Source organism: Bacillus sp. 2175, from assembly GCF_057812155.1.
Genome location: NZ_CM173819.1, coordinates 3,965,117 through 4,019,724, shown reverse-complemented (window position 1 = coordinate 4,019,724; position 54,608 = coordinate 3,965,117). Strand labels below are relative to the sequence as shown.

Annotated in this window: 71 protein-coding genes, 1 pseudogene and 2 riboswitches (2 of these 74 running past the window's edge); of the genes and pseudogenes, 47 read left to right on the top strand and 25 right to left on the bottom strand. The window is 35.1% G+C overall.

The features are described from left to right. The 6 genes from phoU to glcK form a co-directional block, all read left to right on the top strand. Positions 1–135, top strand: partial view of a phosphate signaling complex protein PhoU gene (gene phoU, locus ACXKY9_RS20820; RefSeq protein ID WP_000251243.1) — the 3' portion only. Its footprint begins 522 nt before the window's first position; only the last 135 of its 657 coding nucleotides appear in the window; its start codon lies beyond the left edge, outside the window; its stop codon occupies positions 133–135. A 340-nt stretch (positions 136–475) separates the two neighbouring features. Further along, positions 476–2,830 carry a sugar phosphate nucleotidyltransferase gene (locus ACXKY9_RS20815; RefSeq protein ID WP_000679343.1) on the top strand — a complete coding sequence of 785 codons (2,355 nt, stop codon included), beginning with the start codon at positions 476–478 and terminating at the stop codon, positions 2,828–2,830. 69 nt (positions 2,831–2,899) lie between these two features. Next, positions 2,900–3,049 (top strand): 50S ribosomal protein L33, encoded by a 150-nt coding sequence (gene rpmG, locus ACXKY9_RS20810; protein ID WP_001265616.1) that lies wholly within the window; start codon positions 2,900–2,902, stop codon positions 3,047–3,049. Between the two features lie 104 nt (positions 3,050–3,153). After that, the gene (locus ACXKY9_RS20805; protein WP_000642753.1) at positions 3,154–3,732 is read left to right on the top strand and encodes a 5-formyltetrahydrofolate cyclo-ligase; all 579 of its coding nucleotides are present in this window, start codon (positions 3,154–3,156) and stop codon (positions 3,730–3,732) included. 103 nt (positions 3,733–3,835) lie between these two features. Further along, positions 3,836–4,036, top strand: a complete 201-nt coding sequence (locus tag ACXKY9_RS20800; protein WP_000253699.1) for a YqgQ family protein — start codon at positions 3,836–3,838, stop codon at positions 4,034–4,036. Positions 4,037–4,055: 19 nt separating this feature from the next. Continuing rightward, on the top strand, positions 4,056–5,039 hold the full coding sequence (gene glcK / locus ACXKY9_RS20795) for a glucokinase (RefSeq protein ID WP_000391701.1): 984 nt from the start codon (positions 4,056–4,058) through the stop codon (positions 5,037–5,039). An 80-nt stretch (positions 5,040–5,119) separates the two neighbouring features. Here glcK and ACXKY9_RS20790 read toward each other — a convergent pair whose 3' ends face one another. Continuing rightward, positions 5,120–5,293, bottom strand: coding sequence for a DUF2759 domain-containing protein (locus ACXKY9_RS20790; RefSeq protein ID WP_000524852.1), 174 nt, complete (start codon positions 5,291–5,293; stop codon positions 5,120–5,122). A 170-nt stretch (positions 5,294–5,463) separates the two neighbouring features. Between ACXKY9_RS20790 and ACXKY9_RS20785 the strand changes: the two genes are divergently transcribed. Then, positions 5,464–6,093, top strand: a complete 630-nt coding sequence (locus tag ACXKY9_RS20785; RefSeq protein WP_000871233.1) for an MBL fold metallo-hydrolase — start codon at positions 5,464–5,466, stop codon at positions 6,091–6,093. 9 nt (positions 6,094–6,102) lie between these two features. Next, positions 6,103–7,215, top strand: a complete 1,113-nt coding sequence (locus ACXKY9_RS20780; protein ID WP_000525140.1) for a class I SAM-dependent methyltransferase — start codon at positions 6,103–6,105, stop codon at positions 7,213–7,215. A gap of 143 nt (positions 7,216–7,358) precedes the next feature. Here ACXKY9_RS20780 and ACXKY9_RS20775 read toward each other — a convergent pair whose 3' ends face one another. The 4 genes from ACXKY9_RS20775 to metI all read right to left on the bottom strand — a co-directional run bounded on the left by ACXKY9_RS20775 (position 7,359) and on the right by metI (position 11,036). Continuing rightward, positions 7,359–7,649: an ArsR/SmtB family transcription factor gene (locus ACXKY9_RS20775; protein ID WP_000894377.1), complete on the bottom strand. Its 291-nt coding sequence runs from the start codon at positions 7,647–7,649 to the stop codon at positions 7,359–7,361. A gap of 433 nt (positions 7,650–8,082) precedes the next feature. Continuing rightward, positions 8,083–8,595, bottom strand: a complete 513-nt coding sequence (locus tag ACXKY9_RS20770; protein ID WP_000350341.1) for a cysteine hydrolase family protein — start codon at positions 8,593–8,595, stop codon at positions 8,083–8,085. Positions 8,596–8,763: 168 nt separating this feature from the next. After that, positions 8,764–9,927, bottom strand: a complete 1,164-nt coding sequence (metC, locus tag ACXKY9_RS20765) for a cystathionine beta-lyase (protein WP_000122307.1) — start codon at positions 9,925–9,927, stop codon at positions 8,764–8,766. Continuing rightward, the gene (metI, locus tag ACXKY9_RS20760; protein WP_000103889.1) at positions 9,924–11,036 is read right to left on the bottom strand and encodes a cystathionine gamma-synthase/O-acetylhomoserine thiolyase; all 1,113 of its coding nucleotides are present in this window, start codon (positions 11,034–11,036) and stop codon (positions 9,924–9,926) included. Before metI ends, metC begins: the two co-directional genes overlap by 4 nt. A 94-nt stretch (positions 11,037–11,130) precedes the next feature. Further along, positions 11,131–11,241: riboswitch (SAM riboswitch) on the bottom strand. 203 nt (positions 11,242–11,444) lie between these two features. Next, a riboswitch (SAM riboswitch) is annotated at positions 11,445–11,554 on the top strand. 70 nt (positions 11,555–11,624) lie between these two features. Here metI and ACXKY9_RS20755 point away from each other — a divergent pair. From ACXKY9_RS20755 to ACXKY9_RS20730, 6 genes are all read left to right on the top strand, one after another. Beyond that, entirely contained in the window at positions 11,625–13,457 is a 1,833-nt protein-coding gene (locus ACXKY9_RS20755) for a bifunctional homocysteine S-methyltransferase/methylenetetrahydrofolate reductase (protein WP_000770361.1), read from the top strand. Beyond that, positions 13,457–16,855 (top strand): methionine synthase, encoded by a 3,399-nt coding sequence (metH, locus tag ACXKY9_RS20750; protein ID WP_000649685.1) that lies wholly within the window; start codon positions 13,457–13,459, stop codon positions 16,853–16,855. The genes ACXKY9_RS20755 and metH overlap by 1 nt, the downstream gene beginning before the upstream one ends. 18 nt (positions 16,856–16,873) lie before the next feature. After that, positions 16,874–17,932 carry an undecaprenyldiphospho-muramoylpentapeptide beta-N-acetylglucosaminyltransferase gene (murG, locus tag ACXKY9_RS20745; RefSeq protein ID WP_000724777.1) on the top strand — a complete coding sequence of 353 codons (1,059 nt, stop codon included), beginning with the start codon at positions 16,874–16,876 and terminating at the stop codon, positions 17,930–17,932. A gap of 194 nt (positions 17,933–18,126) precedes the next feature. Then, on the top strand, positions 18,127–18,387 hold the full coding sequence (locus tag ACXKY9_RS20740; RefSeq protein ID WP_001250699.1) for a DUF3966 domain-containing protein: 261 nt from the start codon (positions 18,127–18,129) through the stop codon (positions 18,385–18,387). 95 nt (positions 18,388–18,482) lie between these two features. Then, positions 18,483–18,857: a nucleoside 2-deoxyribosyltransferase gene (locus ACXKY9_RS20735; protein ID WP_001012333.1), complete on the top strand. Its 375-nt coding sequence runs from the start codon at positions 18,483–18,485 to the stop codon at positions 18,855–18,857. 79 nt (positions 18,858–18,936) lie between these two features. Next, positions 18,937–19,425 carry a hypothetical protein gene (locus ACXKY9_RS20730; protein WP_000764261.1) on the top strand — a complete coding sequence of 163 codons (489 nt, stop codon included), beginning with the start codon at positions 18,937–18,939 and terminating at the stop codon, positions 19,423–19,425. Positions 19,426–19,459: 34 nt separating this feature from the next. On the opposite strand, the gene ACXKY9_RS20725 is transcribed toward ACXKY9_RS20730, so the two are convergent. Beyond that, a complete protein-coding gene (locus ACXKY9_RS20725; RefSeq protein WP_001093237.1) occupies positions 19,460–19,771 on the bottom strand; it encodes a hypothetical protein in 312 nt (103 codons plus the stop codon). Positions 19,772–20,023: 252 nt separating this feature from the next. On the opposite strand from ACXKY9_RS20725, the gene ACXKY9_RS20720 reads away from it, so the two are divergent. Both ACXKY9_RS20720 and ACXKY9_RS20715 read left to right on the top strand, forming a co-directional pair. Continuing rightward, positions 20,024–20,239, top strand: coding sequence for a DUF3912 family protein (locus ACXKY9_RS20720; RefSeq protein ID WP_001008326.1), 216 nt, complete (start codon positions 20,024–20,026; stop codon positions 20,237–20,239). Between the two features lie 87 nt (positions 20,240–20,326). Then, complete coding sequence (locus ACXKY9_RS20715; RefSeq protein ID WP_000875388.1) at positions 20,327–20,719, top strand: hypothetical protein; 393 nt, start codon at positions 20,327–20,329, stop codon at positions 20,717–20,719. Positions 20,720–20,798: 79 nt separating this feature from the next. Here the strand turns inward: ACXKY9_RS20715 and ACXKY9_RS20710 are convergent, their stop codons facing one another. From ACXKY9_RS20710 to ACXKY9_RS20700, 3 genes are all read right to left on the bottom strand, one after another. After that, the gene (locus tag ACXKY9_RS20710; protein WP_001094330.1) at positions 20,799–22,193 is read right to left on the bottom strand and encodes an L-cystine transporter; all 1,395 of its coding nucleotides are present in this window, start codon (positions 22,191–22,193) and stop codon (positions 20,799–20,801) included. 106 nt (positions 22,194–22,299) lie between these two features. Further along, positions 22,300–22,542, bottom strand: a complete 243-nt coding sequence (locus tag ACXKY9_RS20705; protein ID WP_000440721.1) for a DUF2626 domain-containing protein — start codon at positions 22,540–22,542, stop codon at positions 22,300–22,302. Positions 22,543–22,667: 125 nt separating this feature from the next. Further along, complete coding sequence (locus ACXKY9_RS20700) at positions 22,668–23,363, bottom strand: helix-turn-helix transcriptional regulator (RefSeq protein ID WP_000434125.1); 696 nt, start codon at positions 23,361–23,363, stop codon at positions 22,668–22,670. A gap of 205 nt (positions 23,364–23,568) precedes the next feature. Between ACXKY9_RS20700 and comGA the strand changes: the two genes are divergently transcribed. The 10 genes from comGA (at position 23,569) to ACXKY9_RS20650 (ending at position 29,181) form a co-directional block, all read left to right on the top strand. Next, positions 23,569–24,612 carry a competence type IV pilus ATPase ComGA gene (gene comGA, locus ACXKY9_RS20695; protein WP_001013180.1) on the top strand — a complete coding sequence of 348 codons (1,044 nt, stop codon included), beginning with the start codon at positions 23,569–23,571 and terminating at the stop codon, positions 24,610–24,612. Next, on the top strand, positions 24,605–25,636 hold the full coding sequence (gene comGB, locus ACXKY9_RS20690) for a competence type IV pilus assembly protein ComGB (RefSeq protein ID WP_000475193.1): 1,032 nt from the start codon (positions 24,605–24,607) through the stop codon (positions 25,634–25,636). The genes comGA and comGB overlap by 8 nt, the downstream gene beginning before the upstream one ends. Positions 25,637–25,647: 11 nt before the next feature. Further along, positions 25,648–25,947, top strand: a complete 300-nt coding sequence (comGC, locus tag ACXKY9_RS20685; protein ID WP_001178686.1) for a competence type IV pilus major pilin ComGC — start codon at positions 25,648–25,650, stop codon at positions 25,945–25,947. Beyond that, complete coding sequence (comGD, locus tag ACXKY9_RS20680; protein WP_000813142.1) at positions 25,944–26,399, top strand: competence type IV pilus minor pilin ComGD; 456 nt, start codon at positions 25,944–25,946, stop codon at positions 26,397–26,399. The genes comGC and comGD overlap by 4 nt, the downstream gene beginning before the upstream one ends. Then, on the top strand, positions 26,392–26,694 hold the full coding sequence (locus ACXKY9_RS20675) for a hypothetical protein (protein ID WP_000829473.1): 303 nt from the start codon (positions 26,392–26,394) through the stop codon (positions 26,692–26,694). Before comGD ends, ACXKY9_RS20675 begins: the two co-directional genes overlap by 8 nt. Beyond that, positions 26,664–27,134, top strand: a complete 471-nt coding sequence (gene comGF / locus ACXKY9_RS20670; protein WP_000923099.1) for a competence type IV pilus minor pilin ComGF — start codon at positions 26,664–26,666, stop codon at positions 27,132–27,134. The genes ACXKY9_RS20675 and comGF overlap by 31 nt, the downstream gene beginning before the upstream one ends. After that, a complete protein-coding gene (gene comGG / locus ACXKY9_RS20665) occupies positions 27,131–27,502 on the top strand; it encodes a competence type IV pilus minor pilin ComGG (protein WP_001231273.1) in 372 nt (123 codons plus the stop codon). Before comGF ends, comGG begins: the two co-directional genes overlap by 4 nt. A 176-nt stretch (positions 27,503–27,678) precedes the next feature. Next, a complete protein-coding gene (locus ACXKY9_RS20660; RefSeq protein ID WP_000183862.1) occupies positions 27,679–28,329 on the top strand; it encodes a 2OG-Fe(II) oxygenase in 651 nt (216 codons plus the stop codon). Positions 28,330–28,444: 115 nt separating this feature from the next. Beyond that, positions 28,445–28,942, top strand: a complete 498-nt coding sequence (locus ACXKY9_RS20655) for a shikimate kinase (protein ID WP_000836650.1) — start codon at positions 28,445–28,447, stop codon at positions 28,940–28,942. Positions 28,943–28,980: 38 nt separating this feature from the next. Beyond that, positions 28,981–29,181 carry a YqzE family protein gene (locus tag ACXKY9_RS20650; protein ID WP_000106083.1) on the top strand — a complete coding sequence of 67 codons (201 nt, stop codon included), beginning with the start codon at positions 28,981–28,983 and terminating at the stop codon, positions 29,179–29,181. 65 nt (positions 29,182–29,246) lie between these two features. Here the strand turns inward: ACXKY9_RS20650 and ACXKY9_RS20645 are convergent, their stop codons facing one another. Both ACXKY9_RS20645 and ACXKY9_RS20640 read right to left on the bottom strand, forming a co-directional pair. Then, positions 29,247–29,879 (bottom strand): VC0807 family protein, encoded by a 633-nt coding sequence (locus ACXKY9_RS20645; protein WP_001073111.1) that lies wholly within the window; start codon positions 29,877–29,879, stop codon positions 29,247–29,249. A 141-nt stretch (positions 29,880–30,020) separates the two neighbouring features. Next, positions 30,021–30,137, bottom strand: coding sequence for a hypothetical protein (locus tag ACXKY9_RS20640; RefSeq protein ID WP_001987222.1), 117 nt, complete (start codon positions 30,135–30,137; stop codon positions 30,021–30,023). Between the two features lie 73 nt (positions 30,138–30,210). Here ACXKY9_RS20640 and ACXKY9_RS20635 point away from each other — a divergent pair, with 73 nt between their 5' ends. Continuing rightward, positions 30,211–30,438 carry a hypothetical protein gene (locus tag ACXKY9_RS20635; protein ID WP_000032702.1) on the top strand — a complete coding sequence of 76 codons (228 nt, stop codon included), beginning with the start codon at positions 30,211–30,213 and terminating at the stop codon, positions 30,436–30,438. 97 nt (positions 30,439–30,535) lie between these two features. Continuing rightward, positions 30,536–30,667: a hypothetical protein gene (locus tag ACXKY9_RS20630; protein WP_000064668.1), complete on the top strand. Its 132-nt coding sequence runs from the start codon at positions 30,536–30,538 to the stop codon at positions 30,665–30,667. A gap of 35 nt (positions 30,668–30,702) precedes the next feature. Here ACXKY9_RS20630 and ACXKY9_RS20625 read toward each other — a convergent pair whose 3' ends face one another. Together ACXKY9_RS20625 and ACXKY9_RS20620 are read right to left on the bottom strand one after the other, a co-directional pair. Next, complete coding sequence (locus ACXKY9_RS20625; RefSeq protein WP_001183966.1) at positions 30,703–31,500, bottom strand: YqhG family protein; 798 nt, start codon at positions 31,498–31,500, stop codon at positions 30,703–30,705. Continuing rightward, positions 31,487–33,169: a DEAD/DEAH box helicase gene (locus ACXKY9_RS20620; protein WP_001100036.1), complete on the bottom strand. Its 1,683-nt coding sequence runs from the start codon at positions 33,167–33,169 to the stop codon at positions 31,487–31,489. Before ACXKY9_RS20620 ends, ACXKY9_RS20625 begins: the two co-directional genes overlap by 14 nt. A gap of 390 nt (positions 33,170–33,559) precedes the next feature. Here ACXKY9_RS20620 and gcvT point away from each other — a divergent pair, with 390 nt between their 5' ends. The 11 genes from gcvT (at position 33,560) to ACXKY9_RS20565 (ending at position 42,130) form a co-directional block, all read left to right on the top strand. Then, a complete protein-coding gene (gcvT, locus tag ACXKY9_RS20615; RefSeq protein WP_000631769.1) occupies positions 33,560–34,660 on the top strand; it encodes a glycine cleavage system aminomethyltransferase GcvT in 1,101 nt (366 codons plus the stop codon). 20 nt (positions 34,661–34,680) lie between these two features. Next, complete coding sequence (gene gcvPA / locus ACXKY9_RS20610) at positions 34,681–36,024, top strand: aminomethyl-transferring glycine dehydrogenase subunit 1 (RefSeq protein ID WP_000903240.1); 1,344 nt, start codon at positions 34,681–34,683, stop codon at positions 36,022–36,024. After that, positions 36,021–37,496: an aminomethyl-transferring glycine dehydrogenase subunit 2 gene (gcvPB, locus tag ACXKY9_RS20605; RefSeq protein ID WP_000795702.1), complete on the top strand. Its 1,476-nt coding sequence runs from the start codon at positions 36,021–36,023 to the stop codon at positions 37,494–37,496. Before gcvPA ends, gcvPB begins: the two co-directional genes overlap by 4 nt. A 442-nt stretch (positions 37,497–37,938) precedes the next feature. Next, positions 37,939–38,142 carry a DUF3929 family protein gene (locus ACXKY9_RS20600; RefSeq protein ID WP_000262496.1) on the top strand — a complete coding sequence of 68 codons (204 nt, stop codon included), beginning with the start codon at positions 37,939–37,941 and terminating at the stop codon, positions 38,140–38,142. Positions 38,143–38,212: 70 nt separating this feature from the next. Then, positions 38,213–38,404: a hypothetical protein gene (locus ACXKY9_RS20595; RefSeq protein WP_000535933.1), complete on the top strand. Its 192-nt coding sequence runs from the start codon at positions 38,213–38,215 to the stop codon at positions 38,402–38,404. 118 nt (positions 38,405–38,522) lie between these two features. Continuing rightward, positions 38,523–38,897: a GntR family transcriptional regulator gene (locus ACXKY9_RS20590; protein WP_001021353.1), complete on the top strand. Its 375-nt coding sequence runs from the start codon at positions 38,523–38,525 to the stop codon at positions 38,895–38,897. 5 nt (positions 38,898–38,902) lie between these two features. Further along, a complete protein-coding gene (locus ACXKY9_RS20585; RefSeq protein ID WP_000891304.1) occupies positions 38,903–39,775 on the top strand; it encodes an ABC transporter ATP-binding protein in 873 nt (290 codons plus the stop codon). Then, positions 39,756–40,421, top strand: a complete 666-nt coding sequence (locus ACXKY9_RS20580) for an ABC-2 transporter permease (protein ID WP_001249425.1) — start codon at positions 39,756–39,758, stop codon at positions 40,419–40,421. The genes ACXKY9_RS20585 and ACXKY9_RS20580 overlap by 20 nt, the downstream gene beginning before the upstream one ends. A gap of 14 nt (positions 40,422–40,435) precedes the next feature. Further along, complete coding sequence (locus ACXKY9_RS20575) at positions 40,436–41,068, top strand: ABC-2 transporter permease (protein WP_001186565.1); 633 nt, start codon at positions 40,436–40,438, stop codon at positions 41,066–41,068. 32 nt (positions 41,069–41,100) lie between these two features. Next, entirely contained in the window at positions 41,101–41,697 is a 597-nt protein-coding gene (locus tag ACXKY9_RS20570; protein WP_000595346.1) for an ABC-2 transporter permease, read from the top strand. Between the two features lie 247 nt (positions 41,698–41,944). After that, the gene (locus ACXKY9_RS20565) at positions 41,945–42,130 is read left to right on the top strand and encodes a hypothetical protein (protein WP_000518066.1); all 186 of its coding nucleotides are present in this window, start codon (positions 41,945–41,947) and stop codon (positions 42,128–42,130) included. A gap of 16 nt (positions 42,131–42,146) precedes the next feature. Here the strand turns inward: ACXKY9_RS20565 and ACXKY9_RS20560 are convergent, their stop codons facing one another. The 5 genes from ACXKY9_RS20560 to ACXKY9_RS20540 all read right to left on the bottom strand — a co-directional run bounded on the left by ACXKY9_RS20560 (position 42,147) and on the right by ACXKY9_RS20540 (position 44,794). Then, on the bottom strand, positions 42,147–42,404 hold the full coding sequence (locus tag ACXKY9_RS20560) for a DUF3975 family protein (protein WP_000265427.1): 258 nt from the start codon (positions 42,402–42,404) through the stop codon (positions 42,147–42,149). 15 nt (positions 42,405–42,419) lie between these two features. Further along, on the bottom strand, positions 42,420–42,734 hold the full coding sequence (locus tag ACXKY9_RS20555) for a DMT family transporter (RefSeq protein ID WP_000312623.1): 315 nt from the start codon (positions 42,732–42,734) through the stop codon (positions 42,420–42,422). Between the two features lies 1 nt (position 42,735). Next, a complete protein-coding gene (locus ACXKY9_RS20550; RefSeq protein WP_000312339.1) occupies positions 42,736–43,068 on the bottom strand; it encodes a DMT family transporter in 333 nt (110 codons plus the stop codon). Between the two features lie 70 nt (positions 43,069–43,138). After that, positions 43,139–43,720 (bottom strand): TetR/AcrR family transcriptional regulator, encoded by a 582-nt coding sequence (locus ACXKY9_RS20545; RefSeq protein ID WP_002005730.1) that lies wholly within the window; start codon positions 43,718–43,720, stop codon positions 43,139–43,141. Positions 43,721–43,816: 96 nt separating this feature from the next. Continuing rightward, positions 43,817–44,794 carry a LacI family DNA-binding transcriptional regulator gene (locus tag ACXKY9_RS20540; protein ID WP_001273979.1) on the bottom strand — a complete coding sequence of 326 codons (978 nt, stop codon included), beginning with the start codon at positions 44,792–44,794 and terminating at the stop codon, positions 43,817–43,819. A 314-nt stretch (positions 44,795–45,108) separates the two neighbouring features. Between ACXKY9_RS20540 and ACXKY9_RS20535 the strand changes: the two genes are divergently transcribed. Further along, entirely contained in the window at positions 45,109–45,645 is a 537-nt protein-coding gene (locus ACXKY9_RS20535) for a hypothetical protein (protein WP_031303141.1), read from the top strand. Positions 45,646–45,685: 40 nt separating this feature from the next. Here the strand turns inward: ACXKY9_RS20535 and ACXKY9_RS20530 are convergent, their stop codons facing one another. After that, a complete protein-coding gene (locus ACXKY9_RS20530; protein WP_000108653.1) occupies positions 45,686–46,069 on the bottom strand; it encodes a rhodanese-like domain-containing protein in 384 nt (127 codons plus the stop codon). A 170-nt stretch (positions 46,070–46,239) separates the two neighbouring features. On the opposite strand from ACXKY9_RS20530, the gene ACXKY9_RS20525 reads away from it, so the two are divergent. Beyond that, a complete protein-coding gene (locus ACXKY9_RS20525) occupies positions 46,240–47,076 on the top strand; it encodes a lipoate--protein ligase family protein (protein ID WP_000514081.1) in 837 nt (278 codons plus the stop codon). A 28-nt stretch (positions 47,077–47,104) separates the two neighbouring features. Here ACXKY9_RS20525 and ACXKY9_RS20520 read toward each other — a convergent pair whose 3' ends face one another. The 4 genes from ACXKY9_RS20520 to ACXKY9_RS20505 form a co-directional block, all read right to left on the bottom strand. Further along, on the bottom strand, positions 47,105–47,947 hold the full coding sequence (locus ACXKY9_RS20520) for a hypothetical protein (protein WP_000111900.1): 843 nt from the start codon (positions 47,945–47,947) through the stop codon (positions 47,105–47,107). Positions 47,948–48,148: 201 nt separating this feature from the next. Then, a complete protein-coding gene (locus ACXKY9_RS20515; protein WP_000136527.1) occupies positions 48,149–48,817 on the bottom strand; it encodes a DUF1048 domain-containing protein in 669 nt (222 codons plus the stop codon). Positions 48,818–48,824: 7 nt separating this feature from the next. Further along, positions 48,825–49,511, bottom strand: coding sequence for a DUF1129 family protein (locus ACXKY9_RS20510; protein ID WP_002101316.1), 687 nt, complete (start codon positions 49,509–49,511; stop codon positions 48,825–48,827). A gap of 5 nt (positions 49,512–49,516) precedes the next feature. Beyond that, positions 49,517–49,834 carry a PadR family transcriptional regulator gene (locus ACXKY9_RS20505; RefSeq protein WP_000556083.1) on the bottom strand — a complete coding sequence of 106 codons (318 nt, stop codon included), beginning with the start codon at positions 49,832–49,834 and terminating at the stop codon, positions 49,517–49,519. Between the two features lie 189 nt (positions 49,835–50,023). Between ACXKY9_RS20505 and ACXKY9_RS20500 the strand changes: the two are divergent. The 3 genes and pseudogenes from ACXKY9_RS20500 to ACXKY9_RS20490 form a co-directional block, all read left to right on the top strand. Beyond that, positions 50,024–50,268, top strand: a pseudogene (locus ACXKY9_RS20500) (spore photoproduct lyase family protein); the annotation flags it as partial. Positions 50,269–50,412: 144 nt separating this feature from the next. Continuing rightward, positions 50,413–50,841 carry a transcriptional regulator MntR gene (gene mntR / locus ACXKY9_RS20495; protein ID WP_001143086.1) on the top strand — a complete coding sequence of 143 codons (429 nt, stop codon included), beginning with the start codon at positions 50,413–50,415 and terminating at the stop codon, positions 50,839–50,841. Positions 50,842–50,895: 54 nt separating this feature from the next. Beyond that, entirely contained in the window at positions 50,896–51,558 is a 663-nt protein-coding gene (locus tag ACXKY9_RS20490) for an HAD family hydrolase (protein ID WP_021727699.1), read from the top strand. Here ACXKY9_RS20490 and ACXKY9_RS20485 read toward each other — a convergent pair. Beyond that, positions 51,555–51,956: an SA1362 family protein gene (locus tag ACXKY9_RS20485; protein WP_001014463.1), complete on the bottom strand. Its 402-nt coding sequence runs from the start codon at positions 51,954–51,956 to the stop codon at positions 51,555–51,557. The genes ACXKY9_RS20490 and ACXKY9_RS20485 overlap by 4 nt on opposite strands. 79 nt (positions 51,957–52,035) lie before the next feature. Beyond that, a complete protein-coding gene (locus tag ACXKY9_RS20480; protein WP_000807121.1) occupies positions 52,036–52,956 on the bottom strand; it encodes a DUF1385 domain-containing protein in 921 nt (306 codons plus the stop codon). Between the two features lie 244 nt (positions 52,957–53,200). Here ACXKY9_RS20480 and ACXKY9_RS20475 point away from each other — a divergent pair, with 244 nt between their 5' ends. The 3 genes from ACXKY9_RS20475 to pepQ form a co-directional block, all read left to right on the top strand. Next, positions 53,201–53,662, top strand: coding sequence for a YqhR family membrane protein (locus ACXKY9_RS20475; RefSeq protein WP_000076893.1), 462 nt, complete (start codon positions 53,201–53,203; stop codon positions 53,660–53,662). Between the two features lie 79 nt (positions 53,663–53,741). Beyond that, positions 53,742–54,182 (top strand): type II 3-dehydroquinate dehydratase, encoded by a 441-nt coding sequence (gene aroQ, locus ACXKY9_RS20470; RefSeq protein ID WP_000735147.1) that lies wholly within the window; start codon positions 53,742–53,744, stop codon positions 54,180–54,182. 4 nt (positions 54,183–54,186) lie between these two features. Continuing rightward, positions 54,187–54,608, top strand: the 5' end (the start) of a protein-coding gene (pepQ, locus tag ACXKY9_RS20465) for a Xaa-Pro dipeptidase (protein ID WP_000411041.1). Its footprint extends 640 nt past the window's final position; only the first 422 of its 1,062 coding nucleotides appear in the window; the start codon lies at positions 54,187–54,189; the stop codon falls past the right edge of the window.

Genomic DNA, 54,608 nt, shown 5'->3' with positions numbered 1-54,608 from the left:
CCAGAAGCAATTACGCAAATTACACAATTATCATTTGTCGCGAGATATATTGAGCGTGTAGCAGATCATATTACAAATATTGCTGAAAATGTCTTTTATTTAGTAAAAGGAAAGCATTATTTATTGAATGAGTAGGAATAAAAGCAGGTGATGAGAAATCACCTGCTTTTTTTAGTCAAAACATGACAAAAAAAGCTCGTTGTTTCCTTTAGTTTATGATGATAAGATGTATCATAATGTAATGGAAAAATTAGTATATATGTTTGTCGTTAATAAGTATTATTTACCAATTTATAGTAAGCGCTTTCTTGTTGTTTGAAACATACGTTTTTATAGGTGAGAAATTTAATTATATGGTCTTCTAAATGAGGATTTGTTTAACTAATCAAGTTTATGCTGCTAGTTCATGTGGGATAGGGAATATACATATGGTATATGGAGTTACTGAACATTATATAAGTGGAGGCTGAAGTATATGAAGGGGGTTATTTTAGCTGGAGGAAAAGGAAGACGCCTTAGACCATTAACATGCAATACTCCAAAGCCGATGTTACCATTATTAGAAAAACCAGTTTTAGAATATAATATTGAGTTATTACGTCAGCATGGTATTCGTGAAATTGCAATTACTGTTCAATATATGAGTACGACCATTAAGCAATATTTTGGTGACGGTAGTAAATGGGGAGTTAACTTGTATTATTTTGAAGACTCTCCTCCGCTTGGCACAGCAGGGAGTATTAAACAAGCAGAACAATTTTTAGATGAAACATTTGTTGTGATAAGCGGGGATGCATTAACTGACTTTCAATTATCAGAAGGAATTAGGTTTCATGAACAAAAGAAAAGAATGGTAACAATGTTTGTGAAAGAAGTAGAAAATCCACTCTCATTTGGATTGGTTGTAATGAATAAAAACCAGGAGGTTACACGATATATAGAAAAGCCGGGCTGGAATGAGGTAGTATCTAATGTTGTGAATACAGGCATATATATTATGGAGCCAGAAATCTTTTCTTACATACCGCCTAGGCAATTTTTTGATTTCAGTCATGATGTGTTTCCATTATTGGCAAACAAAAATTTGTTATTCGCATATTTGTCAGAAGGTTATTGGTTAGATATCGGCACATTTAATCAATATCGACAAGCACAATTTGATTTGTTAACGAAAAAGTTACAAGTACCTATTCCTTATACAGAAGTATTACCTATGGTATGGATGGGGGAAGGGGTGACGATTGGTAAAGGGACGAAAATTCATGGCCCCTCTTTTATTGGAGAAGGAGCAAAGATTGGTACAGGAGCTGTAATTGAGCCATATTCTATTATTGGGAAAAATAGTATCGTTTCAAGTTATTCTCATCTTCAAAAAAGTATTGTTTTTGCGAATGCCCACATTGGGAAGTATTGTGAACTATTAGAAACGACAATAGGAGAGCGTACAATAGTTGAAGATGATGTTACACTGTTTCAAAAAAGTGTTGTAGCGGATCACTGTCATATCGGGAGAAGTACGGTAATTAAGCAAAAAGGAAAACTATGGCCTTATAAGGCGATTGATAGTCATTCGATAGTAGGAGCGGCTGGTATTCAAGAGAGTGAAATGAGTGCAGGGTGGTTACAAAAAAGCCGCATTGTAGGAAGAGGGAATGTTGAAATTACTCCCCAGTTTATCGTGAAGATTGCGATGGCGTATGGTTCTCTTTTTGAAAAAGGAGAAAGTATATTAATTGGAAGTCAAGAAAATATAGAAACAACCTCTTATAAAAATTTATTTTTACATGCTATTCATGGTATAGGGATTCATACGATGGAATGTAAAGAAATGAACGAGTCACTTTTTCAATATAGTGTTCATCATTTGCAATGTGCAGGTGGTGTTTTCATTCAAGTGGAGAATGAGAATGAGATTGTTATAAAGTTATACGGTCAAGCTGGCATGCCGTTAACGTATAAGCAGCAAAAAGAGATAGAACAAATATATATGTCCGAATTGTTTTATTACGTGCAGGAGAAAGAAATGGGGCGTAATAAGCTCGTTCATGTTTCTATGAATGAGTATATAGAAGTTATATTGGAGCATATTGATATCGAGAAAATACAGATGCAGAAGTTTCATCTTCTTATTAATAAGAGAAATGATACGTTGCAACATTTACTTATGCTCTTTCTGCAAAGACTTGGTTGTACAGTTACATGGATTTATGCAAGCGAACAAAAAGATCATGTGAAAGCTTTGATGAAATCAAGTAAAGCGAATATGGCTCTTATGTTTTCGGAGAAAGGAAATCATTTCGAGTTATACGATAAACATAGTAATATTTACCAAGGTACAGATTTTGAAGAGGTAGATATTCCAGATTTCTTGCTCGAATCGACAGGAAATATTTACCCAATGTCTTTGAAGTTAGGAGAATGTTATCTTCTATTTTATACGCAGGATGAAAGAAAATCGTTTCAAGTGAGGTGGAAGCGAGATATTTTATATCGGATTGGAAAATTATTCGAGCTAATAGCATTGCAAGGAAAAACGTTTCTCAGCATAGTAGAGCAATCACCTCCGCTCTATTTACTTTATGATGAAGTGGTATGTTCATGGAATGAAAAAGGGGAAATTATGAGGAAATTATTGGATGATATAGAAAGGAAGGGAGAAGGGATATTTGAAGGAGTGCAGTTCAAATATACTGAAAAAGAGTGGTCTTATATCGTTTCTGACATAAAACAACCAAAATTTTTGGTGTATTCACATGCTAGAAACCCAGTAATAGCAAGGGAAAATATGAAAAATCTTATAGAAAAAATTAGACAATATCAAAAGGTGTAGAATTTTTATTTTAAAAGTGGTATTATAGTATAGTCTGATTTAAGTTATTAGTACTGGAGGGAAATAAGAATGCGTGTGAATATTACTCTAGCATGTACAGAATGCGGAGATCGTAACTATATCTCAAAGAAAAATAAACGTAACAACGCTGAGCGTATCGAGCTTAAAAAGTATTGCAAGCGTGACAAGAAGTCTACGTTACACCGTGAAACAAAGTAAGCAGTAGGAATATTTTCCTACTGTTTCTTTTTTTATTCGATTCCTATGTTAAAAGTGATACACTATCAGCATAGAGTAAAGTGTCACTGTAAGGGGGAGAATGTGTGAAAGCAGAGAAAGTACGTTTGCGTAAACAAATAATAGAACACATGAATTCTTTATCAGAAGAACAGTATACAACTTTATCAGAACAGATTGTATTTTCGTTGTATGCGCAAAAAGAGTGGGTTGAAGCTAAAACAATTGGAATTACTCTTTCAATGGAAAATGAAGTGAATACATATCCTATTATCGAAAAAGCTTGGGAAGAAGGAAAGAAAGTTGTAGTTCCTAAGTGTAATAAAGGAACAAGAACGATGTCCTTCCGGCAAATTAATAATTTTGATCAATTAGAAACGGTGTATATGAATTTACGTGAACCGATTCCCGGGCTTACGGAAGAAGTGAATATGGATGAAATTGATCTTCAAATTGTCCCAGGCGTAGCTTATACAGAACGAGGAGAGCGAATTGGGTACGGCGGTGGCTATTATGATCGTTATCTCGTGCATTATAAAGGGAAAACGCTGTCATTAGCGTATGATTTTCAAATGGTAAAACACATTCCGGTAGAGCCATTTGATAAAAACATAGAAAAAATTATTACAGAAAAAGGAACACTGCTTACAAATAAGCTTGTATAGACAAATAAAAATTGACGAGACTTTTTCTTCTTGATTATAATAAAATATGTGAACGTTTTCTTATTATAATTTTTTATAGTAAGTGAGCATAGAGGGTGATGAAATGGTATCTATTTATGATATTCAGCAATTGCTAAAGAAATTTGGTACGATTATTTATACGGGAGATCGAATTGCAGATTTACAATTAATGCAAGATGAATTGCGTGAATTAAATCAATCACAGCTAATCGATCCACAAGACTATCAAACAGCTTTATTTTTATTGAAGCAAGAAATTCAAAAAGAGCTAAATAAGAATTAGATAAAGGTAGGTAAGCAACATGGAAGAGAAATGGTTAGTTGGTGTTGACCTTGGTGGTACAACGATTAAATTAGCATTTATTAATGTGTACGGTGAAATTTTACATAAGTGGGAAATCCCTACGAATACAGGTGAGCAAGGAAAACATATTACACTTGATGTTGCGAAAGCAATTGATAAAAAGCTAGAAGAATTAGGCGAATTGAAGAGCAAGTTAATTGGTATTGGTATGGGAGCTCCTGGTCCTGTACATGTGGCGTCTGGAATGATTTATGAAGCGGTTAATTTAGGATGGAAAAACTATCCGCTAAAAGATTTATTAGAAGTAGAAACAGGATTACCTGTTGTTATTGATAATGATGCAAACTTAGCAGCGCTTGGTGAAATGTGGAAAGGTGCTGGTGAAGGTGCAAAAGATTTAATCTGTATGACACTTGGTACGGGCGTTGGTGGTGGTGTAATCGCCAATGGTGAGATTGTACACGGCGTGAGTGGTGCTGCTGGTGAGATTGGACATATTACAGTCGTTACAGAAAATGCTTTCCCATGTAATTGCGGGAAGTCTGGTTGCTTAGAAACAGTAGCATCTGCGACAGGTATTGTACGTGTTGCTATGCAAAAAATACAAGAGACTAATAAAGAGAGCATGTTGCGTTCTATGTTAGCTGAAGAAGGACGTATTACATCAAAAGATGTCTTTGAAGCACTTGGACAAGGTGATGAATTAGCAGGTGAAGTAGTAGAAAAAGTAGCCTCTTATTTAGGATTAGCTGTAGCGAACCTTTCTAGTACATTGAACCCAGAGAAAATTGTTATTGGTGGAGGCGTGTCTAAAGCTGGAGATGCGCTATTAGAACCAATTCAACGCTATTTCGAGCAATACGCTTTCTCACGTGCTGTAAAGAGCACGAAGTTAGCTATTGCAACACTTGGTAATGATGCAGGTGTTATCGGAGGAGCTTGGCTTGTAAAAAAGCACAAATACGAAGCGAAGATGATATAAGTTGTGAAATATGAAAAGAGGAAGGGGGAACCCTTCCTCTTTTTGTGTGAAATCTCGATGAAGAATAAAGTGTAAACGAATTAAGCTGCTGGTGGATACCCGTTATATAGAACAGTCATGATCGTAAACCATCCGAAAACGAGTACAGTTGCAATTGCAAAGCCGCTCGCGAAAAAGTTTTTTTCACGAAGTGTTCTAAGCGTAGCAAATACAGCTAACAGAGTGACAAGTGTAAAAATAATAACAAGGCCCATACAATATCCTCCTCTGTCTACCCATTTCTTATTATGAGTTTTTGGAATATTTACTCTTTTATATTGTACATGTTTTAAAAATGATTGTCGAGATAGCATCCTTTCTTTTCCTCAGAGAAAGAAATGTTGTATCATTAAAAGTAAGTTTAATAACTGGAGGAGATTTTCATATGAAATGGATACAAATGCCGTTAGGCCCATTACAAACGAATGCTTATATTTTAATGAACGATCAAAAAGAGTGCATTATCTTTGACCCTGGTCATGAAGGTGAAAAGCTCGTTACATATTTACAAGAAGAACAATTAAAACCATTAGCTGTTTTATTAACACATGCTCACTTTGATCATATCGGTGCTGTTGATGCGGTAAGAGACACTTTTCATATTCCTGTGTATGTACATAAAGAAGAAGCAGATTGGTTAGGAGATGCAACTGTAAACGGCTCTCAAATTTTTATGATGAACCGCAGTATTACAGCAAAACCAGCGGATCATATTATTGATGCAGAAGGTACATTAACAATTGGATCATTTAATTTTGAAATTTTTGAGACACCAGGACATTCTCCAGGAAGTATTTCTTATTATAGTAAAGAGGCGAATGCTGTATTCTCAGGAGATGTATTGTTCCAAATGAGCATTGGAAGAACAGATTTACCTGGTGGAAGTTTCGCTGAATTAATTGGAAGTATTGAAGAGAAATTATTTGTATTACCAGATGAAACAGCGGTTTTATGTGGACATGGTCCAGAAACAAGCATTGGCTTTGAAAAAGAAAATAATCCGTTTTTACAATAAGGAGTCATTATGGGAATGGAGCTCATTTTAAGAGAATGGATGGGGAAAGAAAAGGATTATTCAATTTCATATAGTACGTATATGAACCTTGTATTGTATACAGAAGGTCATGGATATTATATGAAAGAACGTGAAAAGATTGGAAGACAAGGGGATTTTTTTACAAGTAGCAACGTATCCTCTGTGTTTGCAAAAACTTTTGCTAAACTTTTTATTCGTCTTGTTGAAAATGGTGAAGTTGCTCCGAATATTTGTGAAATTGGCGGAGGAACAGGGAAGTTTGCCTATGATGTTTTACAAGAATGGAAGCAATTATCTCCAAAAACCTTTATTGATCTAAACTATTCAATGATTGAAGTGAGCCCTTTTCATAGAAAATTACAGCAGGAGCACCTTGGCTCATTTTCTAATGTATCGTACTATACCTCCTATAGTGAAATGGGAGATTCTTTCGAGGGAATTCTTTTTTCGAATGAGTTGTTTGATGCATTTCCTGTTGAAATAATTGAGAAAAGAAATGGTATGTTGTATGAAGTACGTATTACATATACAGAGGAAGGAAACCTTTCAGAAGTATGTAGGCCGTTAGATAAAAGAATTGGTCGCTATTTATTGAAATATAATATTCATATTGCTGAAGGGCAACGTTTTGAAGTACCAATTGTGATGGAGGAGTATATAAAAGAAATTGCGAAATGGTTTCAAAAAGGTATATGTATTACAGTTGATTACGGATACACAAAAGAAGAATGGATGTATCCAGCACACCGTGAAGGAAGTTTGCGAGGGTATTATCAGCATAAGCTAATACGTAACCCACTAGCGCATCCAGGTGAAATGGATCTTACTACTCATATTCATTGGGACGAGCTAAAGGAGATGTTTAGTATGCAAGGAATGAGTGCAGTATGGCATAAGAAACAATCTGAGTTCTTGTTAGCTGCAGGGATATTAGAACAGCTTACGAGCCATCAAGATATGAATCCTTTTTCTGAAACGCAAAAACAAAATCGAGCCGTTCGTTCTATGATTTTGAATGGAGGAGTAGGGAGTGCATTTGATGTTGTTATACATACAAAAGATATGCAACATTTACATTTGGATCGATATGTAACAATATAAAAAAACAAGACACAGTATATACTGTGTCTTGTTTTTTAATACGACTTATGTAGTATTATATATTTCCTCTCATGATATATATTTATATTAAAGATATGAGATGAAAAATATAGAATACGTTCTTTTTCTTCGATTATTAGTCCCTAACCTAATAATACGCGAACGAGTTGAATGATTGTTTCATTCTCTACTTTGTAATAAATTTCCAATCCTTTTCTTTCACTAGAAACGATTTTAGCGCTTTTTAATTTTGCTAAATGCTGTGAAATTGTAGATTGTGGCATGTTTAAGCCAGTATACATTGTAGAAACGTTGCTTGGACCGCGCTCGATTAATCCTTTTACGATACATAAACGAACAGGATGAGCTAGCACTTTTAATAATTCTGCATTACTTTCATATAGTTCTAATTCTTTTTGAAAGGTTTCTAACATGTTCTTTTCCACCTCCGTGTGAGCTATTATACCATACTATACATACCAAAAATTTAAAGAAAAGAAAATAGTTGTTGCAGAAAAAAAGTCCTAAAGTAAAGAAATTGTAAGAAAAGAGACCCTGATGTAAATAAAATAGGTAAATTAGCATGTTTTTGTAAAATGACATTTTTGGGTGAAAATTTCGATGTGTTTTAAAAATTGAAAGATATAGATATATTTGTAACACAATTTTATCATGATTTTCTTATTCTTTCAAATGAATATACAAAATTTTTAAAATAATATGACAAAGGAATTATAATGATATATATAGAATATAAAACAGGTTAAAAGAAAAGAAGCTGAATGTAATTCGCTTCTTTATGGTGATAATGAAATATTTGCTTACGGCTGATAAATCTTAGGATGATCAAGTCATTAGTCATTTATTCTAAAATTCATCTTTTAGCAACGTTAAAAACCTGTGATTCCATATGTTCTCATAAAAATCAATTGTCTCTTTTGCGGACATAAAAGGATTATTCAACGTAGAGGTTGTTTTCTGTACCATAAAGTTTTCGTATCCTAGTCCGTGGGCAAACTTAATCGTAGCATCCATACAGTACTCTGTTTGGGCGCCACAAAATTCAATGCAATTTACAGATAATTGATCTAAAATTTCTTTTAAGTTTGTTTTATAAAATGAATTTGCATGTGTTTTTCTTACAAAAAAATCTTGTTCTTGAACATCTAGATCGGTATGAATAGCCCAAAGTTCTTTCTCGGGTACTAAATCATCATCACAATGTTGAACAAAAAGGATTGGTTTATTTAATTTTCTGTATGAATAAATTCTTTTATTTACTTTTGTTAGTAAGTTCTGTAAATCAAATAAATGCTCCTCGCTATAACATACGCCATTTTGTAAATCGATAACGATTAAAATATCTGAACAAATATCCATTATTTTCACCCCTTTTTATTTCTTAATATATCAATTAATCCATTATTTAGAAATAGATGATATACTTTTATTTTTTTATGGACTATAAGAAAAGAAGAAATTCAAATGAATATAACTAAAACGCAGAAAAAGAAGATATGAAAACCTAATCTCATATCTTCTTTTTCTCTATGCATTTACAGGTTCTTCTACATAAGAAAGGGCATTTTCAAAATCGGATATTAAATCGTTAACATTTTCAAGACCGACTGATAACCGAAGTAATGAATTAGAGATTCCTCTTTCATCACGAGCTTCTTGCGACAGTGCTGCATGTGACATTTTTGCTGGATAAGAAAGAATTGACTCTACAGCTCCTAAACTAACTGCAAAAACAGGTAATTTTACTTTTGATAAAAATTGGCGGAGTGCATCTTCTGACTGCAAAGTAAACGATAAGACCGCTCCAGCTGATGTTGCTTGAGATTGTTGAATATCAAATCCGAGATGTGTTTGTAATCCCGGATAATAGACATTTTGTACTTTAGCGTGCTCTTGTAAATAATGTGCGATTTTATTGGCATTTTTAGCTGAATGCTCGAGGCGTACGTGCAATGTTTTTAGACCGCGAAGTACGAGAGAACAATCTTGAGGTCCTAAAATAGCACCGAATGCATTTTGTAAAAATCCAAGCTTTTGAGCGAGTTCTGCATCTTTTACTACTGCTAATCCGGCAGTAACATCACTATGACCAGCAATAAATTTTGTAGCACTATGAAGAACGACATCAGCTCCAAGTTCAAGTGGTTTTTGGAATAGTGGTGTCAAAAATGTATTATCAACAAAAGTAAGAGCGCCAATAGATTTTGCGAGTTTAGAAACCTCGCGAATATCTGTCACTTTTAAAAGTGGGTTAGAAGGTGTTTCTACATAAAAGAGCTTTGTATTTGGTTTCATGTTTTGTTTTATTTCTTCTAAATTGGTCATATCAACAAATGTATGTGAAACACCGTAACGGGAGAGTACCTCAGTTATCACTCGGTAAGTGCCTCCGTACACATCTTCTGAAATGAGTACGTGATCACCTTGTGAAAGAAGGAGGAATGCAGTGGAAATCGCTGCAATGCCTGATGCAAAGGCGAATCCTTTTGTTCCGCCTTCTAATAAAGTAATGATATCTTCAAGAGCTTCACGAGTTGGATTTCCTGACCTGCTATAGTCATATTTTCCGAACGTATCTACATCAAACTGGTGAAAAGTTGATGTGTTATAAATAGGAACGTTCACAGCGCCTGTTTGCGAGTCATGTTTATATTGGTTGTGTAGTAAGAGTGTATCTATAGAATAGCTCATATTCTTACACCTTCTTTTACGAGTTTAATGGCTTGCTTTAAGTCTTGAATTAAATCGTTACTATTTTCAATGCCAACTGAGAATCGAAGAAGACGATTGCATACGCCGTTTGCTGTTCTAATTTCTTCAGGAATATCAGCATGTGTTTGCGTTGCTGGATAAGTCATTAAACTTTCTACACCACCAAGACTTTCGGCAAATGTAATTAAGGATAAAGATTGTAAGAATGGATTAATCCAAGCTTCATCTTTAAGGCGGAATGAAATCATGCCGCCTCTTCCTGGATAAAATACATCTGTCACCCCGTCTTCATCATTTAAATACGCAACAACTGCTTTCGCATTTTCTTCATGTTGTCTCATGCGAAGCGCTAACGTTTTCATACCGCGAATTAATAACCATGAGTCAAATGGGCTTAAAACTGCACCTGATGCATTATGATAATGAGCGATTTCCTCGCAAAGTTCCTTTCCTTTTGCAACGACAAGCCCGCTTAGTACATCGTTATGTCCCCCTAAATATTTCGTTGCGCTATGAAGTACAATGTCAGCACCTTCTGTTAATGGTTGCTGTATATAAGGTGTGTAGAATGTGTTGTCTACAATAAGAAGTAGTCCGTGCCTTTTCGCTACAGTTGCGACAGCAGCAATATCAGTAACTTGCATTAATGGATTAGTTGGAGTTTCTATGAAAATAGCCTTCGTTTCAGTTGTGATAGCTTGCTCAATTTGTTTAATAGACTGTGTATTTACGTATCTACATCGAACATTCCACTTTTTTTCATGCTCAGAAAATAATCGATACGTTCCCCCGTATAAATCTTCAGATACAATAAGTTCGTCTCCAGAGCGGAATAGAGAAAGGACGAGGAGAACAGCCGCCATCCCTGAACTACAGGCATAACCTTGTTCGCCATATTCTAAGTCTGCGATCGCCTGTTCTAAAAGACCGCGAGTTGGATTGCCAGTTCGTGAATAGTCAAAGCCAGTAGATTTACCAATTCCTTCGTGGCGATAAGCGGTTGAGAAATAAACTGGTGGATTAACCGTTCCAGTTGTAGTTTCACTACGATTTCCGATTTGTGCTAGTTTTGTTTCGATTGTTGACATGTGAAAATTCCTCCTTTTTAAATTGAAACATTAAGTGAATATAAAATAAAAAAAGCCTTCTAAGAAGAAGGCTTTCGGTTTGAATAGAGTCTTCTTCTCATCTGTCAAATCTTTCACAATTTGCTGGAATTAGCACCTTATTAACAAAATGTTAATGGTTGCTGAGGCGTCACAGGGCCAGTCCCTCTACCTCTCTAGATAAGAATGTTCGTATGAAATTTTTATTATGTTTTTAACTTTACAATAAAAGATAATTGAATTGCAACTTTATTTTAAATAATTTTTATTTTTCCGCAAGTGTCATTGACTTTTAATTTTGTGCATGCTAAATTTATTAAAAAATTAACAAACATTGTTAAAAGGGGAACGCATTTCCTTTTAGCTACATAAATAAAATAATAAAGACAACTCTTATTGAGAGCGGTGGAGGGAAAGGCCCTGTGAAACCCGGCAACCTTCAAACGAAATGTTTGAAACGGTGCTAATACCTGCAAAACGAATGTTTTGCATAATAAGAGGAGGAACAATTATGTCCCCCTCTTCAAAGTGAAGAGGGGGTTTTTATATTGATAGAAATGAGGGAGATTCGTGAAATTACTAGATTTATTATCAAAAGGAATTGTAATAGGTGATGGTGCGGTTGGAACGTTATTGCATTCACATGGTTTGCAAAGTAGCTTTGAAGAATTGAACGTATCTGATCCAGATCTAATTATATCCATTCATAAACAATATGTAGCTGCTGGAGCAGATGTAATTCAAACGAATACGTATGGAGCAAATGAGGCGAAATTACGTATGTATGGTTTAGAAAATCAAGTTACAAAAATTAATAGAGCGGCAGTGAAATTGGCGAAAGCATCTGTGACAGATAAAAATGCAATTTTAGGAACAATTGGTGGTATGAAACATATCGGAGCTGTTACAACGACTGATATGGAAAGGGAGTTTATGTTACTTGAACAGGCGGGGGCTTTACTAGAAGAACAGGTTGATGGATTACTATTAGAAACTTTTTATGATGAATTTGAATTACTTCATGCTGTTAAAGTGTTGCGTAAGCAAACGAATATTCCGATTGTTGCGCAATTAGCGTTACATGAAGCAGGTACGACTCAAAATGGAAATGATGTCAATGAAATATTAAAGCAGTTTATAGATTACGGTGCAAATGTTGTTGGATTGAATTGTCAACTGGGGCCGCTTCATATGACGGAAGCTTTCAAAATGATATCGATTCCGCAAAATGGCTATTTATCAGCATACCCAAATGCAGGTCTCCCGAATTATGTAGAGGGACGTTACGTATATGAGGGAAGTCCAGCTTATTTTGAAGCAATGACACCGAATTTTATTGAGCAAGGTATTCGGTTATTGGGTGGCTGTTGTGGTACGACTCCAGAACATATTCAAAGTATGAAGCGCGCTGTTGCGAATATTACCCCTGTAATAGAAAAAGAAACGATTCAAAGGCCAAAAGTCGTTCATACGCATGAGAAACGTTCGAAGGCTCACGTCACTCTAGCAGAGAAAGCAAAAAAACAAACGACAGTTGTAGTGGAATTAGATCCACCGAAAACGTTAGATACACAGCGTTTTTTTGAAGGAGCAAGAGCGTTAAAAAGAGCGGGAGCAGATGCTATTACTCTAGCAGATAATTCATTAGCATCGCCTCGTGTCTCTAATATGGCGATGGGTGCGTTATTAACGAAGCATGATATCCCAGTATTGACGCATTTAACGTGTAGAGATCATAACGTCATTGGACTACAATCTCATTTGTTAGGTTTATCGGCGTTAGGGATGGAAGAAGTGTTAGCTTTAACTGGTGATCCAGCGCGCGTTGGTGATTTTCCCGGTGCCACTTCTGTATATGATTTATCCTCTATTGAGCTTATTAAAATGATTAAAGAAATGAACGATGGACGTTCAATTTTAGGGAAATCAATTGGACCGGCGACAAGGTTTTCTGTAGGCGGCGCATTTAATCCTCACGTGAGGCACTTAAAAGCAGCAGTTAAGCGAATGGAACGAAAAATAGATGCTGGAGCGGAGTATTTTTTAACTCAGCCAATTTACGATATCAAGTTAATTGAAGAAGTGTATGAAGCGACAAAGCATTTGGAACAACCTATTTTTATTGGAATTATGCCGTTAGTAAGTAAGCGGAATGCAGATTTTCTTCATTTTGAGGTGCCGGGTATTACTCTTCCTGAAGAAATAAGAGAGAGAATGGATGGACATGAAACGAAAGAGGCAGCAATTGAGGAAGGGATTCGCATTTCACAAGAATTGGTCGACGCAGCGATGAAATATTTTAATGGTATTTATCTTATTACACCATTTTTAAAGTATGAAATTACAGAACATCTTGTTAAATATGTAAGAGAAAAGCAAGAAGTGAAAGAAGGTATTAATTGATGAAGTGTATAGAAGAAAAATTGAAAAATAGCATTTTAATATTAGATGGTGCAATGGGGACAATGATTCAGCAAGAGGATTTAACTGCTGAAGATTTCGGAGGAGAAGAGTACGAGGGCTGTAATGAATATTTAGTGGAAACAAGACCAGACGTTATTTTAAAGATTCATAAAGCTTATATTGAAGCTGGAGCGGATATTATTGAAACAAATACATTTGGGGCAACGAATATTGTACTAAGTGATTATGAGCTGTCTCATTTAGATGAAGAACTAAATGAAAAGGCAGCACTTTTGGCGAAGCAAGCTGTTAAAGAAAGCGGGAATGAAGTATATGTTGCGGGAGCGATGGGACCAACAACGAAAGCAATTAGTGTTACTGGTGGTGTGACTTTTGAAGAATTGATTGAGGCTTATACAAGGCAGGCACGAGGATTATTAAAAGGAGAAGTTGATGTATTACTCGTTGAGACGAGTCAAGATATGCGTAACGTGAAAGCAGCTTATATTGGAATTCAAGCTGCTTTTGAAGAACTGAAAAAAACGGTTCCTATTATGATTTCAGGTACGATTGAGCCAATGGGAACGACTCTGGCTGGGCAAACAATTGAAGCTTTTTATTTATCAGTAGAACATATGAAACCATTATCTGTTGGGTTAAACTGTGCGACTGGTCCGGAGTTTATGAGGGACCATATTCGTTCACTATCTGATTTATCGGAGTGTTACATTTCTTGTTATCCAAATGCAGGTCTTCCTGATGAAGATGGACATTACCATGAATCTCCATCTTCTCTTGCTGAAAAGGTGAAGCGATTTGCTGAAGAAGGGTGGGTTAATATTATTGGTGGTTGTTGTGGCACGACACCAGAACATATAAAAGCAATGAAATCCGCGCTAGCATCTCTTAAGCCTCGTGACCATCATGAGAGAGAAGGACATGGAATTAGTGGATTAGAAGCACTGCAATATGATGAGTCTATGAGACCGTTATTTGTAGGTGAAAGAACGAATGTTATTGGGTCACGTAAATTTAAACGATTAGTAGCAGAAGGGAAATTTGAAGAGGCTGCTGAAGTGGCAAGAGCGCAAGTGAAGAAAAATGCTCATATTATTGATATTTGTATGGCAGATCCTGATCGCGATGAAATAGAAGATATGGAAAACTTCTTAGCAGAAGTTACGAAAGTTTTAAAAGTACCGATTATGATTGATTCAACAGATGAAAATGTGATGGAGCGAGCTCTTACTTATATTCAAGGAAAAGCTGTTATTAATTCAATTAATTTAGAAGATGGAGAAGAACGATTTAAAAAAGTGACACCGCTTCTTCAGAAGTATGGTGCTGCTATAGTTGTAGGAACAATTGATGAAGACGGTATGGCGGTTAGTGCGGAGCGAAAGATAGAAATTGCGAAAAGAAGCTATGAATTACTTACAAAGAAGTATGGGATACGCCCGTCAGATATTATTTTTGATGCACTTGTGTTTCCGGTAGGGACAGGTGATGAAGAATATATTGGTTCAGCAGCAGCGACTATAGAAGGAATTCGCCTTATTAAAGAAGCGTTACCAGAGTGTTTAACGATTGTAGGGGTAAGTAACATATCATTTGGTTTACCACCGGCTGGACGTGAGGTATTAAATTCAGTCTTTTTATATCATGCTACGAAAGCAGGGTTAGATTACGCGATTGTGAATACGGAAAAATTAGAACGCTATGCGTCGATTCCAGAGGAAGAAAAACGCCTTGCAGATGCACTACTGTTTGAAACGACGAAAGAGACGTTAGAAGAATTTACAAACTTTTACCGAGTTGCTAAAAAGAAAGATATCGTTGTGCAAGAAACGTTAACGCTTGATGAAAGACTAGCAAATTATATTGTAGAAGGTACGAAACAAGGATTACACGAGGATTTAAGTCTTGCGCTTGAAGAAGGAAGAAAACCTCTTGATATTATTAACGGTCCGCTTATGACAGGGATGGATGAGGTAGGACGACTATTTAATAATAATGAACTTATTGTTGCTGAAGTATTGCAAAGTGCTGAAAGTATGAAAGCTGCTGTAAGCTATTTAGAGCCACATATGGAATCTAGTGATAGTGCGAAAAAAGGGAAAGTATTATTAGCAACTGTAAAAGGTGACGTGCATGATATTGGGAAAAATCTCGTTGAAATTATTTTAGCAAATAACGGATATGAGATTATTAATTTAGGAATTAATGTACGTTCGGATCGAATTGTTCAAGAAGTACAAGAAAAGAAGCCGGATATTATAGGCCTTTCCGGTTTATTAGTAAAATCAGCGCAACAAATGGTAACGACTGCTGAAGATTTAAAAGCAGCAAATATTGATGTTCCCATTGTTGTAGGTGGTGCAGCGTTAACGAGAAAGTTTACAGATAATCGGATTTCACCATCATATAAAGGGCTCGTTTGTTATGCGAGTGATGCGATGACGGGGCTCGATATTATTAATAAGCTTCAAAAAGAAGAAGAGCGTGAGAAGATGAAACAGGATAAAAAAGAACGTCATCTTCATATCGTAAAAAAAGAGGAGAAGAAAGTAGAAATTCCAGCAGTAATTGAGTCATTACCGAAGGCTGAAGTTATCGTGCCTGATTCAACAAAACGAATTGTATTACGCGATATTCCGGCCCTTCATCTCGCTCCATTTTTAAATAGACAAATGCTACTTGGGCATCACCTTGGATTAAAAGGAAATGTGAAGAAGCTTTTGAAAGAGGGAGATAAGAGAGCACATGAATTAAATGATTTAATAGATGAATTATTGCAGGAAGGACAATCTTGGTTAAAGCCGAAAGCAGTGTATCAATTTTTCCCAGCGCAAAGCGACGGACAAAACATTGTAATATATGATCCAGAAGATCATACGCGTGTTATAGAGCGTTTCACATTCCCTAGACAAGGAAAGGCTCCCTATCGTACTTTAGGTGATTATTTGCGCCCAATAGGAGATGAGATGGACTATGTTGCTTTCTTATCTGTTACGGTTGGGGAAGGAGTTCGGGACATTGCTGAAGAGTGGAAGGCGAAAGGTGATTACTTACGTAGTCATGCCATTCAATCGTTAGCGCTTGAATTAGCGGAAGGACTTGCTGAAAAAACACATATGCTCATTCGTGACCGCTGGGGCATTCCGGACTCACCTGAACTGACGATGGAAGAACGTTTCCGTACGAAATATAGAGGAATACGAGTGTCATTTGGTTATCCGGCGTGTCCAGAACTTGCAGATCAAGAAAAGCTATTTCGCTTAATTCATCCAGAGGAAATAGGTATTTCATTAACAGAAGGATTCATGATGGAGCCAGAAGCGTCCGTAACGGCTATGGTATTTTCTCACCCTGAGGCAAGATATTTTAGTGTATTATAGTCTAGAAGGGGGAGACGTATGAAGAAAATAGTCTTTACAGGTGGCGGTTCGGCAGGACATGTAACACCTAATTTAGCCATTATCCCATATTTACAGGAAGACAACTGGGATATCTCTTATATTGGTTCTCATCAAGGTATTGAGAAAACGATTATAGAAAAGGAAGGCATTCCCTACTATAGTATTTCGAGTGGAAAGCTACGTCGTTATTTTGATTTGAAAAATATAAAAGATCCTTTTCTTGTAATGAAGGGTGTTATGGATGCGTATGTAAGGATTCGAAAACTAAAACCAGATGTAATTTTTTCAAAAGGCGGTTTCGTATCTGTACCAGTCGTAATTGGAGGATGGCTAAATAGAGTACCAGTTTTATTACATGAATCTGATATGACACCAGGACTAGCAAATAAAATTGCGCTTCGTTTTGCTTCGAAAATATTTGTTACATTTGAAGAAGCAGCGAAACATTTACCGAAAGAAAAAGTAATATATACGGGATCTCCTGTACGTGAAGAAGTGCTGAAGGGAAATCGTGAAAAAGGTTTAGCGTTTTTAGGTTTTTCACGTAAAAAGCCAGTTATTACGATTATGGGAGGCAGCTTGGGCGCGAAAAAAATTAATGATACGGCTCGAGAAGCATTACCAGAACTTCTTAAAAAATATCAAATTGTTCACCTTTGCGGAAAAGGTAACCTTGATGAAAGTTTACAAAATAAAGAAGGATATAGACAATTTGAATATGTACATGGAGAACTGCCAGATATATTAGCGGTAACAGATTTTGTTATTTCACGCGCGGGCTCCAACGCAATTTTTGAATTTTTAACATTACAAAAGCCGATGGTTTTAATTCCATTATCGAAATTTGCAAGCCGTGGAGATCAAATATTAAATGCAGAGTCCTTTGAAAGGCAAGGGTATGCCTCCGTATTATATGAAGAAGATGTAACTGTAAAATCTCTTATAAAGTATGTCGAAGAATTGAATCAAAATAATGAGAAGTATAAAACAGCACTAAAAAAATATAATGGAAAAGAAGCAATTAAAACAATCATTCAAAATATTTCAGAGGCATGATGAAACAATCATGCCTCTTTTAGTAGGGTGAAAGATTCCAAGAATTGATATTTTTATGTTACAATAAAGTGAAACTTTAATCAGTTGGGTTCATCCCACATCTAACTTCTTTACTGTTACTAAATTTTGAGGAGGTAGTCTTACTGCCCTCAAATAGCGGGATAACAAATGGGTTAATAGGGAAATTCCAATTAATGAGGCGTGAAAATACGAATGGATTAGGAGTGACTGTGTTGGAGCTAAGTCTCTATGAAAATACTGCACTTATTATATGCTTTGTGTTGTACGTTGGTAGTGTTATTGTTTATATTTCAAGGAAATTTTCGCAAGAAAGAGAGCTTGAAAAGTCAGAGATAACAGCTGAACTAGAAATGTTAGCTGATGAAAGTTATAAAAAACAAAAAATAAAAGAAGACCATGAAGCATCCCATCATTTAAACGCAAATAAGTTTTAAAGATGGGGATTTTTTTTGAAATTGTTCTTTATTATAGCTATAACAAATAACGCTAAAAAGGAGTTTCCCCATACACAATGAAGGAGTGTATATAAATGAATTTTTATATCGCCTCAGGTTTCCAAAATAAACATCTTGTACATTCCGTAGCAAATGAACTGAAACATGCAGGATGGCACCATACATATGATTGGACCAAAAATGAAAGAGCAGCGAATGAAGAACAATTAAGAGAAATTGGTCAGGCAGAACGAAATGCTGTAAAAGAAGCGGATGTATTTTTACTTATATTAGATGGCGGAAACGGGAGCCATACAGAGTTTGGAATGGCGATTGCACTAGAGAAAACGATATATGTATATCATGCAGGAAACCCGCTCCAAACAACGTTCTATCACTTGCCAGAAATAAATATTTTTGAAGGAGATGTAGCTGAGTTTGCATCTTTTGTTATGAATCATGTGAAATAATAGTAACTACCTAAAAGGTTATAAAAGTGATCTTTTGGGTACAGTGATGATAAGAAACGTATATAAAGGAGTACATAATATGAAATTAGAAAATGGATGGGAAACGAGCTTTTTAGAAGTCGTACAAAATAGTGAATTTAAGAAAGAGGCACTTCTTAGTCAATTGCTTTGTCAGGATAGTGAAGAAGTAGAAGAGCTTGTGGATGATTACGGCTACGAAGAACTTGTTGAACGTGAACATGATGATGAGTTAGCTGAAATCTTAGGAGAAGAACTTTTTAGTGAGATAGAACGCCAAGTATTCTTATCTTCAAACCCAGAAGAAAAACTTATTTCATTCGTCAATGGATTAGGTTTTCATGTGCTAGATTGGATCGTTCTTCTTGAAACAGAATTTGGCATTGATAGTGCAAACTTTACATCAGATGCTGTGAAGGTGTTAGAAAAGCGTTTCAGACAGTTTCCATACATAGAGGACAAGACAATTTTTGATATGACATTTGGAGAATCGATGGATGTATTAGAATCTGTTACAGGATTACAACTAAAGGAAAAGATGAACGTATAATGAAAAAAGAACGTGATTGGATCACGTTCTTTTTTTACATAATAATAATTTTATCATCTAGTTTTGTCTGCCCGGTAAGAAGTGCGTTTAAATATTCCACTTTTCTTATACAAGCTTGTATATGTCTTTCAATCTCTTGTAACTCTGCTTGGTGATGCGTTTCAATTGGATGAATTTGTACGTTGAATTTTTCAAATTGACTACTATATGTTATTTCTGCATAGCCGCTCATAATATCGGTTTCGTTATGAAATAAAAATTGCTTCGTTTTGTCACAGAATGATACATCCTGAAAGCCATATACTTTTAATGCTTCAATTACTTTTTTAATCATTTTTGTATTCATTTTTTAACCCTCTTTACGAAGTTCTACTTATATATTATAACATAAAAAATTACATAGAAAGCGCTTCCAAGTGTGTTTTATTATAAACTTTACGTTTCAATCACAAAAATGAAACAAAGAAAAAATAATTGTAAAGAAGGAAGGACTCTTTTATTGTTTCGTCATATATATAGAGAAATAGTGCAATGAAAGGAAATTTTCCGAGGTGGAGATCGTATTTCCAATTTGAGCGCAGTAAAAGAGGTGAGAATTTTGAACTTTGATATTGTAGGACAAAAAGCATATATAAAAGATGGACCGCATCGGAACCGAATTGGAATTGTAAAGAAAAACGAGACAAAATTAGCATCGCAGTTTGCTATTGTAATTGGAGAACAAATCATTGATGTAGAGCTAAAGGATATCGTGTTAGTTGGAGTAGACGTAGGACAATTTCATAAATGGTGCGAACAAAATGGTTATTTGTGAAAAGGACGGGCTGTGAGATAATGAAATATATTTGAGGAAAGAGGATATGTTATCATATTCTCTTTTTCTATGTTTCAGGAGGCGAAAATGAAATATAAAGAACAGGAGTTTACGTTGGAGTTAAAAGAGAACATTCAATGTATGGAGAAGGAAATAGAGCGAATATTACTTAAACTGCATAAAGAGTATGCGCATTTATACATAGAAAAACACATGGAATTAGATATGGGATTTGCAAGAGAAAAAGAGAATCCCTTTGAGGTGGGCTATTATTCATCAGTTGCCATAGCTATATTAGATGAAGAAAAAGAGATGATTGAATTTCACTATATTCCAATTTGGAAATGCGAAAGAATCTTTTTAGGAATGTCAATTCAATCAAACATTTTTGGGAGTAAGAAAGTAGGGGAACTTGTTGATGAATCTTGTTATGAGATTGAGGAGGAGTTAAAAGAGCAACTAGAAGAATACTTGGAGTAAGAATTCTCAAGATAAAATCTATAAAGAGGGAACGGAATAAAAAAGACGCTAACAATTGTATGTTAGCGTCTTTTTTTCATTATGAAGCAATTTCACCAGTTTTTGTATCATCTTGATTGTACGTATCTTGATCTAATTCACCAAGCCATTTACTTGAAATAAGACCTGCTGTCATAGAACCACTTACGTTAAGAGCTGTACGCCCCATATCGATTAATGGCTCAACCGAGATAACTAGAGCAACAATACCGATTGGTAAGTTCATTGTAGATAGTACGATTAAAGCTGCGAATGTTGCGCCGCCACCAACTCCGGCAACACCGAATGAGCTAATAGCGATAACAGCGATTAAAGTTAAAATAAATTGTGGTTGTAATGGATCAATTCCTACAGTTGGAGCGACCATCATTGCAAGCATTGCTGGATAAATACCTGCGCAACCGTTTTGTCCGATAGATACCCCAAATGAAGCTGCGAAGTTTGCAATTCCTTCGGAAATACCAAGCTTTTCTTTTTGAGCTTCAATATTTAATGGCATCGCACCAGCACTAGAGCGAGATGTGAATGCAAAAGTTAGTACAGGGAACACTTTTTTCAAATATTGAATTGGATTTAAACCAGACAATGCAATTAATAATAAGTGAATGATAAACATTACGATAAGTGCTACGTAAGAGGCTAACACGAAGTTACCAAGTTTTAAAATAGCATTTATATCGCTACCAGCAACTGTTTTTGCCATAAGAGCTAATACGCCGTATGGAGTAAGGCGTAAAATTAATGTTACCATACGCATTACGATTGCATATACAGCATCAAGCATTTTCTTAAATAGTTCTGCTTGTTCTGGATATTTTCGTTTTACACCTATAAAGGCAATGCCGATAAAGGCTGCAAATATTACGACAGAAATTGTTGATGTTGGACGAGCGCCTGTTAAATCAAGAAACGGATTTGTAGGCAATAGCTCTAATAATTTATCTGGAATTGTTGTCTTTTCAATAGAAGTAAATCTTTCTTCAACTAGTTTCAGACGAGCAGATTCTGCATCACCTTGTTGCAAGCCTGCTGCAGATACATCAAATCCTGCACTTGCAGCGATACCGACAGCTGCAGCGATTCCTGTAGTAAGAATTAAAATTCCGATAATAAGACCACTGATTTTACCAAGGTTTTTCGTTAACTGTAATTTTGTAAAGGCTGAAATAATAGATACTAAAATAAGTGGCATAACGATCATTTGAAGTAATTTCACATAACCGTTACCGATTAAGCCAAACCAAGTATTTGATTCAATAATTATTTTAGAAGTTGGTTCATAAATAAATTGTAATATAAGACCGAATATAATTCCGACTCCTAAAGCAGTAAATACACGTTTATTAAAAGATACATGCTTACGTTGCATATAATATAATACGCCAACTAAAATGAGCATGACTGCAACGTTAATTCCGACAAGCAGTGTATTCATGTTGATTCCCCCTAATTCCAATCTGTTATATAGAATATAAGGCAATAAAACCCATAAGTCAACTAGGAAATTCCGGAATTAAAAAAAGATGGCAAAATGCCATCTTTTAATGTCCAGCCCCAGGGACAAGTAAAAACGTCGTGTAGTATGTAAATCCTATGAAGAAAACAGTTAAATATGCCCCAAATACGTATATATACATACGCTCTGTTAATTTTAAATAGCTTAAAAGTACGAAGAAACCTGTTTGTCCTAAAAATAGTAGTGCGGTCTGTTGCATATCCCCTACGTAAAACATAACCGAGAAAATTCCAGTCCAAAAGCCGAGAACGCGAAACATGCGCTCCATGCCATCTCCCTCCTTTTCTAAAAAAAGTAAACCTCACCTCATTATAGTTTATTTTTCTTACTATTGTAAATATTCATTCACATAAAAAGAAGCCAATTATTATTGGCTTCTTTTTATGTGAGAAATTAAATTGTTAGTTTATAATTACAAGATTTACATCCATCTAATAGACTATCATTTCGAGTTAATTCCATGTTAGGGAATAGGATTTCAAAAATTCCTTTCATCATATCTCCGTGCATGTTACAAATTTCAGTTGGATGATGAACAGCAACTTCTTTAAATGGACAATTGTGTACATCATAGAAAATTTTTGTTCCATCTGCACTTAATTCAAATGCAGGTGATAAGCCAGCTGTTGAGAAAGCTTCTTTTGCAATTTGAACTTTTTGTTCCACTGTTAAAGCATCTTCACTCACATTTAAACGTTGCATATGTTGTTGCATTAATTCAGCTCCGAATTGTTTTCCTGTTTCGTATAGCGCTTTCTCACCAGCAGCGCCAAGGCTAAGTAAAGAATTAAATGCGATTCTTGCTAACAATTGATAATCACGGAATGGAAATTGTAATTGGATAACATCTTCAGATAAGACATATAATCTGCTCGGTCTTCCGCCTTTTCCAGTTTTCTTCGTTTCCGATTTTAGCATATGAACATCTTCTAATTTAGATAAATGTAAACGCGCTACGTTTGGATGAATATCGAATTCATCTGCAATTTCTTGTACCGTTACGTAACTATGTTTTTGCGAAATATATTTATAAATGTAATAACGAGTTGGGTCAGATAATACACCTGTAATTTTTAAAGCTTGTTCCATGAGGATCTCCACCTTTATCACTTTATCCAAGATAATAACATTATAATACAGATAAACATTATTATAGGTAATTTCAGACAATAATTCGGAAATTGTTCATAATTTCACAAACATATTTTTCCTTTTCCCTCTATTGAAAATACAAAAGTCCAAATTTTTATTGCGCATGTTTTCATGCTATATACATAGTGAGGAGGGAAAAGTGATGAATGGGATTGAAATTTTTGCGAATACAATTTTAAAAGAAGCGTGTAGGGTACAAGCGTCAGATTTACATATTGTGCCCCGGCAGAAGGATGTAGCAGTGCAACTACGTATAGGAAAAGATTTAATGACGAGACAGTGTATTGAAAAGGAGTTTGGAGAAAAACTCGTCTCACATTTCAAATTTTTAGCATCTATGGACATAGGAGAGAAACGGAAGCCACAGAATGGTTCGTTGTATTTGCAAATTGATGGACAAGAAGTGTATTTACGCCTTTCAACACTTCCAACAGTATATCAAGAAAGTCTCGTTATTCGCCTTCATTTACAAGCATCTGTTCAGCCCTTATCACATCTTTCGTTATTTCCAAGTACGGCAGCAAAACTACTCTCGTTTTTACGCTATTCACAGGGGTTACTCGTGTTTACTGGACCGACTGGATCTGGGAAGACGACGACAATGTATGCATTATTAGAAGTAATTAGAAAAAAGAAAACACGTCGCATCATTACACTTGAAGATCCGGTTGAAAAAAGAAGTGACGATGTATTACAAATTCAAATAAATGAAAAAGCGGGTCTCACATATGAAACAGGATTAAAGGCTATTTTACGTCATGATCCAGATATTATTTTAGTCGGTGAAATCCGGGATGAGGAAACAGCAAAAATAGCTATAAGAGCAAGTTTGACAGGACATTTAGTAATGACAACGCTGCATACGAATGATGCGAAAGGAGCAATCATTCGTTTCATGGATTATGGTATAACGAGGCAAGAGATTGAACAGTCTTTATTGGCTGTAGCTGCACAGCGACTTGTCGAATTGAAGTGTCCGTTTTGCAGAGGAAAGTGCTCAACTTTATGTAAATCAATGAGGCAAGTAAGGCAAGCAAGCATTTATGAGCTACTATATGGACATGAGTTAAAACAAGCACTTAAAGAAGCAGATGGAGAATGTGTTACTTACAAACATGAGACTTTAGAATCGTCAATACGAAAAGGATATGCTTTAGGTTTTTTAGAAGAAGATGTTTATGTTTAAGAAAACTTGGAGTTTAAGTGATCAAGTAGTATTGTTGAAACGTTTAGGAGAATTATTAGAAAAAGGCTACTCTCTTTTACAAGCATTAGAATTTTTACAGTTTCAATTACCTGTAGAAAAGAAAGTACAATTGCAGCGCATGATTGAGGGGTTAAAAGATGGGAAAAGTCTACACGATTCTTTTCATCAGTTAAAGTTTCATCAGGACATGTTAAGTTATCTATTTTATGCCGAGCAACATGGTGATATTTCTTTTGCTTTGCAACAAGGAAGTGTACTTCTTTATAAGAAAGATAAGTATAGGAGAGACATGATGAAAATAATGCAGTATCCTATGTTCTTGATGTTTTTTCTACTAATCATGCTTTTTATTTTTAACCTCATTTTATTACCTCAGGTTGAAATGGTTTATAGTTCGTTCGGTTCTAATACACCACTACTTACAGAACAAATTTTAAGTGCAATAAAACTGCTACCATACATTATTTTAACCGCTATTTTAACTGTTATTATTGGATGTAGTTTATACATGTTGTATTTTAGGAAACTTCCACATATTAGACAGGTAAAAATCATGCTTCGTATTCCTCTCATCAAAACATTTCTTATTTTAAAGCATTCACATTATTTTGCTACTCAGTTGAGTGGTTTATTAAATGGTGGACTATCAGTATGCGAAGCTTTAACAATAATGATGGAGCAAAGATATCATCCGTTCTTTCAATATGAAGCGAATCGGATTGAAAGACAATTAATTGGAGGAGAACAGTTACAATCTATCATTGCTAAAAGTGGGTATTACGAGAAAGAACTTTCTTATGTTATTACGCATGGACAAGCAAATGGCAATTTAGGGATTGAATTAGGTGACTATAGCGATCTTATTATGGAAAAGATAGAACGAAAAATTAAACATATGTTAGTTATCATTCAGCCTATTTTATTTACATGTATTGGAGGAATCGTTGTCCTTATGTATTTAGCGATGATTATGCCGATGTTTCAAATGATGAATTCTATTTAGGGGGCATTTGTATGCAGAATGAGGAAGGATTTACTCTGTTAGAGATGCTATTAGTAATGGTTGTCATAACTATATTATTACTATTAATTATTCCAAATGTAGTTACACAGCGTTCATCGGTCCAAGGAAAAGGGTGTGCAGCTTACGTGAAATCTATAGAAGCGCAAATACAAGTATATCAATTACAACATAATAAAATTCCATCGTTAAAAGAACTGGCAGATGAAAAGTATATTACAACTGATAAGTGTCCGAATGGCGAATCTATTCATATATCAGATGATGGCACAGTATCAATTAGGGCATTGTGAAACAACAAGGGTTTACTTTTTTAGAAATGTTACTCGTTTTATTTGTTATTTCTGTATTAAGTATAGTTACGTATTTTAGTGTTCATTCCTTATACGAGCGACAAAAAGTTGAACAATTTTTGAGACAGTTTTCAAATGATATTTTGTATATGCAGCAATTAGCGATAAACCATCAAAAGCACTACACATTACGTTGGCATAAAGATAGAAATATGTATGCTATAAAAGAGTCAGGTACAAAGTATTATATCGTCAAGCGAGAGTATGAAGAAGATATACAAATTGATTTGCATACGTTTCCAAATCCGATGACATATAACCCAAGTGGAAATATTAATAGAGGTGGTACGATTATAATTTCGTATAGAAATTATAAATATGAAATTGTATTTCAGCTTGGAAGAGGGAGATTTACGTATCGTGAAATGTCAAAAAGGATCCATAATGGCTGAAATGATTGTATCGTTAAGTGTTTTAATGATGGCTGTATCGTTACTACTACCGCAAACAGTATTAGTTATGCAAGAAAGAAAAAATATACAAATTCGTTATAAGGCAACTGGATTATTAAAAAAAGAAGCAGCTATATATATGTATGGAAATGAAGAAAAGCGAATAATAGAAAAGAATATAAATGGAATTGTGTATTACACATATTGGGGAGGCAATGAAGTTTGTACCATGTGGAAAGATGTGAAAGACAGAATGATGGAACAATGCTTTTATGTAGGAGAAAAAATAAATTAGAATTTGGTTTTTCATTAATAGAAATGATTGTATGTCTGTTTCTATTATCAATATTTTTTTTGCTCTTTCCCCGCCTACATTTCATTGAAATGGAAAATAAACAGTCGAAAGGGTTAAATGATTGGGAGTGGGATGTGTATTTAGGGCAAATGCAATTGGAGTTTCGTGAAGTATCATCTGGAGAACAGCTAGCATTTGAAAATGGAGAAAGTATTTTACAATTCCGATCGCGTAATGGGAGTGAAGTATCGTATGAAAAAGAGAATAGTCGTCTTATAAGAAAGGTAAATAGGCGCGGGAGGGAAGTCGTTTTACAAAATATTGGAACGGTTTCTTACAAACTAACACCTCATGTACTCATTATAAATGTGAAAGATACTAGTGGGAAAATATATGAAGGTGTAGTTATGCGATATAGCGAAATAGGAATAAACGTATGAGAAAGCAAAAGGGATTTACAATGCCTGGAACGATTATCTTTCTTATTTTATTAACTTCTTTTTTTATATACGAAACAAATATGTTGTTTACAGATAAAAATTTTTATATAGGAATAGAACAAAAATTTTTATTGGATGAATTACTTAACCGATCTATTACAGATATAAAAAAAGACTTACAGCAAAAAGAAAAAGAAGGTACATTTTTCTTTCAGTATGAAAAGGGAGAAGCGAGTGGAAATTATGTCTTTGAAAATGATTTAATTCTCGTTGCTTTGCAGTGTACACTCAAACAGGAAGCTTTCTATACGGTGAGTTTTCGGTATAGAAAAAAGGATGGGAAAATAGTCGATTGGATAGAAGGATAATATGTAAAATATATATATAGATAAACCAGGATTTCCTATTGTAAATTGAATTGATTTTTTAGAAGAAATGGATAAATATAATGATTAAAAGTTTAAATTTTCTCAAAAAAGAGAAAGGTAGAAAGAATATGATATATTCATGCTATCCAATCATTATTTTTAGGGAGAATAGGGAAATGACAAACAACAATCAAATAGGTGAAAATAAGGAACAAACTATTTTTGATCATAAAGGAAATACGATTATGACAGAAGATAGAGAAATACACATTATTTCAAAATTCGAAGAACCTCTTATTGTCGTATTAGCAAATGTACTAAGTGATGAAGAGTGTGATGAATTAATTGAAATGTCTAAAAATAAAATGAAACGTTCTAAAGTTGGTTCAGCACGTGATGTAAATGATATTCGAACAAGTAGCGGTGCATTTTTGGAAGACAATGAACTTACTTCAAAGATTGAAAAACGAATTTCATCTATCATGAATGTTCCTGCGTCGCATGGTGAAGGATTGCACATTTTAAATTATGAAGTGGATCAACAATATAAAGCACACTATGATTATTTTGCGGAACATAGTAGATCAGCTGCTAACAATCGTATTAGTACGCTTGTAATGTATTTAAATGATGTAGAAGAAGGCGGAGAAACGTACTTCCCAAAATTAAATCTTTCTGTACACCCTAGAAAGGGAATGGCAGTATACTTTGAGTATTTTTATCAAGATCAATCATTAAACGAGCTTACGTTACACGGAGGGGCACCTGTAACGAAAGGCGAGAAATGGATTGCAACGCAGTGGGTGAGAAGAGGCACTTATAAGTAAAAGCGAGTGTTACGTTTTGTTCTTCATAGTATAAGAACAAAACGTTTTTTTATTAAACAAAGTAGCATCTTTCGTTATAATAACAATTAATAAATGACGATTGAGAGGACAAGAAATGAAATCTATATACATAACCGGCTACATGGGAGCAGGGAAAACAACAATTGGAAAAGCGTTAAGTAAAGAACTTCAAATGGATGTTGTAGATACTGATCAAAAAATCGAAGAGAAGCAAGAGAAGGCAATTCGAAAAATTTTTGCCGAAGAAGGCGAAATGGCTTTTCGGGAATATGAAAGCGAAATGTTACGTGCGCTACCAGTCCATAATGTTATTATTACAACTGGTGGGGGAATTATTGAACGAGCGGAAAATCGCAAGTGGATGAAAGAGAACGGAACTGTCGTGTATTTATATTGTGATCCGCATGTAATTGCAGAAAGGCTTCGTGAAGATACGACACGTCCACTATTTCAAAAGAAAGATATAGATGCATTCGTAAAGAAATTTGAATCACGCCGAGCTTATTATGAAGAGGCTCATATTCATATCGATACGACAAATAAGTCTGTAAAGCAAATTATGAATGAATTAAAGGAAAAGATTAATGTATAAAAAAGTGGACATACTAATCAAGTAGAGGTGATGATAATATGTCTACTAATGATTATGTTCGCTTTGTGACGCAGCAGTTTGTGTCGTATATGGATGCTCCAAAAGAAGATCGAAAACAAAAGAAAGAACAACGCCGTGCTGAAAAAGAGCCATTTATGAATAAGTGGTTTGGTGTTATGCCGCTGAGTGCTGCTTTGTTTTACCGAAATGTAAAAAGTAAAAGAAAAAAATCAAGTTAAATTTTAGTCATATGTTTAACAAACCAAAAATCCCCTAGTGTCGTATTACACTAGGGGATTTTTATTTACTGCACGGATTCTTGTTCTTCCGTAACGGCATGTATTTTATTATTTACCCAAACAAATCCAATTCCGATACAAATGGAAATGCCCCATCCAACAGCGGTCATAATCGCTCTCATTTCACCATAGCCATCTACACCGAAAACAGAGATGAAATAAATTTTTAAGAAGCTTTTTAATATGAATTGTAGACCGAAAAATAGCGTTAAATATTGTAGTGCTGGATAAATACGACTATCACGATAAAGCTCACGACTTTTATCACGGTCATGGCCTTGCAGTGCGGCAATATCCGCAGCGAAATATAACATAAGTGGTTTCTTTATAAAAATTGTACATATGACGATAATACCGAGTACGATGTGATAATATGCATCATTCCACAACATTCGTTCAGCTGACCCAGATAATAAATCTACCGTTGTATTAGAAATGAGTGTAATTAAAATAAAGAACCCTGTCACGTTAAACTGTTTTTCTTTTTTAAAGGTATACAGTGTATAAATAATCCCCGGAACAGAGGAAAGTAACATCGCGTAATAAGGATCGATATAAGGTTTTGCAAATTTCCAAATGAGGAATGGGATTACGAGATAAAAGACAAGATCTAATATAGCTTTTTTATTTTGATTCATACAAAGCCTCCTTAAGTCATACATATATTTTATAATATAATTTCTGAAAATTGTATAAGGTTTAATGGGAAAAGAAAAAATATATCAATTTTCGAGGGGAGAGTAGATTGAAAAAAATTGCCCCTAGCGTAGTAAGTTTTTTTAGTATATAATAAAGGAAACGCTTTCATTTTTAATTTGTTCACAAAATGGACGGAAAATCACATATTTACTATCGATATGTTGCTTTATAATGAAACTAATTAAATATACATGCATACAATATTGTGAAATAAATAACATAAATAATCTATATAAATGTAAACGTTATCAAAATAGAGAGGTGGAGACAATGAGTAAATTTTTCTTCAATCATAATCCAGCAACAGTAGAGGATGGAAGGCTTGTTAAATATGCTGAAATTATTTATGGAGAAGGTGGCCGTTCTGTATTAGAAAATTTAATGGTGAAGGCATCTATCAGATTGCGTGATCGTTATCCGAATAAATCTGACGAGCAGATCTCGAACCTAGTAAATAAAGGCATCCATGATATGTTTCAAAAATATGTGAGCGAGTAAGAGTGGCCAATGGCTGCTCTTATTTTTTTGTATAAGGATTGTAACTCTAGCTGAAAATAAACATGTATTCTGAAAAACGTAAAAAGGAGTGGGAAAGATGAGCAATGGAATTGGACGTTCGAAAGAAAATCTTCCAACTGATGCAAATCATGTGAGCGCGAAGGATCGTGCGTATCAAAAACGCATGGCAAAGCAAAAACAACAAGAGCGTAATGAGGATAGAGAATAACTCGAAATAAAGCTCCTTCTAAAGCAGAAGGAGCTTTATTTCGATAGAAAATGATTCGCGGTAACATAAAAGAGTCCACCGTTAATAATTTGCACTGTAATACGTGGTTCATACTGTTCTTGCAGAGCTTGTTTTTCAATTTCATAGCTCTCAGGAAGTTCGTCACTTTCTTCATAAAAACGGTTTAAAAGGTCTAAATCATGATTCCAACGCACTCTTGCTTCTTTTGCCCACGTATGGTCATCTTCTGCAATTATATTTTTTAAAGCGTCTTCTATGCGTTGTAAACCACTTTGAGGTTTAATGATGGGCGAGAGCGTAAAACAAAAATCAGGTATTTTTGGTGTAAGTTTAATGTTTGTTAATGTTTCATGAAAGTTTGCCATCATTGTTCCAGAAATGAGATGAATACCAATCGAGTGAAGGATGTCTTTTTTTCGATCACATTGATAGGAAACTTTTATATTAATACCGAGCCAAGGGTGGAGCGGTGTATGTGTTGACCCATTATGTCTTACATCCTCATATAAACGTATGTATGAGCCTAATTCTTTTGTCGTTTGGAAAATTTGATGTAGACGTGGTGAACCGTAGTGAATAAGCTCACCATCATTTTCTTCATTTTCTGGATTTGTAATAAGAGTAAGGCGCATCGGATTCGGTACGCCTCCTGTTTTCTCAAGATAGTGCCAATAAAAAGGGCGATTCATTAATAATTTATCCATCTCAATTGTTAACTGTACATCTAATAAATGAGGAGAACGTTCTAAAATTTCACAGTTATTCGCCTCAAAGAAATTGTATAAGTAATTATGAATTTCATGTTGCTGCATAGCCTTGCACCTCAGCTTCATTTCGTTTCGCAAAGTCGATAATAGATGTTAAGTTTTCCATCTTAATTCTAATTTCACCTTCGCTCTTTGATTGCGCGAAAATTTCTTGAATGTGCGCGTCGATGTTTTTCATATTAATTCTCGTTAAAATTTCATCGAGTTCACCAATAACACGCTCGAATAAGTTGATTTTTTCATATAACAGTTTCAGAATATGTTCTTCAACAGTATGCTTTGTAGCTAAGTTATAAATATGAACATCATTTTTTTGACCGAGACGGTGAATACGTCCGATTCTTTGCTCAAGACGCATTGGATTCCATGGCAAATCATAATTGATCATATGGCTACAAAACTGTAAGTTAATCCCTTCACCACCAGCTTCAGTTGCAATTAATACTTGTGCGTGGTTTTGGAAAAGCTCCTTCATCCAATCTTTCTTCCCGCGTTTAAACCCGCCGCGGAATGGAACGGAAGAAATACCGTGTTGTTGTAAAAACCATTGTAAGTACATTTGTGACGCTCGATATTCTGTGAAGATAACGACTTTATCGTCAATTTCTTTTATAAGCTCAAGAGCTTTATTTGCTTTTGAGTTGAAAGGAATATGATTAATTTTGTCCATTAGCACATCGATATGTGGATCTTTTATATAATGTTCGTTTTCTTTCTGTTTTTTTTCTACATGCTTTTTCAATGAATAGTAAACAGCCTCACGACTACTACACGCTTCCCGTTTTAAAGTTAACGATGAGAAAGCAGATGTGAAGGCGTCTTGTCCTCGCCAATTTTCGATATCATTATATAGAGCTTGTTCTTGTTCATTAAACTCAACAAAAATTGTACGTACATGTCTCTTCGGCCAATCGATACCGGTATTATGTCGTCTATTTCGCACCATTACTTTATTAATGAGAGCTTTTAAGTCTTCATCTGATTCGGCTGAGCGATTTTTGGAAGCGTAATATTCTTCAAAGTTGGATTGATTGCCTAAATGTCCTGGTTTTAATAAAGAAACAAGGTTAAAAATTTCATCAATCTTATTTTGAACAGGAGTAGCGGTTAGTAATAAACAAAACTTCTTTTTTAATCGTTGTGCAAATTCATAGTTTTTTGTTTTATTATTTTTCAGTTTATGTGCTTCATCGATAATAATAAGGTCATATTCCAAGTTCAACACGATATCGCGATGTGGTGAACGTTTCGCAGTATCAATTGATGATACGATTACGTCAGCTTGTTCCCATGAGTAGCTTTTCTTTTGTGCTACAGCGGGAATGAAAAACTTTGTATTCAGTTCGTATGCCCATTGTGATACGAGAGAAGCTGGGACAAGTATAAGTACCTTTTTCACAAGCCCGCGGACCATGTATTCTTTCAAAATAAGTCCAGCTTCGATTGTTTTTCCAAGGCCTACTTCATCTGCTAGAATCGCTTTACCGTTCATTTGTTCAATCACATTTTGAGCGACTTCTAATTGATGCGGAAGCGGTGTGAAATGGGATAAATGTTTCGGTGCTTGTAGTCCATCAAAAGTAGGAACAAGTAACGATTTTTCTGTTTCATAAGCTAAGTGATATAAATCCCAGTTTGTCCAAGGACCATCTTCGTCAATTCTATTTAAAAAATTGTTTTGCCATGTCCGATCTACGGAAATATCGACATTCATTACAACTCTCCCACCTTTTATAAACTAAAGTAATTATTTTTTAATGTATGATGATTTGCCTTAAAAGAAGGCATAATTATCGTTATTAAAGGCTATATGATAGACAATAATAAAGTATTAAATCTCAAAAGCTGTATTTATTGTGTTTTAACATAAAAAATTCTAAATTATTTTTTATGCTAGAATATTGATGAAATATAGCGAATGATGTTAGGATAATGGTGTGAAATGTGTGGAATCTTTCGTATTTTATCCAAGAAAGTGATTTTTTATTTACGCTTTCATAAAAAAATATAATGAGATTCCGTATATCCTATCTTTTCAGAATGAAAATGTTTAGAAAAGGGAAGCAACTTTTATTGATTTGTCAAAGCATAAGGGGGAGAGAGCATGATTACATTACAACGTACACCGTTATTTGATGTATACGCGAAGTATGGTGGAAAAACAATCGACTTCGGTGGTTGGGAATTACCAGTTCAATTTTCAAGCATTAAAGAAGAACACGAAGCTGTACGTACAGCTGCAGGTTTGTTCGATGTGTCTCATATGGGAGAAGTTGAAGTAAAAGGTGTAGATAGTTTAGCATTTTTACAACGTGTTGTTACAAATGACGTATCTACCTTAAAGGTAGGGGGCGCACAATATACAGCTATGTGCTACGAAAATGGTGGTACAGTAGATGATTTATTAATCTACAAACGTGGTGAAGAAGACTATTTATTAGTAATCAATGCATCAAATATCGAGAAAGATTACGAATGGTTAGCAAGTCATGTAATTGGCGATGCGACAGTAGTCAATGTTTCTAGTGAAGTTGCACAGCTTGCAATTCAAGGACCAAAAGCAGAAGGCATTTTACAAAAAGTTGTGTCAGAAGATTTGAAAGAAATTAAGTTCTTTAAATTTAAAAACGATATTCTTGTAGATGGAATTCCAGCACTTGTATCTCGTACAGGTTACACAGGTGAAGATGGATTCGAAATTTACTGTAAGAGTGAAGATGCTGCAAAACTTTGGGAGAAACTTCTTGAAGTTGGAGCAGAAGAGGGCTTAAAAGCATGTGGTTTAGGTGCTCGTGATACACTTCGATTCGAAGCAACATTACCACTTTATGGACAAGAATTATCAAAAGATATTACACCGATTGAGGCTGGAATTGGCTTTGCGGTAAAAACAAATAAAGAAGCAGACTTCTTTGGAAAAGCAACGTTAAAAGAGCAAAAAGAAAACGGTGCGCCTCGTAAATTAGTCGGCATCGAAGTAATCGAACGTGGAATTCCTCGTACGCATTACCCTGTATTTATTGGTGAAGAAAAAATTGGGGAAGTAACGAGTGGTACACAATCTCCAACGTTAAAGAAAAGCATTGGTTTAGCACTAATTGATGTAAAATACGCAGCAGTTGATACAGAAGTAGAAATTGAAATTCGTAATAAACGCGTCAAAGCAGTAGTTGTTCCAACACCATTTTACAAACGTTCAAAGTAACGGGGAGAGGGGTAGATTTCATGTTGCATCGTTATCTTCCAATGACAGAAGAAGACAAAAAAGAAATGTTACAAACGATCGGCGTTCAAACGATCGATGAATTATTCTCTGATATTCCAGAGAGTGTTCGTTTTAAAGGGGATTTAAAAATTAAAGAAGCAAAATCAGAGCCAGAGCTTTTAAAAGAGCTATCTCAAATGGCTAGTAAAAATGCTAACTTAAAAGAATACGCTTCTTTCTTAGGAGCAGGCGTATACGATCATTATGCTCCAGTAATTGTAGATCATGTTATTTCTCGCTCAGAATTTTATACAGCTTACACACCATACCAACCGGAAATTTCACAAGGGGAATTACAAGCAATCTTTGAATTCCAAACAATGATTTGTGAATTAACAGGAATGGATGTAGCAAACTCTTCTATGTATGACGGGGGGACAGCTTTAGCTGAAGCGGCAATGTTAGCAGCTGGCCATACTCGCAAAAAGAAAATTCTTGTATCTAGCGCGGTTCATCCAGAATCAAGAGCAGTACTTGAAACGTATGCAAAAGGTCAAAATCTTGAAGTTGTTGAAATTAATCATAAAGATGGTGTAACAGATTTAGACGTATTACAAAGTGAAGTAGATGATACAGTTGCTTGTGTAATCGTTCAATATCCAAACTTCTTCGGACAAGTTGAAAAATTAGCTGATATTGAAAAAATCGTTCATCAACAAAAATCATTATTTATCGTTTCTTCAAATCCATTATCATTAGGCGCATTAACACCACCAGGGAAATTTGGTGCTGATATTGTAATCGGTGATGCACAACCATTCGGTATTCCAACGCAGTTTGGTGGACCGCACTGTGGTTACTTTGCAACAACGAAAGCATTTATGCGTAAAATTCCAGGACGTCTTGTTGGACAAACTGTAGATTCAGATGGTAAACGTGGATTTGTATTAACGTTACAAGCACGTGAACAGCATATTCGTCGTGATAAAGCGACATCTAACATTTGTTCAAACCAAGCGTTAAATGCACTAGCAGCTTCTGTTGCAATGACGGCACTTGGCAAACAAGGTGTGAAAGAAATGGCACGTCAAAACATTTCTAAAGCACAATATGCAAAACGTCAATTTGAAGCGAAAGGCTTCACAGTAACATTTGCTGGACCATTCTTCAATGAGTTTGTTGTAGATTGCAAACGTCCAGTGAAAGAAGTAAACGATGCATTATTACAAAAGAATATTATCGGTGGTTACGATCTAGGCCGTGATTATAAAGAGCATGAAAACCATATGCTTGTAGCAGTAACTGAGCTTCGTACAAAAGAGGAAATTGACACACTTGTAAACGAAATGGGGGCTATCCAATGAAGAACCAAGACCAAGCACTTATCTTTGAAGTGAGTAAAGAAGGACGCATAGGATATAGCTTACCCAAATTAGATGTAGAAGAAGTGAAACTAGAAGATGTGTTTGAGAGCGATTATATTCGAGTAGAAGATGCAGAGCTACCAGAAGTATCTGAACTTGATATTATGCGCCACTATACAGCACTTTCAAACCGTAACCACGGTGTGGATTCTGGATTCTATCCACTTGGATCTTGTACGATGAAATATAATCCGAAAATTAATGAGAGTGTAGCTCGTTTCGCAGGATTTGCAAATATTCATCCGTTGCAAGATGAAAAGACAGTACAAGGTGCAATGGAATTAATGTACGACTTACAAGAGCATTTAATTGAAATTACAGGTATGGATACTGTTACTTTACAACCAGCAGCTGGTGCACACGGAGAATGGACAGGTTTAATGTTAATTCGTGCATACCATGAAGCGAATGGTGACTTTAACCGTACGAAAGTAATTGTGCCTGACTCTGCTCACGGAACGAACCCAGCATCTGCAACTGTAGCTGGTTTTGAAACAATTACAGTAAAATCAAATGAAAATGGCCTTGTTGACTTAGAAGACTTAAAACGTGTTGTAAACGAAGAAACAGCAGCACTTATGTTAACAAATCCTAATACATTAGGTCTATTCGAAGAAAATATTTTAGAAATGGCAGAAATCGTCCATAATGCAGGCGGTAAATTATACTATGATGGTGCAAACTTAAATGCGGTATTAAGCCAAGCACGCCCAGGAGATATGGGATTTGACGTTGTGCATTTAAACCTTCATAAAACATTTACAGGTCCTCACGGCGGTGGTGGCCCAGGTTCTGGTCCAGTAGGTGTGAAAGCTGATTTAATTCCGTACTTACCAAAACCGATTTTAGAGAAAACCGAAAATGGTTATCACTTCAACTACGACCGTCCAGAAGCAATTGGTCGTGTGAAACCATTCTATGGTAACTTCGGAATTAACGTTCGTGCATACACGTATATTCGCTCTATGGGTCCAGATGGATTGCGTGCAGTAACTGAGTATGCTGTATTAAATGCGAACTATATGATGAGAAGATTAGCGCCATTCTACGATCTTCCATTCGATAGACATTGTAAACATGAATTTGTATTATCAGGTCGTCGTCAAAAGAAACTTGGTGTACGTACATTAGATATTGCAAAACGTCTGCTTGATTTCGGTTATCATCCACCAACAATTTACTTCCCATTAAATGTGGAAGAATGTATTATGATTGAGCCGACAGAAACAGAATCAAAAGAAACATTAGATGGTTTCATTGATAAGATGATTCAAATCGCTAAAGAAGTAGAAGAAAATCCAGAAGTTGTACAAGAAGCACCGCATACGACAGTCATTAAACGTTTAGACGAAACGATGGCTGCACGTAAACCAGTTTTACGTTATGCGAAGCCAGCTCCTGTACAAGTTTGATTAAAATAACAAAAGAAGAACTCGCTGAGGCGGGTTCTTTTTTTGTATGGATAATTTGTCCCGCATTAACGGACAGTAAACTCTCAACTTAAAACTTAGCTGCTGCAAAGAAGACAGGTGGGAGATAAACTGTCCGTAAATGCCCGATTGGTTCAACTAATAATCAGTGGGGATGAACAAAAATCCCCACTGATTAAAGTTTCACTTTATGCAGAAATAGTGAAGAAAATGTTAAAAAAATATGTTTTTTGTTTCCTAATGGTGTAAAGGTGTAGTTTTATAGGTAGTTTTGTTGAAAAAGTCGGTTTGATAAAAGTATTTATTTTTGTTAGAATTTTATTGAAATTAAGAAGATGTGATGAGGCAAAGATTACTCATTTTTATGTATATGTGAAAAAACGAACAAGACGGGGGTGAAAGTGTGGGATATCGATGTTATAGAATGGTATACCATTTAGAAAATGGAGAAACAATTAAAGATGTAAAAGAATTTTGCTATCGAGACCAAGGAAAAGTGTTAGAAAGAGTAGCAAATCGTGTAATGGATAATAGAGAAGTGACGGCGATTGATAAACAAGGAACAATCATTTCAATAGCATGTGAGGACATTGTAAAGGTGGAACTTGATTACATAACAGAAAGTTAACCTTGAGTCATATCGAATTATTCGATAAAATAAACTGTTGAATGGTGAAGTGAGAAGAGAGGAGTTTATCATGGGTAGTACAAGACACTTTTATATGTTTATCTTAGCGTTTGTTCTTGTTGTGGCATTAACGATTTACTTAATCGTTGACAGCAGCTGGTACAACACAGTTCATCCGGCATTCCTTCTGTTTATGTATATAGGAATTGCAGTAGTAAGTTTCGGAATGAGAGACGAGATGTTAGATCGCTTTGAAAAGTGATACATATACGAAAGACCAACAGGAAAATGTTGGTCTTTTTTTCTTGCCAAAAATAGGATGGTGTGTATATACTGTATATATAAGGTATACACAGTATATACACAAACTGGAGGAAAACATGAATATTATTATTTCGAATTCTTCCCAAGACCCTATTTATGTGCAAATAAGAAAACAATTAAGCCAGCTTATTTTAAATGGCGGTTTAAAGGGTGGAGATCAATTACCGTCTATTCGTAGCTTAGCGAAGGAATTACAAATTAGTGTCATTACAACGAAGCGTGCATACGAGGAGCTTGAAAAAGAAGGATATATAGAAACTGTTGCTGGGAAGGGGACTTATGTTTCACGTAAAAATAATGAACTATTAAAAGAACAAAGGCTTCGCCTATTGGAAAGTAAAGCGGAAGAGATTGTGAATGAAAGTAAAGCGTTGCAGCTTTCACTTGAAGAATTACAGCAGATGATTGCGTTTTTATATAAGGGGGAATGAGAGAGATGTTAGAGTTAAAAAACGTTTGTAAAAGTTATGAAGGTTTCGCAGTGAAAAATATAAGTTTTACGTTACCACGCGGATATATTATGGGGTTTGTCGGACCGAATGGGGCCGGGAAAAGTACGACGATCAAAATGATTATGAATTTAATTAAAAAAGATAACGGAGATATAAAAATTTTTGGCAAGGACAATAAGAAAGCTGAAAAGGAAATAAAACAAAATATCGGCTTTGTATATGATGAAAATCATTATTACGAAGATTTAACGTGTGAACAAATGAAGCGTATTATTGCACCGTTATATAAAAAGTGGGACGAAGAGCAGTATCAATCGTATATGCATAGATTACAAGTTCCAAAGTATAAAAAAATTAAAGAATTATCAAAAGGAATGAAAATGAAATTTGCGATTGCAATCGCACTTTCGCACCACGCAGAGTTTATTATTATGGACGAACCGACAGCAGGGTTAGATCCAGTTGTTCGAAGTGAATTACTTGATATGTTGCAAGAAATTGTAATGGAAGATGAAGTATCCGTATTATTCTCAACGCACATTACAACAGATTTAGAGCGCATTGCAGATTATGTTACGTTCATCAATGATGGAGAAATTATATTTACTGGTGAAAAAGAAGACTTAATGGAGAACTACGTAATCGTAAAAGGAAGTAATGATTTATTAGACCGAGAAGGAAAAGAACTATTTGTTGGATTACGAAAAAATAAGTTTGGTTTTGAAGGTTTAGCGAAGGATAAACAAGGAATTATCGATTGGTTTGGAAATGAGGTTGTACTAGAAAAGGCTACATTAGATGACATTATCGTTTACACTGCGAAAGGGAGAGGTGTCTATGCGTCAGCTAATCTATAAAGATTTGTTCTTTTTTCGGGTTATGTGGTTAGTGTATTTTATTATGCCTCTTGTTTTCTTTGGATTAGATCCAGATGGTGAATTGTTATTTCCAATGAGTTGCTTACTCATAACGATATCATCTTCTATGATACTAATAGCGATGGATGAAAAAAATAAAAGTGATGTTATTATAAATAGTTTACCTGTTGGACGAAAGGATATCATTATTGCTAGATATATTTCGGGTGTAATATTTATTGTAGGTGGCATGATTTCTACTACGCTAGTTGTTTTTCTTATAAGAGGTATCGCTGTCATTGGTGATATTGGAGCTTATCATCCCAATTTGTATATTGAAATTCCTTGGTATGTAGTAGTCAGAGGTGCTGTATATTCTTTAGTTTATATTACAGCATTATTCCCGAGTTATTATGGGACAAAATCAAAAGTAGTACGTGGAATATTTACAGGTGGAGCCGCTGGAATAGGTGTTATTGTTGGAATGTTTATTGGTGACGGAGAAAGTGCTACGGCATCATTCATTGATTGGATTATGAATCCATTACATTTTGGCATATTTATAGTTGGATTAATCACACTAGCTAGTGTCTATATCGTTTCTATGCTTCTTACAATTAAAATTTATGAAACGCGTGATTTATAGAGAGGAGAATTCATATGCAACAGTTGATTTTGAAGGAGTTTTTTTTACAGAAGAAGATGTTTCCTTTCTATTTTTTAATCCCTATTTTATCTATTTTTAAGAATTCCGTCGAACCAATGGGGATTGCAATAGGAGTATTTATAACATGTAGTACGATTATATATATTTCTTTTTATTATGACGAGAAAAGTAAAGCAGAAAAAGTATTAGTGAGTTTGCCTATAACGAGAAAAGAGATAATTATAGCTAAATATATTTCAAGCACATTATTTATTATGGCTGGTTTGAGTGTAACTTTTATAGTCGTAATATTAGGAAATATTTTATTGAACAGAGATATAGTTATGCCTGGATATGCAATATTTTCAGCAATAGTAGCAACTTTGATTTATTGTGCAGTAACGATACCGACTAATTACATTGGGGGATATAAAGTTATTACTGTCTTGAATTTGATTATGCTTTTTCCTTTAATGGGTATGATTGGTCTTATGTGCAATATTTTTGGTGATAAAACAATTATGTTAAAAGTACTTCACTCTCAAGAGGCTACACAAGCAATGGGTGTTCTTGGTGTCGGAGTATTAGTGAGTATATTCGTATCATTGTTCCTCTCAATGAAAATGTTTCAGGAGGCAGAGTTATAGAAGGGACATTTTCATATTAGGAGGTGTAATACATGATCAAGCAACTAATTTTAAAAGATTTCATCATTCAATGGAAATTTTTAATTTGGTACATACTGTATCCTGTTTTCTTTTATATGGCCTTAACAGATACGGAAAATTTATTCATCATTATGTCAGTAATTATTACAATTGGGGCAACAGTAAAAACATTTGAAGCAGATAGTAAAAATGAGAGTGAAGTTATAGTAAATAGTTTACCAATATTGAGAAAACAAATTGTGTATGCGAAATATATAGTAGCAATTATTATTCTTTTTATAAGTGTAACGGTCAGCTGTTTCACGATGGGAATGAAGAATGGGATTAACCTATTTGAATTTATTGAAACGACATTGCTTGCTAGTATTAGCTTTATTTTAGTGTATTTAAGCTTTGTTCTACCAATATCTTTTTGGTTAGGATATAAAAAAACTATTCTTATTACAATAGTAATATTCATGGCGCCGATTGTTATTTTAGAAACTTTGTTTCAAATCAACTTGGAACAAATTCAATTATATAATACCTTGTTATTCATTGGTTCAATATGTATGCTCATAGCATCTATCTTCGTTTCAGTGAAATTGTATGAGAAGAGAGAATTTTAAAAGGTGCCCTATAAAAGGCACCTTCTTCAATAACGACAATACGAGAGCAGTAGTTTATAAAAAGAAACGCTATTTGGCACATCTTTCGGAGTATGTAATATAAAGCTGAAAACGATGATGAGAATAAGAAATAGGAAAAATAAAAATAGGATTTGCTTATGTATAGAATTTTGCATATTATCCACTCCTTTTTTTGGGTAGTATGTCCAAAAGAAAGGAATGTATGAAAAAAATTGGAGGGGGAACAATGGGGAAACGAAAATTGTTATTTGAAATAGGAGTATTATTTTTGTCAATAGGTCTTTTGTTATCAAATTTTTATTCAGACATACCATCACCGTTTCCTAATTTGCATAAAGGAATTGGTATAAGTATTGTTATAATTGGTCTGTTTTGTCTTATCACATCTAACTTCTACAGAAAGTCTGAATGAATATAAAAAAGGACAGTTACTCTTTTTCAGAAGTACTGTCCTTTTTAAATAACTTATTCCATAGTTTGGCGATACTCCATATAATGACGATTGCAATGGAGGCGATAATGGACCAAACAATCGATATAATTTCAAGTGTCATGTTAGGAAGGAATGTGAGAATGGATAATACTTTATGAAACAATGATTCTATTATATGAAAACTTATTTGTAATAGAATGACGATACAAAGTGTGATCCATGCTAATATTTTCTTTCCTTGTTCTTTCCACATGACATTCACCTCACGTTAGCTTAATAGTTTTAAGCCAACAGCGCCGCATAAAATGCAGCTTAAGAAAGCAAGACGACGCCAATCCGCTGATTCTCGGAAAATGAGAATGCCTAGAAGTGCACTTCCAGCAGTTCCGATTCCAGTCCAAATTGCGTAAGCAGTTCCCATCGGTAATGTGTTCATCGCAAGAGATAAGAAGAAGAAGCTTACGCCGAAGTTAGCGATTAAAATAACTTTTGGTGCCCAGCCTTTCTTTTCAGTGGCTACTTTCATAAAGAGTACACCAATAATTTCACAAATACCAGCTAGAATTAAAAATACCCAAGCCATTTTATGCGGCCTCCTTCGCTTCTTTTTCTTCTGTTACTCGTTTTAAACCAATTACTCCGAAGAAGATTAAACCGATTAATAAAACTTTTACGATAGAGAAAGGTTCTCCGAAGATGAAAATCTCTGTAAGAACGATTCCACCAGCTCCGATTCCTGTAAAGACTGCGTATACAGTGCCGACAGGTAAATCTTTATAAGCTCTAAATAATAAGACGAAACTAATTGTAATTAATAGAGCAACACCAGCCCATTCAAGTGGTGCCTCTGCTTTTTTTAGTCCAATCACCCAAAAGATTTCAATAATACCAGCGATGATTACATAAATCCATGCCATATGTCATTTCTCCTTCCTACCAGTCGTTAGGTAAAGGGCTTAAAAACGACGCATTGCAAAGGGCAATCCGTCAGTTTGAAAGTCCGCGCCAAAATACTTTCCAAGAAGCGTCTAAACGTGTCTCAAAACGATTTAAACCTGCGTATAATAGTTCAACCATAAGACCGTCGAGTAAGCATAGAAAAGCCTCTAAGGCGTCTTTTACTTCAATGTTATGCAGCTCATCTTGTTCGCTTGCTCTTTTAAATACAGGGAATAAAAGTTTTCCGACGTTTTCAATGTGTACATTTGCTTTATTAATAATTTGTTCGCGAAATGCATCAGGCGGAAAATAAGAAGTTCGTAACCAAAACATTGATTCTTCACTTTCACCAAATCGTTTTGCATACCCTTTTAATAATTTTAAAAGCAATTCTTCAGTGGACGAATTGGAAAAGCTTTCGATATCGCCTGTGAAGCTCTGCAAATCTTTTTGAAGAGCAGATTCTAAGCATATGAAATATAGCTCTTCTTTTCCTTTAAAGTGTGCGTAAATCGATGGTTTTTTAATCCCAACTTCTTGAGCAATATTTGCCAATGAAGTTCCTTCATAGCCGTAGCGTGCGAAATGAGAAAGTGCTACAGCTTTAATGCGGTTTGCTGTCATTTTCATCCCCTACCTACCGTTCGTTAGGTTAATTATATGAGATGAAAAATATAATGTCAATAGGTGAAGAGTTGAAAAAGAGCGTTATAGGTAACGCTCTTTTTAGACAGTCTCTCGCTCAATTAAATGGAATGAAAGTTCTTTTGCACTGCCGACAATTTGCTCGCTTTGGATCTGCTTATGGAATAAAGAAAAAGCATGTGAGCCCATTGCGAGACCGGGATGTTCAATTGTGGAAATTTCTAATGCCTTTGAAATTTCATGATTATCAAATCCAAGGATAGCAAGGTCTTCAGGTACTCGAATACCATGTTTTCGAGCCTCTGTTAATAAACCAGCTGCAACTTGATCGTTCGCTGTGAAAATAGCAGTTGGACGATTTTTCATATTTAAAATATGATGGAGTATTTGTGCTCCGTCCTGCATTGTATAGCATTGGTGGAAAATCCATTCAGGATGCAACGTTTTCCCTTCGTTACGAAGTGTATCGGCGAACGCTTTTTCGCGCTCCATGGAATTTACACTTGTTTTTCTTGCTAAACAAATTCCGATTTTTTCATGGCCTCTACTTAGTAAATAGGCAGTACCGAGACGGAAACCTTCATAATGATCTACGTAGATGGATGAAATGAGGGGATGCTTCATTTTTTCACATGAAATAATAGGGGCAAATTTTGCAAAAGGTTCGATTTGTTCCCAAGAGCTCGTTCGGGAGCAAATAATCATCCCATCAAATTGTTTCATTTTCATCATTTCAAGAACACGAATTTCTTCAATGCTATCGTAATTCGTTTGACATAAATTAATGTGATATCCGGCAGCTAACGCTTCGTTTCCGATTCCTTCAATAATCGTACTGAAGTAGGGGAGGTTAATGAAAGGAAGCATAACGCCAATTGTATATGTTTTCCCTCTTATTAAATGGACAGCATTTATATTTTTTGCGTAGTTTAATTCTTCAACAGCATCTAGAACACGCTTACGCTTTTCTTCTTTTACGTAAGGGTGATTATTCAGGACACGAGAAACAGTTGATATCGATACACCAGCAGTTTTAGCAATTTGTTTTATATTGGCCATATGTATCACCTCTTTCCCTTATTATAAAGGGAAAATAATAAGAAAGAAAAAATCTTGACCTGAAAAGCTTTTCACAAACTATGGTATTAATAAGACTTCTTTTTATTCGCGTAACCTTTTCACTTGGGCGTAAGAATGATAGGGGTCTTTTTTGTTTGCAAAAAGTGTTGTCAAAATGTGTGAGAATAACGTGGAAAGTTTTCAAAGGTGGAGTTTGGTGACAAAGCGAATATGAAGAGAATATCAACGCTTCGTTCGTTAAGAGAGCGGTATGAAAGGGCGGAAACAAATTGAAAAAAAGAATCATTTGTTTCGTGTTTTCTAGTTTCATGCTTAGTTCGTGTTCGTTTCAGCAAACGATGCAAGAAGAAAAACACTTTGTGGGAACAACAGGAGGAGCTATGGATCGTGTTACGGATCCTATTCCGCTAAAGGAACTTCCAAAATATTTTCCGGTGAAGTTTAAAGTTCCAACGTTTTTACCGTACGACATTACAAGTGATGTGAAGGGGGAAGTAAGAACGCTTGGGAAAAAGAACATTGTCTTAACGATTAAATATAAACAGAAGGAGTCAGGTAGAAATGAGTATATTGAGTTAAATGTCGCGAACTTTCCTTATAGTTTTCCGGATCTTGTGGAAGAGAAGCGATTTCAAGAACAAATGAAACTGAATAATGGAACGTCTGCTTATTTTAAAAATAAAGATGATTATGAACGTGGTGACGAATTTGCTACGCTTATATGGAAAGAGAAAGGAATTGAATATCAACTGCTGTATCGGAATGTAGAAGAGAACGATGAAAAGGTAATCAAGCAGAATTTATTATACATTGCGAATAAGATGAAATGAAAAAACTAGCTGATTTATTCAGCTAGTTTTTTGTATGTTATTATTTCTTTTTAATTTTGCCTGTCCAAGATTTAAATCCACCTTGTAATTGGTAGAAATCTTTGTAGCCTTGTTTTTTTAAGTATTGCGCTGCACGACCTGTACGGAATCCGCTTTGGCAATATAAGTAAACAGGTTGATCTTGACGAAGTTCTTTATGGCGAAGGCGAATTTGTGATAACGGAATGTTACGTGCACCTAAAATATGCCCTGCGTTATATTCGTCTGCTTCACGAATATCGATAAGCTGTGCTTTACGGTAACCAGCGCGAAATTCTTCTTCTGTAAGAGTTTTAATTAATTTTTTCTGATAGAAGTACATCCATACAGTGTAGCCGATAAATGCTACGATTACGGCTAATAAAATAATCCAAGTTGTTGACACGATTCTATCGCTCCCTTTTTTCTTATCCTACTTTCAATATTATAATGCCCTTATGTATTTATGCAACAGATTCATTTGCATATAAGAAGAAATTTCGTATTCTTTCACAAATTTTGTCGAATTTGGTAGACTAGAGAATGTGAAAAATAATTGGTTATATGAGGTGCAGGATGGGAAAAGAAAAATGGTGTTATATTAACTCTGGTCAATGTTCACCGGCATTTAATATGGCGTTAGATGAATGTTTATTAAATTGGCAAAGTGAAAAGAAAATGCCACCAACAATTCGTTTTTATGAATGGGAAGTACCAACATTAACAGTTGGGTATTTTCAACGTGTTGAAAAAGATATTAATATGGATGTAGTTAACGAAAAGAAATATGGATTCGTTCGTCGTCAAACAGGCGGCAGGGGTGTACTACATGACAAAGAGTTAACGTATAGTGTTATTGTGTCTGAAGATCATCCGAATATGCCGAAAACAGTTACAGAAGCGTATCGTGTTATTTCGCAAGGTTTATTAGATGGTTTTAAGGCATTAGGGTTAGAAGCATATTATGCAGTTCCAAAAACAGAAGCAGATCGTGAAAATTTAAAAAATCCACGTTCAGGCGTATGTTTTGATGCACCATCTTGGTATGAAATTGTAGTGGAAGGACGAAAAATTGCTGGTAGTGCTCAAACACGTCAAAAAGGTGTTATTTTACAGCATGGATCGATTCCATTAGAAATTGATTTAGATGAACTATATGATCTATTTTTATTCCCAAATGAACGTGTTAAGGAACGTATGAAGAGTATGTTCTCTTCTAAAGCAGTAGCAATTAATGAATTAACAGACCGTACATTTACGATAGAACAGTTAATTAAAGCGTTTGAAGTTGGCTTTGAAAAAGGATTGGATGTAGAACTTGTTCCATATGAATTAACAGAAGAACAGTTACATGAAGTTCAAACGTTAGCGAAAGAAAAGTATGAAAGTAATGAGTGGAATTATAAAAAATAAGAGGTGGCGATAGCCACCTCTTATTTTTTTATAGTAAATTAAGTACTTTTTCTACTTTGATTCCTTTATCTTGTAAAGAACGAAGGCGACTTACAACGTCCATAATTTCTTTGTCAAATGTAACGCTAATACCTTGGCTTTGTAGTTCTTCTTTTAAGCTTTCAATAGAATCATCTATGTCGATGCCAAGCTCGTAATCTTGACAAACTTCAATTGTCTTTTTCACGAGTTTAACATAATTTTCTTGTAGTTTTGAATTTGTTTCAGTCAAAGCAGGCTGCTTCGGTTTTGCAGGAGCAACCGGTGCTGTCTCTTGCTTTGTAACTGGAGTAGGGACTGCTTTTTTTACAGGCGCTGGAGTAACTAGTTCTACAGCTGCTTCTACGCTTACTGGCTTCGGTGTCGGTACCGGAGTAGGCTTAGGTGCCATAGCAGGTGTTTCCACACGCGTAACAGGCTTAGGAGCAGGCGTAATTGCTTTTGGAGCTTCTACAACTACTTCTTTTTTCGGTGCTGCTTCTACCTGTGTTTCTTCTTGCTCGGCAGCTTCTTTATTTTCTTTACTCCACATAACGCGTTCAATTTCTAGAGAAACATTGTTTTTGTTCATCGCTGTTAATGTAACTTTACCAACTTCAGCGTTTCCAGTGAAATCAACAATTTTATAAATAACACTCTTGTTCCAATCCACGTTTCCGCTCAAAAATAATTCTTCGTTACATTTCGGCGTTAAGCCCTCGATTTTAATTTCTGCGTTTACACCGTTTTCACTATATACCATAATTAGCGAAGCATTTACATCTTCGTCTGCTAACATTAGTTCACGTACCATTTTGCCGGTGCGTACTTGCGTTTTCTTCTTAACTGACATCTAATTTCTCCTCTCAAAAATTCAGTAATAATAAAAAAATCGTATAACGAAAAATAATTGCTCACGAAGATTTATGATACCGATAATAAAAGCATCACGTCAACAATTAACTTTAATTATTTTGCATTTTTCTTATTTTCTTTATGAAATTTTTCAATTTGTAAAATTAGACAGAAGAAAAAACAGCCTTTTGAAGGGCTGTTAAAATTTAGATGTTTTATATAAAAATTTGTACAAAATATAAAAAGAAAGTGTAATAAGAGCACCTTGCAAAATAGACAAGTTATAAAATAAGTATGGTTTTGTTTTGAAAAATACGTTTGCAAAAACTGATAAGACAAAAGGTATAAATACCGATAATAAGAGAAGTGCTTTTTGTTTCCAGGAAACTAATATTGTAAAAGAGAAACGTCTAAATAAAGAAAAAGTTATGAAAGCACCAATTGTTAAAACAATAGCAGATAATATTGTTCCGGGAATACTAAATGGAATTCCTGAAGTGTTTGTATTTGAAAATAGTTTTTGCATAAGAGTAGTGAATGTATCGTATCCAATTTGAACAGCTAATAATAAACTAACTGCAAACCCAATAACGGCAGCTTGTTGGAAAGAATTTTGATGTTCCGAAGAGTTAATTAATTCATCGCAGTAAGCTTTTAAATCCTCTCCGAAAATATCATGCGCAGTTTTACCGTCTTCTTGCGCTTCTAAAAGATGATCCAATATTTCTAAAAGTAATTCTTCCATTTGTTTTTGTGGAACGCTAGTAAGGCGTAAATAAATAAGCATATCACCATAAGCAGCTTCGTTTTCAGGTGTTAATAACTTTCTTTTTTTATTGTTTAACTGAACCATTTCTTTTTCAGTCATGACCTCGTCACTCCTTTTTAAAGTCCAAGTATTCTTTTTTGAAGAAAAGTTTATATAGTACATAGCAAGAGATGGCAAGCAAAGTACCGGTCCAAGGTGAAACTTGTAATGTAGTATAGGGATTTTTTATAAATAAAAAGGAAATACCGATTAATAGCATCCATAGGCTATGACGTATTAAAAAGCTTCCTATATGCCTCCAAATAGTTGTTTTATTTTTAAATAAATCAGTGTTAATAAAATCGAAGACAAAACGTATCATAAGATGTACGGATAATGTAAATACAAGCAGATAAATGAAATCAATGTGTACAAATTTAAAACGTGCTTTATCTGCAAATAAGGGTAATACAAATGCAATTACGGACGAAATAGCAAAGTATATTGCTAGCAGGTAACAAGTTATAAATAAAGGAATTGATAATTGTTCCCATAAACTTTGCTTCGGTAGGGCGGCAATTAACTCGTCACAGTACGCCTGTAAGTCGTCTCCAAAAATATCATAAGCATTTTTTTCTTCTTGCTGGGCTTCAATAAGGTGATCTAGAATTTCAATTAGCAGTTCTTCTGCGTGGTATTCTGGCACTTTAGCTAAGCGGATGTATATTAACATGTCACTATAGGCGATTTCATTTTCTGTAGTTAATAATTTACGCTTTTGGTTATTTAATTCGATTAAATCTTTCGCCTTCATCCCCATCACTCTCCTTGTAATAAATTGTTTACGGTCGTTGAAACCATCCCCCAGCTTTGTTTAAATTCTTCAAGCTGTTCTAATCCTTTATCGGTTACGTGATAATATTTTCGCTTCGGACCGAGTGAGGAAGCTTTTAATGTGCCTTCGATCAATTTTTCTTTTTGCATACGTAATAATAACGGATAGATGCTTCCTTCGCTTACGAATGTAAAGCCATGTTTATTTAATTTTGTGCTCAGTTCATATCCGTACACTTCTTCTTGTGAAATGATGTATAGGATGCAACCTTCTAGTACACCTTTTAACATTTGGCTGTGCATGATTTCACCACCTTTTACTCAGGTAACTTGCGTTGCAAGGTAGCTGTTATCCAAATTATAACCCCCAGTAACTTGCAACGCAAGTTACTGGGGGGAAAACTTTAATGTCCCCCATACTAACGAGAGGGCGAAAAGCATATGAGACCATTTATGCCAAAGCTCGTTTACTTTGAACGAAAGGCACTTGAATATCCACTTGATTTTATAGTTGCGCCAATTTAAATGCATGAAGAATGGGAAGAAGGAACCGTAAACTATTTGAGCGACAAAGATATGACAATACCAAATTTAACGTTTGAATTGATTCAGCATCGTTTTCCAAAACCATCGGAAAATATGTATATAAAAAGGATGATGCAGCAGTATTGGAAGAAACGATAAGAGGTTATATAAATGAGTTTTTTCCTAATGCAGAAATACAATATTTTACTTAAGGGCGGTCTGTATGCAAATACAGATTCTTTTTTGTTTTATATATTTAGGCTCGTTTTCAACTTGTCACGTTATTCTTTCTGGTGTATCATTTTATTGATTGCTTCGTACGGAATAAGCAAAATGAACTTGGATGGAGGAAACCGATGCCTACCCCTAGTATGGAAGATTATATTGAACAAATTTATTTGTTGATTGATGAAAAGGGTTACGCCCGCGTATCTGATATTGCTGAATCGCTTAGTGTACATCCATCCTCTGTAACAAAAATGGTGCAAAAATTAGACAAAGATGAATATCTAATTTATGAAAAATATAGAGGGCTTGTATTAACAACAAAAGGTAAAAAAATCGGAGAACGTCTCGTATATCGTCATGACTTGCTAGAGCAATTTATGCGTATTATCGGTGTGGATGAAAGTAAAATTTACAATGATGTAGAAGGAATTGAACATCATTTAAGTTGGGAAGCAATTGATCGCATTGGTGATTTAGTGGAATACTTTGAACAAGATGCAGTCCGAGTGGAAACACTTCGTGGTGTTCAAAGAGCAAATGAAGAGAAAAGTAATTAAGGGGAACGTATGGCGTTTCCTTTTTTATTTCAATTCGAAAAGGATGGGAGAATTATGAAAGCAATTATTTTTGATTTTGATGGATTAATTGTGGACACAGAAACGATATGGTTTCACTCTTTCAGAGATGCTGTTCGTGAATACGGCGGGGAACTACCTTTAGAGGAATTTGCGAAATGTATTGGAACAACAGATGAGGTACTTTATACATATTTAAATGATCAATTAAAAGAGAAGTTTAACAAAAATGCATTAAAAGAAAAAGTGGCAACTTTACATAAAGAGAAAATGAGAATACCAGAAGCTCGTGACGGGGTAAAAGAATATTTAGAAGAAGCGAAAGAAATGGGATTGAAAATCGCACTGGCTTCTAGTTCGTCTAGAGAATGGGTTATTCATTTTTTAGAAGAGCTACAGATTCGAGAATATTTTGAAGTGATTAAAACGAGAGAAGATGTTGAGAAGGTAAAACCAGATCCAGCTCTTTATCGAGTTGCAATAGAAGAATTAGGAATTAAGCCGTCTGAAGCTGTTGTATTTGAAGATTCATTAAATGGATTGAGAGCAGCAGTTGCAGCGGGATTAACGTGCGTTGTTGTACCTAATGATGTGACACGGAATTTACCATTTGAAAATCATCATCTTCGAATTGAAAGTATGAGAGAGAAAAGTTTAAAAGAAGTGCTTCAAAGTATAAAAAAAGACCGTATTTCCTAAAAGGAAGCACGGTCTTTCTTTTTGCTTTTTTTGCCTTCAATGACAGTTAAATGAGACTGTTTTCTTTTTCGTTTCAAAGTGGAAGAATTCCCTTTTTTACTTTTGTCATTAGAAGTATTTGACTTAAAGAAAGAATTGCCTAGGGGTGCTACATTTTGTTTCCCATGTTTGCGGTTCGATTGTTTTGCCGCACGCTTATATGAGCTTTGTGAATTTGCAGAACCACTGGAATTTGTAAACATCTTGTATAGCAAGTAAAAGATACCAACAACAAGTAACATGTACCCGATATTTCTTAATACACCCATGGGATTTGTAATAACAGATGAAACAAGGCCGAATATTGCCAATCCGATAATAAGCACAAATATAGCGAAAGTAAACGAACGACCGTTCATAAGGGACACCTCCTAAAAACGTATATTAAAATTAGTATATTAACGATGAGGAAAGGAGTTGAACACCATTTTTAAATAATTATTGTTTGTTCTCTAAACGTAATAATTCTTCAAACGATGCAATTGCTACTTCCACTTGATCATCTGTTGGTTCTTTCGTTGTTAATAGTTGTAGCCATAATCCAGGATATCCAAGTACGCGTAATACGGGAATATCTCGTAATCGATTTGTGAATTGTAGTACTTCAAAAGAAATACCAAGTACAACTGGAATTAATAAAATTCGGTTTATAACTCGTGCCCAAAGAGGATCTGTAGGGACTAGGAAATAAACGAACATTCCAATAATGACTGTAAATATAATAAAGCTACTGCCACATCTATAATGGAGACGAGTTTGCTTTTGAACGTTTTCTACAGTCAGAGGAAGGTTATTCTCGTAAGCATTGATTACCTTATGCTCTGCACCGTGATACTGAAATACCCGCTTAATAAGTGGGGTTAAAGAAATAAAGTATATATAGCTCAATAATAGCATGAGCTTAATGACACTTTCGACAATGATTTGCCCAGTATGAGACGGGAAAATCGGTCTTGTTAATTCAGCTAATAGTGCAGGAACTGCTGTGAAAATGACTTTACCGAATATAAAAGATAAAACGCCAACAGCTGCAACTCCTAATACCATCGTTAATTTTGATTGTTCTTCTTTTTTATTTGCAATTTGTTCATCATCTTCTGGGTGGACGTCAAATCGTTCTGAAGCGAAGTTTAAATGCTTTGCTCCATTCGCACTTGCATCCACAATAGCGGCAATCCCTCGTAAAAATGGAATTTTTTTTAGGGTAGATAGTACTTTATTACGAACGCGTGGTAATCGATAAAATTCAATCGATTTATCTTTACGACGAACCGCTGTAACAGTATATTCTCTACCGCCAAACATAACTCCTTCTATGACCGCTTGCCCGCCATATATTTGTTTTGACTCTTCTGCCATGTTAACACCAACCTGTATTTGTTTCTCTCTTATGTAGAAAAAGAGGCAATTGTCATACTGGGTTCTGTCGTTTTGAAATAAGACAATCACCGAGTTTCCTTTATTTTATCGGCAAATACAAGTAGATGACAAGGGAAAATGTTATGAGAGTCGGACATTTCTTATTCTTTTTATAGACAAATTTCGCAGGATTTAAACATGCTTCAAAATAGTTTCGGGCATACTATTGAGCGGAGGTGTCGATGTGAGTCAAGAACAATTAGGAACAAGGAATTTTGTGCAGATTGGTTTGTTTGGTGGAATCTTTTGGGGCGGGGTATGGTATTTCCTTCATATATTTTCATTCACGGAGGCGGGCCCGAATTATTTCCTTTTACCATTTGCGTTTGGAAGTTGGAAAGAGGGTGTATGGGGCAATGTGTTCGGAATAGTGTGTATGGGACTTCTTTCAATTTTGATTGCCTTTTTGTATAAAGCATTTTTTGCAAAGTTTGAAGGGATTATAGCGGGAATTATTTATGGGCTATTTTGGTGGGCACTACTGTTTTTGGGGATGGGTTTAATGGCTCCTGTTATTAAAAGTGCGCTCCATTTACCAAAAGAGACAATTGTGACGACAATATGTATTTTTATATTGTATGGTGTGTTTATAGCATATTCTGTTTCTTACGCAGTAAATAGCAATAAAGCAGAACAAGAAGGGTAAGAGAAGACGAACTATTCAAATAAGTAACTCCTATGTTAAAATATTGTATAGATATTTAATATTAAGGAGTTTTAAGAATATGAAAAAGTTACTCCTCGTAAACGGTCCTAACCTAAATCGCCTCGGTGTTCGTGAGGTAAATGTATATGGAAAGGGCACGCTAACGACACTTGAAGCAGATATGAAGCAAGAAGCAGAAACAATGGGAGTGGAGTTAGAATGTTTCCAATCGAATCATGAAGGTGCCATTATCGACATTATTCATGAAGCGGAAGATATATATGAAGGGATCATTTTAAATCCGGGAGCATTTACGCATTATAGCTATGCGATTCGTGATGCCATTGCGAGCATTTCGATTCCTGTTATTGAAGTACATATTTCTAACATTCATCAGCGTGAATCGTTCCGTCATGAATCTGTGACGGCAGCTGTTTGTGCAGGTCAAATTGTAGGATTTGGTTTTTATGGCTATAAGTTAGCGTTATTTGCATTAATGGAGAAATTGAGGGAGGCATAAAGTAATGGAGAAAATTGAAAGATTACGAAGTGCATTTGATGAGGCTGGTATTGACGGTATTTTGTTAACAAATGAACATAGTCGTAGATATATGGCTAACTTCACAGGAACAGCAGGCGTTGTTCTTATTTCAAAAGATCGTGCTCAATTTATTACAGATTTCCGTTACGTCGAGCAGGCAAGTAAACAAGCGGTTGGATATGAGGTTGTACAGCACGCAGGATTGATCATTGATGAAGTGGCAAAGCAAGTGAAAGAGCTTGGAATTCAAAAGCTTGGTTTTGAGCAAGATACTCTTACATATAGTTCTTATTCAGTGCATAAGGAAGCGATTGATGCTGAATTTATCCCGACTTCTGGACTTGTAGAAAAGTTACGCTTGATAAAGACTGATTCAGAGATTAAGATATTAAAGGAAGCTGCACA

Coding starts and splice junctions, on each gene's coding strand:
- ACXKY9_RS20815 (WP_000679343.1), top strand. CDS start 476: ATGAAGGGGGTTATTTTAGCTGGAGGAAAAGGAAGACGCCTTAGACCA.
- rpmG (WP_001265616.1), top strand. CDS start 2,900: ATGCGTGTGAATATTACTCTAGCATGTACAGAATGCGGAGATCGTAAC.
- ACXKY9_RS20800 (WP_000253699.1), top strand. CDS start 3,836: ATGGTATCTATTTATGATATTCAGCAATTGCTAAAGAAATTTGGTACG.
- glcK (WP_000391701.1), top strand. CDS start 4,056: ATGGAAGAGAAATGGTTAGTTGGTGTTGACCTTGGTGGTACAACGATT.
- ACXKY9_RS20790 (WP_000524852.1), bottom strand. CDS start 5,293: ATGGGCCTTGTTATTATTTTTACACTTGTCACTCTGTTAGCTGTATTT.
- ACXKY9_RS20785 (WP_000871233.1), top strand. CDS start 5,464: ATGAAATGGATACAAATGCCGTTAGGCCCATTACAAACGAATGCTTAT.
- ACXKY9_RS20780 (WP_000525140.1), top strand. CDS start 6,103: ATGGGAATGGAGCTCATTTTAAGAGAATGGATGGGGAAAGAAAAGGAT.
- ACXKY9_RS20775 (WP_000894377.1), bottom strand. CDS start 7,649: ATGTTAGAAACCTTTCAAAAAGAATTAGAACTATATGAAAGTAATGCA.
- ACXKY9_RS20770 (WP_000350341.1), bottom strand. CDS start 8,595: ATGGATATTTGTTCAGATATTTTAATCGTTATCGATTTACAAAATGGC.
- metC (WP_000122307.1), bottom strand. CDS start 9,927: ATGAGCTATTCTATAGATACACTCTTACTACACAACCAATATAAACAT.
- metI (WP_000103889.1), bottom strand. CDS start 11,036: ATGTCAACAATCGAAACAAAACTAGCACAAATCGGAAATCGTAGTGAA.
- metH (WP_000649685.1), top strand. CDS start 13,457: ATGAAGTGTATAGAAGAAAAATTGAAAAATAGCATTTTAATATTAGAT.
- murG (WP_000724777.1), top strand. CDS start 16,874: ATGAAGAAAATAGTCTTTACAGGTGGCGGTTCGGCAGGACATGTAACA.
- ACXKY9_RS20740 (WP_001250699.1), top strand. CDS start 18,127: ATGAGGCGTGAAAATACGAATGGATTAGGAGTGACTGTGTTGGAGCTA.
- ACXKY9_RS20735 (WP_001012333.1), top strand. CDS start 18,483: ATGAATTTTTATATCGCCTCAGGTTTCCAAAATAAACATCTTGTACAT.
- ACXKY9_RS20730 (WP_000764261.1), top strand. CDS start 18,937: ATGAAATTAGAAAATGGATGGGAAACGAGCTTTTTAGAAGTCGTACAA.
- ACXKY9_RS20725 (WP_001093237.1), bottom strand. CDS start 19,771: ATGAATACAAAAATGATTAAAAAAGTAATTGAAGCATTAAAAGTATAT.
- ACXKY9_RS20715 (WP_000875388.1), top strand. CDS start 20,327: ATGAAATATAAAGAACAGGAGTTTACGTTGGAGTTAAAAGAGAACATT.
- ACXKY9_RS20710 (WP_001094330.1), bottom strand. CDS start 22,193: ATGAATACACTGCTTGTCGGAATTAACGTTGCAGTCATGCTCATTTTA.
- ACXKY9_RS20705 (WP_000440721.1), bottom strand. CDS start 22,542: ATGGAGCGCATGTTTCGCGTTCTCGGCTTTTGGACTGGAATTTTCTCG.
- ACXKY9_RS20700 (WP_000434125.1), bottom strand. CDS start 23,363: ATGGAACAAGCTTTAAAAATTACAGGTGTATTATCTGACCCAACTCGT.
- comGA (WP_001013180.1), top strand. CDS start 23,569: ATGAATGGGATTGAAATTTTTGCGAATACAATTTTAAAAGAAGCGTGT.
- comGB (WP_000475193.1), top strand. CDS start 24,605: ATGTTTAAGAAAACTTGGAGTTTAAGTGATCAAGTAGTATTGTTGAAA.
- comGC (WP_001178686.1), top strand. CDS start 25,648: ATGCAGAATGAGGAAGGATTTACTCTGTTAGAGATGCTATTAGTAATG.
- ACXKY9_RS20675 (WP_000829473.1), top strand. CDS start 26,392: ATGGCTGAAATGATTGTATCGTTAAGTGTTTTAATGATGGCTGTATCG.
- comGF (WP_000923099.1), top strand. CDS start 26,664: ATGCTTTTATGTAGGAGAAAAAATAAATTAGAATTTGGTTTTTCATTA.
- comGG (WP_001231273.1), top strand. CDS start 27,131: ATGAGAAAGCAAAAGGGATTTACAATGCCTGGAACGATTATCTTTCTT.
- ACXKY9_RS20660 (WP_000183862.1), top strand. CDS start 27,679: ATGACAAACAACAATCAAATAGGTGAAAATAAGGAACAAACTATTTTT.
- ACXKY9_RS20655 (WP_000836650.1), top strand. CDS start 28,445: ATGAAATCTATATACATAACCGGCTACATGGGAGCAGGGAAAACAACA.
- ACXKY9_RS20650 (WP_000106083.1), top strand. CDS start 28,981: ATGTCTACTAATGATTATGTTCGCTTTGTGACGCAGCAGTTTGTGTCG.
- ACXKY9_RS20645 (WP_001073111.1), bottom strand. CDS start 29,879: ATGAATCAAAATAAAAAAGCTATATTAGATCTTGTCTTTTATCTCGTA.
- ACXKY9_RS20640 (WP_001987222.1), bottom strand. CDS start 30,137: ATGCATGTATATTTAATTAGTTTCATTATAAAGCAACATATCGATAGT.
- ACXKY9_RS20635 (WP_000032702.1), top strand. CDS start 30,211: ATGAGTAAATTTTTCTTCAATCATAATCCAGCAACAGTAGAGGATGGA.
- ACXKY9_RS20630 (WP_000064668.1), top strand. CDS start 30,536: ATGAGCAATGGAATTGGACGTTCGAAAGAAAATCTTCCAACTGATGCA.
- ACXKY9_RS20625 (WP_001183966.1), bottom strand. CDS start 31,500: ATGCAGCAACATGAAATTCATAATTACTTATACAATTTCTTTGAGGCG.
- ACXKY9_RS20620 (WP_001100036.1), bottom strand. CDS start 33,169: ATGAATGTCGATATTTCCGTAGATCGGACATGGCAAAACAATTTTTTA.
- gcvT (WP_000631769.1), top strand. CDS start 33,560: ATGATTACATTACAACGTACACCGTTATTTGATGTATACGCGAAGTAT.
- gcvPA (WP_000903240.1), top strand. CDS start 34,681: ATGTTGCATCGTTATCTTCCAATGACAGAAGAAGACAAAAAAGAAATG.
- gcvPB (WP_000795702.1), top strand. CDS start 36,021: ATGAAGAACCAAGACCAAGCACTTATCTTTGAAGTGAGTAAAGAAGGA.
- ACXKY9_RS20600 (WP_000262496.1), top strand. CDS start 37,939: ATGGTATACCATTTAGAAAATGGAGAAACAATTAAAGATGTAAAAGAA.
- ACXKY9_RS20595 (WP_000535933.1), top strand. CDS start 38,213: ATGGGTAGTACAAGACACTTTTATATGTTTATCTTAGCGTTTGTTCTT.
- ACXKY9_RS20590 (WP_001021353.1), top strand. CDS start 38,523: ATGAATATTATTATTTCGAATTCTTCCCAAGACCCTATTTATGTGCAA.
- ACXKY9_RS20585 (WP_000891304.1), top strand. CDS start 38,903: ATGTTAGAGTTAAAAAACGTTTGTAAAAGTTATGAAGGTTTCGCAGTG.
- ACXKY9_RS20580 (WP_001249425.1), top strand. CDS start 39,756: ATGCGTCAGCTAATCTATAAAGATTTGTTCTTTTTTCGGGTTATGTGG.
- ACXKY9_RS20575 (WP_001186565.1), top strand. CDS start 40,436: ATGCAACAGTTGATTTTGAAGGAGTTTTTTTTACAGAAGAAGATGTTT.
- ACXKY9_RS20570 (WP_000595346.1), top strand. CDS start 41,101: ATGATCAAGCAACTAATTTTAAAAGATTTCATCATTCAATGGAAATTT.
- ACXKY9_RS20565 (WP_000518066.1), top strand. CDS start 41,945: ATGGGGAAACGAAAATTGTTATTTGAAATAGGAGTATTATTTTTGTCA.
- ACXKY9_RS20560 (WP_000265427.1), bottom strand. CDS start 42,404: ATGTGGAAAGAACAAGGAAAGAAAATATTAGCATGGATCACACTTTGT.
- ACXKY9_RS20555 (WP_000312623.1), bottom strand. CDS start 42,734: ATGGCTTGGGTATTTTTAATTCTAGCTGGTATTTGTGAAATTATTGGT.
- ACXKY9_RS20550 (WP_000312339.1), bottom strand. CDS start 43,068: ATGGCATGGATTTATGTAATCATCGCTGGTATTATTGAAATCTTTTGG.
- ACXKY9_RS20545 (WP_002005730.1), bottom strand. CDS start 43,720: ATGAAAATGACAGCAAACCGCATTAAAGCTGTAGCACTTTCTCATTTC.
- ACXKY9_RS20540 (WP_001273979.1), bottom strand. CDS start 44,794: ATGGCCAATATAAAACAAATTGCTAAAACTGCTGGTGTATCGATATCA.
- ACXKY9_RS20525 (WP_000514081.1), top strand. CDS start 46,240: ATGGGAAAAGAAAAATGGTGTTATATTAACTCTGGTCAATGTTCACCG.
- ACXKY9_RS20520 (WP_000111900.1), bottom strand. CDS start 47,947: ATGTCAGTTAAGAAGAAAACGCAAGTACGCACCGGCAAAATGGTACGT.
- ACXKY9_RS20515 (WP_000136527.1), bottom strand. CDS start 48,817: ATGACTGAAAAAGAAATGGTTCAGTTAAACAATAAAAAAAGAAAGTTA.
- ACXKY9_RS20510 (WP_002101316.1), bottom strand. CDS start 49,511: ATGAAGGCGAAAGATTTAATCGAATTAAATAACCAAAAGCGTAAATTA.
- ACXKY9_RS20505 (WP_000556083.1), bottom strand. CDS start 49,834: ATGCACAGCCAAATGTTAAAAGGTGTACTAGAAGGTTGCATCCTATAC.
- mntR (WP_001143086.1), top strand. CDS start 50,413: ATGCCTACCCCTAGTATGGAAGATTATATTGAACAAATTTATTTGTTG.
- ACXKY9_RS20490 (WP_021727699.1), top strand. CDS start 50,896: ATGAAAGCAATTATTTTTGATTTTGATGGATTAATTGTGGACACAGAA.
- ACXKY9_RS20485 (WP_001014463.1), bottom strand. CDS start 51,956: ATGAACGGTCGTTCGTTTACTTTCGCTATATTTGTGCTTATTATCGGA.
- ACXKY9_RS20480 (WP_000807121.1), bottom strand. CDS start 52,956: ATGGCAGAAGAGTCAAAACAAATATATGGCGGGCAAGCGGTCATAGAA.
- aroQ (WP_000735147.1), top strand. CDS start 53,742: ATGAAAAAGTTACTCCTCGTAAACGGTCCTAACCTAAATCGCCTCGGT.